The 57,104-nt window shown below is 72.4% G+C and carries 56 protein-coding genes and 1 tRNA gene (2 of these 57 running past the window's edge); 39 read left to right on the top strand and 18 right to left on the bottom strand.

The annotated features are described in order from the left end of the window. From QDR37_RS14315 to QDR37_RS14300, 4 genes are all read right to left on the bottom strand, one after another. Positions 1-677, bottom strand: the 5' portion of a protein-coding gene (locus QDR37_RS14315; RefSeq protein WP_279714454.1) for an ABC transporter permease. The gene continues 394 nt to the left of window position 1, outside the view; the window shows 677 of its 1,071 coding nt (coding positions 1-677); the start codon lies at positions 675-677; its stop codon lies beyond the left edge, outside the window. Beyond that, positions 674-2,206 carry a sugar ABC transporter ATP-binding protein gene (locus QDR37_RS14310; RefSeq protein WP_279714453.1) on the bottom strand — a complete coding sequence of 511 codons (1,533 nt, stop codon included), beginning with the start codon at positions 2,204-2,206 and terminating at the stop codon, positions 674-676. Before QDR37_RS14310 ends, QDR37_RS14315 begins: the two co-directional genes overlap by 4 nt. After that, complete coding sequence (locus QDR37_RS14305) at positions 2,203-3,231, bottom strand: substrate-binding domain-containing protein (protein ID WP_279714452.1); 1,029 nt, start codon at positions 3,229-3,231, stop codon at positions 2,203-2,205. Before QDR37_RS14305 ends, QDR37_RS14310 begins: the two co-directional genes overlap by 4 nt. Before the next feature lie 815 nt (positions 3,232-4,046). Then, entirely contained in the window at positions 4,047-4,352 is a 306-nt protein-coding gene (locus QDR37_RS14300) for a hypothetical protein (RefSeq protein WP_279714451.1), read from the bottom strand. Between the two features lie 129 nt (positions 4,353-4,481). On the opposite strand from QDR37_RS14300, the gene QDR37_RS14295 reads away from it, so the two are divergent. Together QDR37_RS14295 and QDR37_RS14290 are read left to right on the top strand one after the other, a co-directional pair. Continuing rightward, entirely contained in the window at positions 4,482-4,664 is a 183-nt protein-coding gene (locus tag QDR37_RS14295; protein ID WP_279714450.1) for a hypothetical protein, read from the top strand. Between the two features lie 4 nt (positions 4,665-4,668). Next, the gene (locus tag QDR37_RS14290; protein ID WP_279714449.1) at positions 4,669-4,809 is read left to right on the top strand and encodes a hypothetical protein; all 141 of its coding nucleotides are present in this window, start codon (positions 4,669-4,671) and stop codon (positions 4,807-4,809) included. Between the two features lie 676 nt (positions 4,810-5,485). On the opposite strand, the gene QDR37_RS14285 is transcribed toward QDR37_RS14290, so the two are convergent. Next, positions 5,486-7,315 (bottom strand): fibronectin type III domain-containing protein, encoded by a 1,830-nt coding sequence (locus QDR37_RS14285; RefSeq protein WP_279714885.1) that lies wholly within the window; start codon positions 7,313-7,315, stop codon positions 5,486-5,488. Positions 7,316-7,636: 321 nt separating this feature from the next. Between QDR37_RS14285 and QDR37_RS14280 the strand changes: the two genes are divergently transcribed. Beyond that, a complete protein-coding gene (locus tag QDR37_RS14280) occupies positions 7,637-7,945 on the top strand; it encodes a hypothetical protein (protein WP_279714448.1) in 309 nt (102 codons plus the stop codon). Positions 7,946-8,017: 72 nt separating this feature from the next. On the opposite strand, the gene QDR37_RS14275 is transcribed toward QDR37_RS14280, so the two are convergent. After that, positions 8,018-8,422, bottom strand: coding sequence for an NINE protein (locus QDR37_RS14275; protein ID WP_279714447.1), 405 nt, complete (start codon positions 8,420-8,422; stop codon positions 8,018-8,020). Positions 8,423-9,439: 1,017 nt separating this feature from the next. On the opposite strand from QDR37_RS14275, the gene QDR37_RS14270 reads away from it, so the two are divergent. After that, positions 9,440-10,048 carry a hypothetical protein gene (locus tag QDR37_RS14270; protein WP_279714446.1) on the top strand — a complete coding sequence of 203 codons (609 nt, stop codon included), beginning with the start codon at positions 9,440-9,442 and terminating at the stop codon, positions 10,046-10,048. Positions 10,049-10,116: 68 nt separating this feature from the next. Continuing rightward, a complete protein-coding gene (locus QDR37_RS14265; protein WP_279714445.1) occupies positions 10,117-10,401 on the top strand; it encodes a hypothetical protein in 285 nt (94 codons plus the stop codon). Positions 10,402-10,501: 100 nt separating this feature from the next. Here the strand turns inward: QDR37_RS14265 and QDR37_RS14260 are convergent, their stop codons facing one another. The 6 genes from QDR37_RS14260 to QDR37_RS14235 form a co-directional block, all read right to left on the bottom strand. Continuing rightward, a complete protein-coding gene (locus tag QDR37_RS14260) occupies positions 10,502-11,596 on the bottom strand; it encodes a DUF4232 domain-containing protein (RefSeq protein WP_279714444.1) in 1,095 nt (364 codons plus the stop codon). After that, entirely contained in the window at positions 11,593-12,123 is a 531-nt protein-coding gene (locus QDR37_RS14255) for a SigE family RNA polymerase sigma factor (RefSeq protein ID WP_279714443.1), read from the bottom strand. Before QDR37_RS14255 ends, QDR37_RS14260 begins: the two co-directional genes overlap by 4 nt. Before the next feature lie 615 nt (positions 12,124-12,738). Continuing rightward, positions 12,739-13,767: an FAD/NAD(P)-binding protein gene (locus QDR37_RS14250; RefSeq protein ID WP_279714442.1), complete on the bottom strand. Its 1,029-nt coding sequence runs from the start codon at positions 13,765-13,767 to the stop codon at positions 12,739-12,741. 190 nt (positions 13,768-13,957) lie between these two features. Further along, positions 13,958-14,029 (bottom strand) — tRNA-Arg (locus QDR37_RS14245). A gap of 120 nt (positions 14,030-14,149) precedes the next feature. Next, positions 14,150-14,788, bottom strand: coding sequence for an NAD(P)-binding domain-containing protein (locus QDR37_RS14240; RefSeq protein WP_279714884.1), 639 nt, complete (start codon positions 14,786-14,788; stop codon positions 14,150-14,152). Positions 14,789-14,890: 102 nt separating this feature from the next. Then, positions 14,891-15,490 carry a hypothetical protein gene (locus QDR37_RS14235; protein ID WP_279714441.1) on the bottom strand — a complete coding sequence of 200 codons (600 nt, stop codon included), beginning with the start codon at positions 15,488-15,490 and terminating at the stop codon, positions 14,891-14,893. Positions 15,491-15,604: 114 nt separating this feature from the next. Between QDR37_RS14235 and argS the strand changes: the two genes are divergently transcribed. The 23 genes from argS to QDR37_RS14120 all read left to right on the top strand — a co-directional run bounded on the left by argS (position 15,605) and on the right by QDR37_RS14120 (position 39,821). Further along, the gene (argS, locus tag QDR37_RS14230; RefSeq protein ID WP_279714440.1) at positions 15,605-17,293 is read left to right on the top strand and encodes an arginine--tRNA ligase; all 1,689 of its coding nucleotides are present in this window, start codon (positions 15,605-15,607) and stop codon (positions 17,291-17,293) included. 3 nt (positions 17,294-17,296) lie between these two features. Continuing rightward, the gene (locus tag QDR37_RS14225) at positions 17,297-18,091 is read left to right on the top strand and encodes a DUF2993 domain-containing protein (RefSeq protein WP_279714439.1); all 795 of its coding nucleotides are present in this window, start codon (positions 17,297-17,299) and stop codon (positions 18,089-18,091) included. A gap of 229 nt (positions 18,092-18,320) precedes the next feature. Next, entirely contained in the window at positions 18,321-19,745 is a 1,425-nt protein-coding gene (gene lysA / locus QDR37_RS14220; RefSeq protein WP_279714438.1) for a diaminopimelate decarboxylase, read from the top strand. Further along, positions 19,742-21,070 (top strand): homoserine dehydrogenase, encoded by a 1,329-nt coding sequence (locus QDR37_RS14215; protein ID WP_279714437.1) that lies wholly within the window; start codon positions 19,742-19,744, stop codon positions 21,068-21,070. Before lysA ends, QDR37_RS14215 begins: the two co-directional genes overlap by 4 nt. After that, entirely contained in the window at positions 21,067-22,182 is a 1,116-nt protein-coding gene (gene thrC, locus QDR37_RS14210; RefSeq protein WP_279714436.1) for a threonine synthase, read from the top strand. Before QDR37_RS14215 ends, thrC begins: the two co-directional genes overlap by 4 nt. Then, the gene (gene thrB, locus QDR37_RS14205; protein WP_279714435.1) at positions 22,179-23,132 is read left to right on the top strand and encodes a homoserine kinase; all 954 of its coding nucleotides are present in this window, start codon (positions 22,179-22,181) and stop codon (positions 23,130-23,132) included. Before thrC ends, thrB begins: the two co-directional genes overlap by 4 nt. A gap of 196 nt (positions 23,133-23,328) precedes the next feature. Continuing rightward, positions 23,329-25,578, top strand: a complete 2,250-nt coding sequence (gene rho / locus QDR37_RS14200) for a transcription termination factor Rho (protein WP_279714883.1) — start codon at positions 23,329-23,331, stop codon at positions 25,576-25,578. Next, positions 25,575-26,717, top strand: coding sequence for a peptide chain release factor 1 (prfA, locus tag QDR37_RS14195; protein WP_279714434.1), 1,143 nt, complete (start codon positions 25,575-25,577; stop codon positions 26,715-26,717). Before rho ends, prfA begins: the two co-directional genes overlap by 4 nt. After that, complete coding sequence (gene prmC, locus QDR37_RS14190) at positions 26,714-27,568, top strand: peptide chain release factor N(5)-glutamine methyltransferase (RefSeq protein WP_279714433.1); 855 nt, start codon at positions 26,714-26,716, stop codon at positions 27,566-27,568. Before prfA ends, prmC begins: the two co-directional genes overlap by 4 nt. Positions 27,569-27,615: 47 nt before the next feature. Beyond that, positions 27,616-28,368 carry an L-threonylcarbamoyladenylate synthase gene (locus QDR37_RS14185; protein WP_279714432.1) on the top strand — a complete coding sequence of 251 codons (753 nt, stop codon included), beginning with the start codon at positions 27,616-27,618 and terminating at the stop codon, positions 28,366-28,368. Continuing rightward, positions 28,365-29,570: an MraY family glycosyltransferase gene (locus tag QDR37_RS14180; RefSeq protein WP_279714431.1), complete on the top strand. Its 1,206-nt coding sequence runs from the start codon at positions 28,365-28,367 to the stop codon at positions 29,568-29,570. The genes QDR37_RS14185 and QDR37_RS14180 overlap by 4 nt, the downstream gene beginning before the upstream one ends. After that, positions 29,567-30,004, top strand: a complete 438-nt coding sequence (locus QDR37_RS14175; RefSeq protein WP_279714430.1) for a hypothetical protein — start codon at positions 29,567-29,569, stop codon at positions 30,002-30,004. The genes QDR37_RS14180 and QDR37_RS14175 overlap by 4 nt, the downstream gene beginning before the upstream one ends. Positions 30,005-30,130: 126 nt before the next feature. After that, positions 30,131-30,916, top strand: a complete 786-nt coding sequence (atpB, locus tag QDR37_RS14170) for a F0F1 ATP synthase subunit A (RefSeq protein WP_279714429.1) — start codon at positions 30,131-30,133, stop codon at positions 30,914-30,916. A 50-nt stretch (positions 30,917-30,966) separates the two neighbouring features. Continuing rightward, a complete protein-coding gene (gene atpE / locus QDR37_RS14165) occupies positions 30,967-31,188 on the top strand; it encodes a F0F1 ATP synthase subunit C (RefSeq protein ID WP_279714428.1) in 222 nt (73 codons plus the stop codon). A gap of 37 nt (positions 31,189-31,225) precedes the next feature. Further along, complete coding sequence (locus QDR37_RS14160) at positions 31,226-31,789, top strand: F0F1 ATP synthase subunit B (protein ID WP_279714427.1); 564 nt, start codon at positions 31,226-31,228, stop codon at positions 31,787-31,789. Then, positions 31,789-32,601, top strand: coding sequence for a F0F1 ATP synthase subunit delta (locus QDR37_RS14155; RefSeq protein WP_279714426.1), 813 nt, complete (start codon positions 31,789-31,791; stop codon positions 32,599-32,601). The genes QDR37_RS14160 and QDR37_RS14155 overlap by 1 nt, the downstream gene beginning before the upstream one ends. 42 nt (positions 32,602-32,643) lie before the next feature. Beyond that, positions 32,644-34,278 (top strand): F0F1 ATP synthase subunit alpha, encoded by a 1,635-nt coding sequence (atpA, locus tag QDR37_RS14150; protein WP_279714425.1) that lies wholly within the window; start codon positions 32,644-32,646, stop codon positions 34,276-34,278. A gap of 3 nt (positions 34,279-34,281) precedes the next feature. Then, positions 34,282-35,187, top strand: a complete 906-nt coding sequence (locus QDR37_RS14145) for a F0F1 ATP synthase subunit gamma (RefSeq protein ID WP_279714424.1) — start codon at positions 34,282-34,284, stop codon at positions 35,185-35,187. A 16-nt stretch (positions 35,188-35,203) separates the two neighbouring features. Beyond that, positions 35,204-36,664 (top strand): F0F1 ATP synthase subunit beta, encoded by a 1,461-nt coding sequence (atpD, locus tag QDR37_RS14140; RefSeq protein ID WP_279714423.1) that lies wholly within the window; start codon positions 35,204-35,206, stop codon positions 36,662-36,664. Between the two features lie 2 nt (positions 36,665-36,666). Then, the gene (locus QDR37_RS14135) at positions 36,667-36,930 is read left to right on the top strand and encodes a F0F1 ATP synthase subunit epsilon (RefSeq protein WP_279714422.1); all 264 of its coding nucleotides are present in this window, start codon (positions 36,667-36,669) and stop codon (positions 36,928-36,930) included. A 3-nt stretch (positions 36,931-36,933) separates the two neighbouring features. Next, complete coding sequence (gene yaaA / locus QDR37_RS14130; protein ID WP_279714882.1) at positions 36,934-37,668, top strand: peroxide stress protein YaaA; 735 nt, start codon at positions 36,934-36,936, stop codon at positions 37,666-37,668. 58 nt (positions 37,669-37,726) lie between these two features. Then, positions 37,727-38,692 (top strand): non-homologous end-joining DNA ligase, encoded by a 966-nt coding sequence (ligD, locus tag QDR37_RS14125; RefSeq protein ID WP_279714421.1) that lies wholly within the window; start codon positions 37,727-37,729, stop codon positions 38,690-38,692. A 43-nt stretch (positions 38,693-38,735) separates the two neighbouring features. Continuing rightward, a complete protein-coding gene (locus tag QDR37_RS14120; protein WP_279714420.1) occupies positions 38,736-39,821 on the top strand; it encodes a dipeptidase in 1,086 nt (361 codons plus the stop codon). Here QDR37_RS14120 and QDR37_RS14115 read toward each other — a convergent pair. The 3 genes from QDR37_RS14115 to QDR37_RS14105 all read right to left on the bottom strand — a co-directional run bounded on the left by QDR37_RS14115 (position 39,811) and on the right by QDR37_RS14105 (position 41,631). After that, a complete protein-coding gene (locus tag QDR37_RS14115) occupies positions 39,811-40,401 on the bottom strand; it encodes a DNA-3-methyladenine glycosylase I (RefSeq protein WP_279714881.1) in 591 nt (196 codons plus the stop codon). The genes QDR37_RS14120 and QDR37_RS14115 overlap by 11 nt on opposite strands. A 139-nt stretch (positions 40,402-40,540) precedes the next feature. Next, complete coding sequence (locus tag QDR37_RS14110) at positions 40,541-41,020, bottom strand: tryptophan-rich sensory protein (RefSeq protein WP_279714419.1); 480 nt, start codon at positions 41,018-41,020, stop codon at positions 40,541-40,543. A 140-nt stretch (positions 41,021-41,160) separates the two neighbouring features. Then, positions 41,161-41,631, bottom strand: coding sequence for an Lrp/AsnC family transcriptional regulator (locus QDR37_RS14105; RefSeq protein WP_279714418.1), 471 nt, complete (start codon positions 41,629-41,631; stop codon positions 41,161-41,163). 234 nt (positions 41,632-41,865) lie between these two features. Here QDR37_RS14105 and QDR37_RS14100 point away from each other — a divergent pair, with 234 nt between their 5' ends. The 4 genes from QDR37_RS14100 to QDR37_RS14085 all read left to right on the top strand — a co-directional run bounded on the left by QDR37_RS14100 (position 41,866) and on the right by QDR37_RS14085 (position 47,342). Continuing rightward, positions 41,866-42,828, top strand: coding sequence for an FHA domain-containing protein (locus QDR37_RS14100; protein WP_279714417.1), 963 nt, complete (start codon positions 41,866-41,868; stop codon positions 42,826-42,828). A 39-nt stretch (positions 42,829-42,867) separates the two neighbouring features. Further along, the gene (locus tag QDR37_RS14095) at positions 42,868-43,659 is read left to right on the top strand and encodes a protein phosphatase 2C domain-containing protein (protein ID WP_279714416.1); all 792 of its coding nucleotides are present in this window, start codon (positions 42,868-42,870) and stop codon (positions 43,657-43,659) included. A gap of 92 nt (positions 43,660-43,751) precedes the next feature. Next, positions 43,752-46,256 carry an FtsK/SpoIIIE domain-containing protein gene (locus tag QDR37_RS14090; RefSeq protein WP_279714415.1) on the top strand — a complete coding sequence of 835 codons (2,505 nt, stop codon included), beginning with the start codon at positions 43,752-43,754 and terminating at the stop codon, positions 46,254-46,256. A 78-nt stretch (positions 46,257-46,334) separates the two neighbouring features. Beyond that, positions 46,335-47,342 (top strand): FKBP-type peptidyl-prolyl cis-trans isomerase, encoded by a 1,008-nt coding sequence (locus QDR37_RS14085; protein ID WP_279714414.1) that lies wholly within the window; start codon positions 46,335-46,337, stop codon positions 47,340-47,342. Positions 47,343-47,346: 4 nt separating this feature from the next. Here QDR37_RS14085 and QDR37_RS14080 read toward each other — a convergent pair whose 3' ends face one another. Further along, positions 47,347-47,808 carry a GNAT family N-acetyltransferase gene (locus QDR37_RS14080; protein WP_279714413.1) on the bottom strand — a complete coding sequence of 154 codons (462 nt, stop codon included), beginning with the start codon at positions 47,806-47,808 and terminating at the stop codon, positions 47,347-47,349. Positions 47,809-47,838: 30 nt separating this feature from the next. On the opposite strand from QDR37_RS14080, the gene QDR37_RS14075 reads away from it, so the two are divergent. The 3 genes from QDR37_RS14075 to QDR37_RS14065 are packed head-to-tail and all read left to right on the top strand — an operon-like array spanning position 47,839 to position 50,853. Beyond that, the gene (locus QDR37_RS14075) at positions 47,839-48,303 is read left to right on the top strand and encodes an OsmC family protein (protein ID WP_279714412.1); all 465 of its coding nucleotides are present in this window, start codon (positions 47,839-47,841) and stop codon (positions 48,301-48,303) included. After that, positions 48,300-49,400: a 1-deoxy-D-xylulose-5-phosphate reductoisomerase gene (dxr, locus tag QDR37_RS14070; protein ID WP_279714411.1), complete on the top strand. Its 1,101-nt coding sequence runs from the start codon at positions 48,300-48,302 to the stop codon at positions 49,398-49,400. Before QDR37_RS14075 ends, dxr begins: the two co-directional genes overlap by 4 nt. 55 nt (positions 49,401-49,455) lie before the next feature. Then, on the top strand, positions 49,456-50,853 hold the full coding sequence (locus QDR37_RS14065) for a M50 family metallopeptidase (RefSeq protein WP_279714410.1): 1,398 nt from the start codon (positions 49,456-49,458) through the stop codon (positions 50,851-50,853). A gap of 78 nt (positions 50,854-50,931) precedes the next feature. Here QDR37_RS14065 and QDR37_RS14060 read toward each other — a convergent pair whose 3' ends face one another. Further along, the gene (locus QDR37_RS14060; RefSeq protein WP_279714409.1) at positions 50,932-51,942 is read right to left on the bottom strand and encodes an EamA family transporter; all 1,011 of its coding nucleotides are present in this window, start codon (positions 51,940-51,942) and stop codon (positions 50,932-50,934) included. 94 nt (positions 51,943-52,036) lie between these two features. On the opposite strand from QDR37_RS14060, the gene QDR37_RS14055 reads away from it, so the two are divergent. The 3 genes from QDR37_RS14055 (at position 52,037) to QDR37_RS14045 (ending at position 55,830) form a co-directional block, all read left to right on the top strand. Continuing rightward, complete coding sequence (locus QDR37_RS14055) at positions 52,037-52,594, top strand: CGNR zinc finger domain-containing protein (protein WP_347882110.1); 558 nt, start codon at positions 52,037-52,039, stop codon at positions 52,592-52,594. Positions 52,595-52,678: 84 nt separating this feature from the next. Next, positions 52,679-53,809 (top strand): flavodoxin-dependent (E)-4-hydroxy-3-methylbut-2-enyl-diphosphate synthase, encoded by a 1,131-nt coding sequence (ispG, locus tag QDR37_RS14050; RefSeq protein WP_279714879.1) that lies wholly within the window; start codon positions 52,679-52,681, stop codon positions 53,807-53,809. A 236-nt stretch (positions 53,810-54,045) separates the two neighbouring features. Beyond that, on the top strand, positions 54,046-55,830 hold the full coding sequence (locus QDR37_RS14045; protein WP_279714408.1) for a proline--tRNA ligase: 1,785 nt from the start codon (positions 54,046-54,048) through the stop codon (positions 55,828-55,830). A gap of 23 nt (positions 55,831-55,853) precedes the next feature. On the opposite strand, the gene QDR37_RS14040 is transcribed toward QDR37_RS14045, so the two are convergent. Beyond that, the gene (locus QDR37_RS14040) at positions 55,854-56,168 is read right to left on the bottom strand and encodes a hypothetical protein (RefSeq protein ID WP_279714407.1); all 315 of its coding nucleotides are present in this window, start codon (positions 56,166-56,168) and stop codon (positions 55,854-55,856) included. Positions 56,169-56,272: 104 nt separating this feature from the next. Here QDR37_RS14040 and nusA point away from each other — a divergent pair, with 104 nt between their 5' ends. Then, on the top strand, positions 56,273-57,104 hold the 5' portion of the coding sequence (gene nusA / locus QDR37_RS14035; protein WP_279714406.1) for a transcription termination factor NusA. It continues 167 nt past the right edge of the window; only the first 832 of its 999 coding nucleotides appear in the window; it begins with the start codon at positions 56,273-56,275; its stop codon lies off the right edge, out of view.

Below are 57,104 nucleotides of genomic sequence, written 5' to 3'. Positions count from 1 at the left end.
AGCCGGCCGGCGCGGGTACGGGCGAGGAACACGATCACCGCGACGGTGACGACGACGAGCACGATCACCGGCACCGGGACGCCGAGGACGTCGCCCTGCCCGAACCAGGTGAATGCCTCCGTGAACGACCCGCGCGGCGTCGCGCCCGCGTAGCCGGCGCCGTTCGCGATCGACTGCCCAGCGGTGATGAGCAGCGAGGCGCCCGCGAACACGAACATGGTGCCCAGCGTGGCGAGCATGTCGGGCACGCGCGCGACGACGATGAGCAGCCCGTTGAGCAGGCCGATCGCAGTGCCGGCGGCGAGGCCGATCAGCAGGGAGAGGACCGGCCCGAGGCCCCAGTAGACGAGGCTCGCGGCGGTGAGCATCACCGTGAAACTCACGTTCGAGCCCACCGACAGGTCGAAGCCGTCGACCGACATCGAGATCGTCACGCCGAGCGCGACGATCGCCACCACCGCGACGGAGAGCAGGATGCTCAACCCGTTGAAGACGGTGAAGAACGCCGGCTGCGTGACCGCGAACAGGACGATCAGCGCGACGAGGAGGATCAGCAACCCGTAGCGGAACACGGCGTCCCGGACGCAGGCGAGCGGGGTGCGCCGCTTCCCCTCCGGGACGCGGGCCGCAGGCAGGACGTCGCCCGGCGCGGGACCGGGCTCGGCGAGGCGGGTCATACGGTCTCCAGCCGACGCGGGGGGCGCGTCATGATGTCGGCGAGGGTCTCGGCGTCGACGGCACGGGGGTCGACCTCCCCCACGATGCCGCCGTCGGCCATCACGAGCACGCGATCGGCGACCTCGAGGATCTCCTCGGGGTCCGAGGACGCCACCACCGTCGCGGCCGCGTCGGTGCGGCGGACGAGGCGCGCGATGTCGGCGCGGGCACCGATGTCGACGCCGCGGAACGGCTCGTCGAGCACAAGGAGGCGGGAGCCCGCCGCGAGCCAGCGGCCGACGACGACCTTCTGCCGGTTGCCGCCGGACAGCGACTCGATCGCGGCGCGCGGCCCGGAGCAGATCACGCCGAGCGCGCGGATCACGTCGCTCGCGGCGCGGTCCTCGGCGCGCCGGCTCAGCCACGGGCCGCGGCGGTACCGGCGCAGGTCCGGCAGGGTGAGCGAGTCGGCGATGGTCCAGCCGGGCACCTCCGCGGCCCGCGCCCGGTCCTCCGGCACGAATCCGACCCCGGCGAGGATCGCGTCCGCGGGATGGGCGGGACGGAACGGCTGGCCGTCGAGCGCCACGGTGCCGGCCTCGATCGGGCGGACCCCGGCGAGCTGCTCGAGCAGCTCGGTCTTGCCGGCGCCGAGCAGGCCCGTGATGCCGAGCACCTCGCCGCGGCGAACGTGCAGCTCGATCAGCGGGCCGTCGGGGCGGGTGCGCGCGCCGACGACGTCGAGGACGCTCGGGCCCTCCGGCGCCGCAGCGGCGCCGAGCGCCTCGGGAGCCGCGAGGCCGCCGAGGATCGCGGCGGCTAGCCGCGCCGGGTCGAGCGGCGCGACGAACTCTCCCGCGACGGTGCCGTCGCGCAGCGCGACGACGCGGTCGCAGACCGCAACGGTCTCGCCGAGGTGGTGCGTGATGAACACGATCGCGGTGCCGGACGCGGCGAGGCGCCGGACGGTCGCATGCAGCACCTGCTGCTCGTCGACCGAGAGCGCGGCGGTGGGCTCGTCGAGGACGAGCACAGCGGGGTCGGAGGCGAGGCCGCGCGCGATGAGCACCCGCTGCCGGTCCGAGACGCCGAGCTCGGCGACGGGGGCGTCGAGCTCGATGCCGGACAGCCGGTCCGCTGCGATCCGCTCCGCCGCCTGGCGGATGCGGCGGCGGGACGGGAACCGGCCGAGCCCGCCGGCGACGAGCAGCGGCAGGGCGAGGTTCTCCGCGACGGTCGCGTCCGGGACGAGCGCCGCGTCCACGTCCTGGTGCACCGTCTCGATGCCGGCCGCGCGCGCCTGCTCGGCGCTCGCGAGCCGGACCGACTCCCCGCGCACCTCGACCACCCCGCTCGTGGGCGCCTCCGTGCCGGAGAGGATCTTCGTCAGGGTCGACTTGCCGGCGCCGTTCGCTCCGATCAGCCCGAGCACCTCCCCAGCACGCACCTCGAGGGAGACGCCGCGCAGCGCGGTCGTCTCCCCGAAGCGCTTCCCGACGTCGCGCGCCGCGAGGACGCTGCGACCGACGGCATCGTGCGCAGCCGTCACTTGACCGCCGCGATGGTGGGAGTGGAGAGGCCGGGGAACGCCTGCACGAGGCCCGGCACCGTCGTGATCTTCTTCTCGCGCAGCACGTCCTGCGTGATCAGGGCCGGCGGCACCTCGATGGCCTGATCGACCTTCTTGCCGGTGGCCAGGAGGTACGCGGCGCGCACGGTCACGGCGCCGACGTTCGCCGGGTCCGTCGCCGCGGTCGCGACCCACGGGCTTCCGTCGGCGGTGATCACCTCGATGTCCGCGTTCGAGATGTCCGCGCCATAGACCTTGACCTTGTCGGTCAGCTTGAGCTCCTTGACGGCCTGCACGGCACCCTTGGCGAACTCGTCGTAGGGGGCGAGGATCGCAGTGACGCCCGGGTGCGCCTGCAGCGCGGCCTTCACCTGGTCGGCCGTCTGCGCGGCGGTCGAGTCGTTCACGACGCCGACCTGCGCGACCTGCTTGATGCCCGGGTTCGCGCCCTTCACGCTCTTCCATACCGCGTCGCGCTTGTCCAGGGGGGCGTAGCCGGCGACGTAGGCGTAGATGACCTGCGCGGAACCCTTCGTGTCGCTGACGAGCCGGTCGGTGATGTCCTTCGCGATCGTCGCGTCGGACTGGTCGACCGTCGTGACGCCGGCGTTGCCCGTGTCGACGTCGAACGACACGATCGGGATCTTCTGGTCGATCGCGGCCTTGACCGGGCTCTTCAGGCTGTCGGTGAAGCCGTGGTCGACGACGATCGCGCCCGGCTTCGTCACCGTGGCCTGCTGCACCGCGAGCGCCTGCTTCGCGTTGTCGCCGTCGGCGTCGTAGACCTTGAGCCCGGCGTGGAGCTTCTTCGCCTCGGCGTTGGCGCCGGCGAGCCACTGCTCGTAGTAGTCCCCGGCACCGAGCTGGCGCACGAGGGCGAGCGAGACCTTCGAGCCGCCGGAGGCGGGAGCGCCGGACGCGCCCCCCGAGCACCCGGTGAGGGCGAGCGCGGAGGACGCGACGAGCGCGAGGGCGGCGGGGATGCGGAGGGTGCGCGGCGACAAGGTGACTCCGTCTCGACTTACAGTCGGCTGCGGTGGAGGACGGCGGGGTGGACTCCCGTCCGCCCGAGAGACGGTAACGAGCCGGGTGGCGCCTCCGCGGATGGGGGCGACACACGACGCAACCTGGGCGCCGTCGAGCGGATGGTGAGCGCGGGCGCCAGCCGCGAAGGCGGCGATGGCCATCGCCAATCAGCGCGATGGAGAGCGAACAGCCCACTTTGTGGTAGGCCGGAGTGTGTATAAAACAACGATCTGACCAGCGCTAGCACGTATCAGGAGATCGCGTCGGATCTCACTGAATCTCGCACGGATGTTGCCATTCTGTTGCCACTGGCGGGGCCGGCGGATCGCGCGTGAGAGGCCCTCAGCTGACTCTCCTGACCGAGCTTGTAGCGCGTTCCGGTCCGCCTGGGGACACTGCTCGTGGTCGAGGGCGCAGCCGCGAACGCCGTTCTCGCCGATGGACGCTTCGGTATTCTTCGATGCCCGGTGCGACTCATCGCTGCGGGGGCGAGTCTTCTGCCGCGGCTGGTTCGACCATGCCGCGGCGGCGGCGGCCGCCACCGGACCGGGCTCGACGAGCTGACGCCCCACGAAGTGCGGCACACGGCTATCAGCCTCGCCATCTGCGCGGGCGCGATCGGGAGGGTCGTCCAGCGGATGCTCGGTCACGCTTTGCCTCCGCGTGCAGCACGAGCTCCCGCTCGAGCTGTCGCGCCACCGGCTCCGCGAAGTGCGCCACGTCCCGCCGCGCCCCGCCGTACGCGATCCACCGCGCCGCGCTCGGGCGGTACCTGCTGGCCGTGAGGACGTCCCTACGACTCTTCGCGCGCTCGCTTACCCTCGCGGCGGGCAAGCATCACGAAAGCGCCGGCGAGCCCGAGCCAGAGGACGGCAAGAACTATCCCGCCAGCGTTCTGCACCGCGACGGCCAATACGACTGCGATCGCGACAGCAACGACGGCGGTGCACCAATATGCGATGGAGTTCGTCTTGTGGGAGTTCGGGAAGCGTCTGCCGGTCCTGCGCATCCACCAGCGAAGCAGCAAGCCAATAATGACGGCGCCGGCCAGAATCAGAAGAGTCGGTCCGATGCCGAACTGGCGCGCGAACGAACCCATCCTCACGTTATAGAACAACCCGTCGCCAGAGTCGGCAGCAAGGGCTGACTTTGTGCAAAGTGACAGCGGTGACAGGAGTCCCCGCACTACGTTGCTTCGGTGCCCGTCTAGATCTATGTCGTCGCAATCGTGCTGATCGTGGCCGTTCAGGTATTCCGCATGTGGCTGTTGAACAAGCGGTATCGAGAGCACGGCAACCCCCTGCTTGGAGAGCGGGGACCCCGAGCGCAGCGTTGGAGCTGGGCGCTCACCGGCATCTGCGCGGTCGTGCTCGTCGGCATGTTCCTCTTTCAGGCCATTCCGCATCATTGAGGGCGTGCATGACGACCCCGACGAGTTCGGCGACGTGGAGCTCCTCAACTGCCTCCGCTGCCTCATCCCACTCGATGACGCTGGCTCGGAGGCGCAGCCCTACCTCGCGTGCGGGATCCGCGGCTTTGTCCGCGTGACGGCCTGAGACGGAGCCCGCCCTGCCGTGGCTCGTCGACTCCGCAATCGTTGCTGTGGTCTCGGCGGTGTTCGGCCCCCGCGTCCTCGGCTTGGAACGAAGGGGGTGGCGCCGGCGGATCGGCCTCGGCCTCGGCATCTTCGCTACTGTCCTCGTCGGGATGGCTGTCGTCGCGGCGCTGCTGCTTTGGTTGAGCGAGCTCAGCCGAAGCGCTCTTTATGGTCCCGGGCAGTAATGGCCTCGGCCGCACTGGCCATCGCGCGTCAGCGCCTTCTCCGGCGCAGCACGAGGACGACGATGCCCACGACCGCGGCGTGCGCAGCGACTAACGACCCGACACTGGCAAGCGGGCCGTGTGAGACATGGATGAATCGCATCGGGGGCGCCGTGCCAGCTTCTACGCGTCTCCGTCGGGTTTCTTGAGTCGCTCAACCAGGTTCGCGCTTCGTGAGCAACGACTGATGCTCCTGCTCACGCTCGTCCCGCCGTTCATCGAAGTCGGACGGGGGCATCAGCCCGGGCGCCCTCATGCCTTCGAGCGCGGGGAGGCCAGCGATCGCTGACAGGTCGCCGTCGACGAACCGCGTGGACTCGTAGAGGTAGAGGCGCTCGAGTCGGATTGAGCCGAGCCAGCGGCTCGGCGCGGAGGATGCGGCGCCCTGCAGCGCGGGATTGAGACCGTGGTTTAGTCCTGGCTAGCGGACAGCTCGGCGGTGGACGCGAGGGAGAGCGGCGACCAGCCGGCGCGGTTGTGCGCGCGGACGCGGACCGTGTATCGACCGGGCGGCAGCGGCATGGTGCGGGCGATGCGGCGGGCGGCATCCGCGTCTATGCGCTGCAGGACGTGACCGGCGCGCAGCACCGAGAGCTCGTAGCCGTCCACCCGGGGGGCTGCGTCATCGACCACCACACGCCATCGGACAGTGAGGCGGGAGGACGCCTCGACGGTGATGCGGGGGCGAGCAGGGGCGGTGGGCACGACGGAGGGGTCCGGCAGCGTCGCGGTGCCGAGGGTCGTCTCCGGCCCCTCGCCGAGGTTGTTCTGGGCCTGCACCGTCACCGTGAACGGGACGCCCGTGGGGAGACGGGTGAAGGTGTAGGAGCGCGCGGTCGCCGGGATCAGGTCGACCCAGGTGCCCCGCTGCGCCGACGTTGCGGTGACGACGTAGGTCTCGAGCGGGAGGCCGTGGTCGTCCGCGGCGGTCCAGTGCGCGGTGACGGTGGTGTCGGTCCGGGTGAGCGTGCCGATGGGGGGTGCCGCCGGGACGTCGACGACGGTGGCGGAGACGGGGTCGCCTGTCGCGCCGACGCCCATGGAGTCGGTCGCGTGGATCCAGAAGCGGTAGGTCCGTCCGACCTCGAGCCCGTCGATGCGGCACCAGGTCGCCTTGGTGGTGCAGCCGAGGCCGGCCTGGTCGGTGGTGACGCTGTAGGTGGAGGGATCGGCGGTGTTCGGGTCCGCGGTCCAGTTCAGGTTGACGGACGTGCCGATGATGCCGACGGAGAAGTCGGCGACCGGCCCGGGCGGCCCCAGCACGAGCGGCTTCGAGGGCTCGCTGGGGCCGAACGAGTTCACTGAGCGCACCACTGCGGTGTAGATGACGTCGGTCGGCAGACCAGTGATGCTGCAGCCGAGGTAGGCGGTCGTGCAGGTGTGGTCGCCGGGCTCGAGTGTGACGACGGAGGAGGTCACCGCGGAGGTGAGCGCGTGGGGCGAGGGCTGCCATGACAGGTTGGCCGTGCCGTACCCGAAGCGCCCGACGAGGCCGGTCGGTGCCTGCGGGACGGTCGCGGGGGCCGGGGTGAGGGGGCTGGGGGAGGAGGGCAGCGAGAGGCCCACCGCGTTGACGCTCACGACCGTGTAGACCGGCGGTCGTCCGGTGGGCTGGCCGGCGACGTCGACGTCCGCCTCGAGCACGTCGCCGGGGGTCGTCGTGACGGTGGCGCTGTTGGAGCCGATCACTCGGTAGGCGGTGATGGTCCTTCCCCCGTCGTGGGCGGCGGGCCAGGAGAGCCGGAGGTGCGTCCCCACGCCGGTCGCGACCGCCGAGACGGAGGCGGGGGGATCCGGGAAGCCGACCCGGAGCTCGTCCGGGAGTGTCTGCACTGCGCCGGAGTCGCCGGTGGTCGTCGTCGCGTCGGCGATCACGAGCGACCAGGACCCGGTCGCGTCTGCAGGGACGACAGGATGTGCGATCCATGTTCCGGCCGTCGTGTCACCGGAGACGAGCGTCGCGGCCGTCGCGGACGTCGTCACGCCGTCCTTCGTGAACCAGACGTCCGGGCCGTGATCGATCGTGCTGGAGGTGGCGATCTCGAACAGGGAGACGGTCACCGGACCGCCGGTCGCGTCGATCTCGTGCGGCGTGACGCTGATGTCATACGCCCACGGTCCTCGTGAACCCGGCGGATCCGTCTGCGTCGCCGCGCCGGCGGCTGCCGCCGGAAGCGCGGCCGCTGCCGCCGTGAGCAGCGCGCCGACAACGGCGAGCCGCCGCAGGCGCCGGACGAGCATCACGCCGGAACTATCGCCAAGACGGGTGGCGGAGTGCGCCGCGCCGCGCCGTGGGGCGCGATGCGGAAGGAGGCCATGACGAGGTGACGCGGCTGGGGAGTCACCCTTAGTGGGGCGAGGACAGACAGATCTGTGCCGGCCGCGACCAGGCGCCTCTTATTGCCCGTCAGTCAAGACCGAATCAGTTGAAGAGCCTATTGAGACGGCTATTGAGGGGTACTCGACAGTGGGGCGTATTCGGCATCGGCCTGCCGAGTCTCCTGCACCCACAGGTTCGTATTCGTGAGGGCGCGACCTGGCGCAGTCACTAGCCTCACGAACGTGGGGCATGCAACCGTTGCGGACATAGTTGCCTGCTGCACCGTTGTCGCCCTCATCTTCGCGACGGCGATCGCACGGTTCATCCTTCGCGGACCCGACCGCCGCGTGCGGATCTATGCGATGACGAGATGGCCCTGGGCCGTGATCGCGGCGATCAGCCTCGTACTGGTCATCGTCGACGAGGGGAAGGTGGGGGCCTCCTGGTTCGCGGCGGTGTCCTCCGCCTTCGAAGCCGCCCTTACGCAACTCATCCATTTCGGGCTTCGACAGGTCGCGCAGAGCCGTCAATCTCGAAAGACGGAGGGATGAGCTAACCCGTCCCACGGGTAGCAGTACCTCCAGAGCCCATCCCGTTCGAGACGCCGGCAGCAGCGAAGCCAGTTACAGCTTGTAGTCGATCAGAGGCACGCGCGGCTCAGACGGACCTGTCGCGAGCGACCGCATCCCGAAGGCGTCCGCAAGCCACCAAACGCTCAACGCCGTCCCGAGGATGACTCCCGCAAACCCGTAGAGGCCGTGGCCGACGGTGTGGTCGCTGAAGTTGAGGGCGAGGCTGCCGGCACCCATCAGGAACATGATCGTGCCGGACTTGATACGACGGAGGAAGAAGCGATGCGCGCCGAGCCCCCCAAGCAGCAGAAGCAGTACGCAGGCGACCACTAGGCGTCGGCGCGCCTGCCACTCGCCCTGCGTGCGCGGGCTGGGTGGCCTGCTGGGCTCTTGATGTGCCACGGTGATCCGATCACTTCCGCTTCTTCGTCGAAAGTCACGGAAGCGATCATTCATGCCTAGACGTTTCCGCACGCGCAACCCGGATTCTTGTCGGGCCTCGGTCAACCGCGACGGGGGCGATTGCGCGAGTCAGTTCACGAAGCCTGGCTCACTGGGCGGATCGTCGGTTGATCCGTTCGGACAGAGAGACGGCGATGCCGACCACGCCCACCCCAAGCATGAGGACGCCGATCGCGCCAATGCCAACTGTCGGGCCGAGGGTCGGGGCCGAGCTCGGGCCGTGATCGTCCTGCCAGACGATCCGAGCGACGATAGTGAGATAGACCAGAAACAAAATGGCGCAACTTAGGGCGAACGTCACAACGCTGCACCAAAGACGCACCTTGATTGACCTCCTACTGATCTGCCACGTTCAGTGACACAAGCATCGTGCCCGCGTGGGCCAAACGCTTGGCAGCTCCACCATTCGCTGCGTTGGCGCAGGTTGCGTAGTTCAATCCTCTCGCATGAAGAATGGATTTCGAGGCGTTCGGCTTCAACGAGGAGGACCGGCCAGCCGCCCGGCGAGCAGTCCGAAGATGGATGCGGCGGCAGGCGACGCCGTCCCCACAACTGCCCACCAGCCTCCGCCATGGGTCAGCAGGTACAGGGTCAGGAGAACGGTGCCCCAGATGCCTAGGACCAATGACGCAAGGCCCCAAGTCCACGCGAAAGCCCTTCGAGTTCCTACCGGTTGGCGCTCGGCCTGTGGCATCAGAGCACGACCTGAGCACAGTTGCGGCACCGCATGGCCACGAACTCGCTCGGCAGCGTCACCACGACGCAGGTCGGGCACAGGACGTCGGGGACCGGGTTTAGCACGCCACGGACGCTAGTTGCTTGGCGCGCACATCGCCTTCGGCTGTCCACAATGCGGCGAGAACCGTGGTTTCACCGACCTCGCCGGGCCCTCTTCGTCTGTCGATCCCATCTGAGAATGTGCTCGTACACAGGTACATCGATGTGTCGGCTACCCCGCGAGGTAGCGAACGAACCGGGCGCCGCTTCTGACCGGGTGGTTACGCTCTCGGGGTGGATGATCCGACCGGGCTTTCGGAAGATCAAATGTTGACGTACTTCATCGGAGATATCGCGAGGGACGACGCGTGGTGCGAGGGCGAAGCCCGGCAGCTATGGTCCACGCTGACCCGATATGCCTCTGAAGTGCCTGCCGAACCGAACACCTATGAGGCGGTCCTGCGTTCGTGTAGAGACTTGCTGGGTCGGGCACCGCTAGACGAGTCGATTCGCTCAATTTGTCGCCGAGCTTTGGATGAGGCGAGCGACGCGCACGGGCTCCGCAACCTCCTGACGCACGACATCTGGATGCGGCAGGGGCTTCAGGGAGAGAACTGGGTGTCACTGAAGGCCCGGACCAGCATGAAGAACCTGAAGCCGGTTCGCCCGATCGGAGACTTTGAGAAGTGCCGGACACGGCTGGCGCGGCTGATCATGCGGCTGCGGGCGCTCTACCTGATCCTCCCGGAGTGGTTCGGAGAGGGAAGCGACATCCTGGACGAGGCCCGGGCGTACTGGACGGCGATCGCGATGGGCAACTTTAAGGACGGGGAAGGCCGGTACGTTCCGACCCTCGTGGACCTGCCAACCGTCCGAGTCGTTAGGCGCCCTTGGGATGCTTGACCATCGTTTCCGTGAGTGCTGAACATGCTCCTGTCGCCGAGTGAGCGTGCCGCTCTTACCATCCGTGGGTGAGCACGACTGACGGGGTCCCGGAGCGTCGAGCCCTTCTCGAGCGTCAGCGCGTCCTGCTGCGGCAACGTCGCTCGCTCAATTGGGTGATGCTCGCCGTCGTCGCGGTGCTAGTGATCAACCTCATCGTGGTGTTGCTGACGACCTGGAACTGGTGGTCAGCCGTGATCGCTGTCTTTATCAGTGGTCTGTTCGGAGGCATGCGGGCGTATCACTTGAAGCGCATTGGCGAACGGCTTCGGCGCGTCGAGCACGAGTTGAGCCAGGGGGCTCCTCAGCCCTAGACCCATCGTCAGCGATGCTCGTCCAGCCTGCCCAAGGTTCCGTCCTCTCGACTCGCTGGCCGCTCGCACTACAAGGATCGATTGTGAGGAGGCTTGGTCGTCATCGCTTCTGCACGGTGAGGACGTCGCCGGCGAAGACCTGATCGCCGATGGCCCAGCCGAGCTTCAGATAGCCGGGTGCCGCGTTGACAGGGACGGTGACGAGCATCTCGAAGGTGATCGAGGCGCCGTGCTTGAGCGGATGAGCGGCGGCGCAGTTGAGGGTGTTGATCGTGCGGGTGTTCGCCTGCCCTCCGTGCCCGTTGTCGGCGGTGACGTACTGCTCGTAGGTCGGGCAGTCGGTGAAGCTGAGCGTGGTTCGGGCGGTGTTGGTCAGGGTGACGGTGTAGCGCAGCTGCTCCCCGGCGGTCACGGTGTGGGGGGCGGTGATGGCGGCGCGGACGTGCGTGTAGGGGCCGGTGGGGTTCGGTTCGGGGTCGTCGCGGTAGTAGCTGCTGCTGCCGGCGTTGTCGTTGATGCCGGCGCAGGTGAGCCGTGCGTCGGTGGGCAGGAGAGCGCCGTGGAGGCGGATCGGAGTGCCGTGCACCTCGAGCCAGAGGGGCTGCGTCCATGGGCCGAGTAGGCCCTGACCGGCGCGGCAGTTGCCGGTGATCGCGGCCTGGAAGTGCGTCGTAGCGCCAGGGGCGAGCACGATGAGGGTCGCCTGCTGGGGGTCGACCCGGGTGGTCGCGATGGGCTGGGTCCTGCCGTCGTGCTTCGTGAGCAGGGTCAGGTCGCGGTCGGTCAGGGAGCACGGTCCGTGGGAGGTGTTGCGGATGAAGGTGGGCATCTCGAAGGCGCCCATGGCCTTGCCGCCGCTGGTGTTGGTGACGGTGACGTCAGCCGCGGTGCAGGCGGGGTAGTGCGACGCCGAGGCGCTCCCAGCAGCGACGATTGCGGTGGAGGGCTTGCTGTCCGTCCACGGCACCAGGGTCGCGGCCGGCGTCGGCAGTGCGGCGGGATGGCCAGCAGGCCGCCCGGATATCAGCAGCGTTCCTGCGGCCGCCGCGGCGATGACAGCTGCAGCGATGGGGAGGAGCAGCCAGCCGCGGGAAGAGCGGGACGGGGAGATGGGTGCGGCAGGGCGGAGCTCGAAGGGCTCGTCGTTCCAGATGTCGTCTCTGCCGAGTCGGCGCAGATCCTCGTCGAGGTTCATCGGTCGCCCTCCGTCATCGTCGTTCGCAGTGATGCGAGTGCGCGGGCTGCCTGGCTTCGGACCGTGCTCGCCGTGCAGCGCAGCACCTGGCCGATCTCCCGGTCGTCCAAGCCGCTGTGGTACCGGAGCACCAGCACGGCGCGCTGCCGGACCGGCAGCTTCGCCAGCCGACCGAAGAAGGCCCGGTCCCGCTCGTAGCGGAGCAGTCCCTCGTCGTCGACAGGTCGATCAGGGACGTCGCCGACCGGCAGGTCGTGGCGGCGCCGCAGATGATCCATCGCCTTTCGGGTGACCGCTGTGCGCGCATAGGCGCCGGCTGTCTCAGGCCGCACATCGCTCCAGCCGCGGGCGAGGGCGATGAACGCCTCCTGGACGATGTCCTCCGCATCGTGCCGGTTTCCGGTCAGCAGGGTCGCGAGCCGCACCATGCGAGGCCCCTGTGACCTGATGAAGGCGGCGAACGAGTCGCTCTCCTTCAGCCCAGCCACTGGTAGCCCTCTCAGGGGCGCCGCATCGAGGGCGCTCATACCTCTCATACGGGTCGGATGGCTCGATCTGCTGCAAGCGCCCCGCGAAGACGAGAAATGCGCCCAATAGCGGAAGTGGCGGTGAAGGCGCGACCTCCCCGGGAGCCACAGACAGGGCTGCGCGAACGGTCGCTGCAAGACCCCTCGCATGACCCCTCGCAAGGTGCCTCGTTGGGTGCGAGGGGTCTTGCGAGGGGTTTCGGGGCGTCTTGCCCTGTCCTGGCCTGCCACCTCGGCTGGCGCCGCTTCCGAACCACCCACACACAACTTGAAGTTGTGAGCGGGTGGTTCGGAAGTACAGGTGGCAGGCCAGGACAGGGCAAGCAAAGAGGTGAGGGAACGGAGCAGGAGCAGTTATGGGAGGAAGGGGCAGGAAGAAGGGGAGAAGCAGGAGGAGGGGTGGGAAGGCAGCGAGCGGAAGAGACGGCGTGAGGGAAGACGGGGGAGCGGGGGAGGGGGAAGGCGTCAGGTGAGGTGACGTGAGGTGGTGATGCAGGAGCCGGCGGAGGAGTGTCGGAGTGAGGTGGTGGAGTCGCGAGCAGGTTGAGCGAGGCGTTGGTGACCGAAGTGCGGAGGACGGGAGTCGGGCGCCACGACGTCGAGCGGACGCCGTACTCATCGAAGGGGTGCTGAATGGGTTCGGTCGAGAGCTATCCAACGGAGTCGGGGCGCCGCTACCGGGTGCTTTACCGCCGACCGGACAATCGGCAGACCTCGAAGCGGGGTTTCCGCACGAAGCGCGACGCCGAGCTGTTCCTGGCGGCGGTCGAGATCGACAAGAGCCGCGGCGTGTACATGGACCCGTCGCGCGGCCGCATGCTGCTCGACGACTGGCTCGGCTCGTGGCTCGAGCAGCGCGCCGACCTCCGCCCGACGACCCGCGAGCGCGTCGTCGGCATCGTGGAGCGACTCATCCGGCCCGCGCTCGGCCGTTACCCACTGGCGGAGCTCACCCACAGCACCGTGCAGCGCTGGGCTGCCGGGCTCTCGGAGACGCAGGGACCGGCGAGCGTGCGCAAGTGCGTCAACGTGCTCTCGGGCGCGCTCGAGGCCGCCGTCGCTGACGGCCGGCTCGTGACGAACCCGGCCCGCGGCCTGAAGCTGCCGAAGGTGACGCGCGGCGGCAAGCGGTACCTGACGCACGAGCAGGTGCGGCGACTCGCGGACGCGGTCGACGCCATTGGTGGCGGTCAGCAGAACGGCGCGGCAAACGGCTACGGCACCCTGATCCGCGTGCTCGCCTACTGCGGGCTCCGCTGGGGCGAGCTGTCCGGTCTCCGTGTCGGCGACGTCGACTTCCGCCGCGGGCGGCTCGAGGTGCGGCATACGGTCGTCGAGGTCGGTGGGCGGCAGATCGAGTCCACGCCGAAGGACTACGAGGCCCGGTCGATTCCCGTCCCCGCGACCATCCTCCGTGAGCTCGCCCTGCTCACCCGCAACAGACCGGCAGAGGCTCCCGTCTTCTCCGGCGCTCGACGCGACTCCTGGCTCCGCGGGCGCGTCTTCCGCCGCGGCTGGTTCGACCAGGCGGCAGCCGAGATCGGTCTCGACGGGCTGACCCCACACGAGCTGCGGCACACCGCCGCCAGCCTCGCCATCAGCGCGGGCGCGAACGTGAAGGTCGTGCAACGGATGCTCGGCCACGCCTCGGCCGCCGTGACCCTCGACGTCTACTCGGATCTGTTCGACAACGACCTCGACACCGTCTCCACGGCACTGGATCGCACGCTGTCGCAGCAGGTTGTTGCCATTTCGTTGCCACTGGCCGAGATGAGCACACATGCAGAAGGCCCGCGACCAAGGAAACCCCTGGTCGCGGGCCTTTCTTCTACGGCGCCCCCAGCAAGATTCGAACTTGCGCCCCTGCCTCCGGAGGGCAGTGCTCTATCCCCTGAGCTATGGGGGCCGAAGGGACGCTCCAGGCTAGCAGCCGGAGCGCCTCCGCCCTTCGCGCGGTAGTCGTGGCGTCACGCGGTGCGCATGCGCACCGCGCGGCGCCACCGGTACCGCGCGAGGCGGGCGCGGGTCAGCGCTGCGCGTCCGCGAGGTGCTGGCGCAGCTGCTCCGCGGTGTCGCGGACCACGTAGCCGGGCTTGTCGCGCTCGATGCGCCAGCTGTCCGCGAGGGGGCCGCCGTCGACCGCGTCGAAGCCGAACTCGTCGAGCAGCGCCACGACGGTCTGCTTCGCCGACTCGTCGTCGCCGAACACGGCGAGCGCGCGGCGGTTCGAGTCGCCGGCGGGGGAGTTGTCGGTGGTGAGGTCGGCGGCGGTGATGTGGTTGAACGCCTTCACGACCTTCGACTGCGGGAGGTGGCGCTGCAGCATCCCGGCGGTGGTCGTCTGCTTGTCATCGAGCTCGGCGATGTGGCCGTCGCGCTCGAAGTAGTAGTTGTTCGTGTCGATCACGATCTTCCCGGCGAGCGGCTCGACCGGCACGCTGTCGATGTTCTTCAGCGGGATCGTCACCACGACGAGGTCGCCGGCCTTCGCCGCGTCCTCCGCGAACGCGGCGCTCGCCTTGTCGTCGCCGAGCTCGGCGACGAGCCCGGAGAGGGTCTCGGGGCCGCGGGAGTTGCTGATGACGACCTGGTAGCCGTGCTGCACCGCGAGGCGGGCGAGCTGCGAACCGATGTGGCCGGCCCCGATGAGGCCGATCGTGGAGATGCCGTTCACTGTCATGCTCCGGCCAACCGGCGCTCGGGCGACGTATGCCCGTGCCGGGATGCTTCTCGGCGAGCGCTCAGGGAGCCAGGAGCGGCGCCCCGGTCAGCGGTGCCTCCAGAGCGACGTCCGCACGGCGGTCACGATCGTCGCGGCGTCGCCGGGTTCGTAGAGGTCGGCGGAGCGGGCGAACACCCAGTACGCGCCGGGGAAGGCGTCCGCCTCGCCGACGCCGCCTGTAGCGTCGAAGTAGCCCTCGACCCCATAGGTCGGGACGGAGTTGCTCCGATCGACGAGGTCGTTCTTCATCGCGAGATCGTCCGCCGTCGAGGGCTTCGCGACGGCGACCTCGAGCAGGTGTCCCGAGCTCGCGTCCTTCCACGCGCACACGGTGCCGTGCAGCGCGGCGAGGCGTGCCGCCGGGGATCCGGGTGACGGTGCGTAGCCGGGGACCCCGGCGTACTCCCGCCCGATGGTGCGGGTCAGTGCGAGCGGCACGAGCTCGGCGCAGGGGATCGACACCGGTGTCGCGGTCGCGGGATGCTGCGCGGGCGGCTTCGCGCTCGGCGTCGCGGCCGCGACGGGCCTCGTGGTCGCGGTCGCCCGAGGCGTCACGGTCACGAGGCCCGGGCTGGACGTGCAGCCGGTCAGCAGCAGCGCCGTCGCCGCGAGCGGCGCGACGATCGCGGGCAGCGGTCGCGGCATCGTCCCTCCCCGGTGGTGCGAGCGGGAGGGACGATAGCCCCCGTCCGGGGGACGGGCGGGGAGGCGTCCCGGCGCGCCGGGGCGCTCGGGAGGCGCCCGGTAGCATCGATCCTCATGAATCCGGCCGAGCTGCAGGTCGCCGTCAAGGGTCTCGTCGAATCGGCCGCGGCCGACCGCGGCGCGGTCCTCACGCTCTCCGACGCGGACGTGGTGCTCGAGCGCCCCCGCAGCCGCGAGCACGGCGACTGGGCGAGCACCGTCGCGATGCGGGTCGGCAAGCGCATCGGCATCGCGCCGCGCGATCTCGCCGCCGAGCTCGCCGAGGGGCTGCAGAGCCTGTCCGGCGTCGCCGCCGTCGAGGTGGCGGGACCCGGCTTCATCAACATCACCCTCGAGGCCGCCGCGGCCGGCGAGCTCGCGCGCCGCATCGTCACCGAGGGGGAGGCGTTCGGGCGCTCGACCGTGCTCGACGGGCTGCCGATGAACCTCGAGTTCGTCTCGGCGAACCCGACCGGCCCGATCCACCTCGGCGGCACCCGGTGGGCGGCGGTGGGCGACAGCCTCGCCCGCATCCTCGAGGCCCAGGGTGCCGCGGTGACGCGGGAGTACTACTTCAACGACCACGGCGCGCAGATCGACCGCTTCTCGAACAGCCTCGTCGCCCGCTACCTCGGCGAGCCCGTGCCCGAGGACGGCTACGGCGGCGGCTACATCGCCGACATCGCGGAGCGGGTCGCGAGCGCCTACGACGGCGACCTGAAGGCGCTGCCCCGCGACGAGGCGCAGGAGGTCTTCCGCCGCATCGGCGTCGACCTCATGTTCGGCGAGATCAAGCAGTCGCTCCACGACTTCGGCGTCGACTTCGACGTCTACTTCCACGAGAACGACCTCTACGAGTCCGGCGCCGTCGAGCACGCCGTCGCGCGGCTGCGCGAGCTCGGCCACATCTACGAGGCCGACGGCGCCACCTGGCTGCGCACCACCGACTTCGGCGACGACCGCGACCGCGTCGTGCTCAAGAGCAACGGCGAGGCGGCGTACATCGCGGGCGACCTCGCGTACTACCTGAACAAGCGCGAGCGCGGCTTCGAGCGCTGCCTGATCATGCTCGGCGCCGACCACCACGGCTACATCGGGCGCCTCATGGCGATGGTGGCCGCGTTCGGCGACACCCCGTGTGTGAACCTCGAGGTGCTCATCGGGCAGATGGTGAACCTCCTGCGCGACGGCGTCCCCGTGCGGATGTCGAAGCGCAACGGCACCGTCGTGACGATGGAGGACCTCGTCGAGGCCGTCGGCGTCGACGCCGCCCGCTACTCGCTCGTCCGGTCGTCCGCCGACAGCGCCCTCGACATCGACCTCGACCTCATCAGCCGGTCGACGAACGACAACCCCGTCTACTACGTCCAGTACGCGCACGCCCGCACCCGATCCGTGGCGCGGAAGGCGGAGGCGGCGGGCGTCACCCGGACGGTCGACGGCCCGGACGGCACCGCTGTCGACGCGTTCGACCCGTCGCTGCTCACGCACCCCGCCGAGTCCGAGCTGCTCGGCACGCTCGAGCAGTTCCCGCGCGTCATCGAGCGGGCCGGCAGCCTCCGCGAGCCGCACCGCGTCGCCCGATACCTCGAGGAGCTCGCCGGCACCTACCACCGCTGGTACGACTCGTGCCGCATCATCCCGCCGGCCGGCGAGGACATCGAGGCCGTGCACCGCACCCGGCTCGTCGTCAACGAGGCGACCGGGCAGGTGCTCCGCAACGGCCTCGGCCTGCTCGGCGTGACCGCCCCGGAGCGGATGTAGCCGGTGTCCGTCCCGGCGGACACGAGGCCGCTGCCGGTGCAGACGGCGCCCCGGCGGCGCCGGCACCCGGTGCGCAACACCCTGATCACGCTCGTCGTGCTCGTGGTGCTGCTCGGCGTGGCCGCGGTGGTGGGCGACAACGCCTTCCGCGCCGTGGCCGAGCAGCAGATCTCCGCGAGCGTCGTGCGCAACCTGCCGCCGGGCGTGAGCGGCACGGTCACCTCGAGCATCGGCGGCCCGTCCGCCTTCGTGCAGTGGATGCACGGACGCTTCGACGACGTGACGCTCACGTCGAAGGACCTGAGGATCAACGGCGGGGCGGCGTCCGCGAAGGTGCTCGTGCACGACCTGCCGGTCAACGGGACCGGCCGGCTCGGCGCGACGTCGGGCACGCTGACCATCGGTCAGGCGTCGCTGCGGCGGCTCGAACCCCTCGCGCAGGCCCAGGCGAGCGCGCCGCGCCTCGGCGACGGCACGGTGTCGACGTCGGTGCAGCGGCAGTTCCTCGGCATCGACATCACCGTCGACGTGACGCTCGTGCCGTCCGTCCGCGGCTCCTACGTGCGGCTGAACCCGACGAAGGCGCAGCTGCGCAGCGGCCCGATCAGCGTGCCGGGCACGGCGCTCATCAAGGCGCTGCTGCCGGACGGCATCTCGGTGTGCGCGGCGAAGTACCTGCCGCCGAAGGTGCGGCTCACGGACCTGAAGGTGAAGCCGTCGTCGGCGACGCTCGCCTTCACGGCCGACGGCCTCGTGCTGTCCGACCTGCAGCAGGGCGTGACGGGGTCCTGCTCGTAGGCGCGTGACGACCGCCCCATTGCAGGGGATCCACCCGGATGCAGGGGCGGAGGCGCGTGTCGACCCTGCACGAGGGCGGATCCCCTGCAGTCGCGGCGGCCACGGTGGTTCCGCGGTACGCGGCGGCGGATGACGCGGCGCGACGCTCGCGCCGGAGGCGGGTGGAGCCGCTCCGGTAGGCTGCCGGGCGGCTCGCGCCGGACCGCGGCCGCCGACCGGGAAGACCGCCGTGACCTCCAGCAATCCGCTCGTGCCCGAGCGCCTCGCGGGCGAGGCCGACCCCACGGGGCTCGACCCGAAGGTGTGGCCGGGCAGCGCGCGCCGCGACGCCGACGGCGTGCTCCGGATCGGCGGCGTCCGCGTGACCGAGCTCGCCGCCCACCACGGCACGCCGCTCTACGTGCTCGACGAGAGCGAGGTGCGGCGCCGCGCCACCACCGTCGTCGCCGCCTTCCGCAGCGCGGCCCGGGCCGCCGGCAGCGACGCGACCGTCTACTACGCGGGCAAGGCCTTCCTCTCCGCCGCCGTGGTGCGCTGGATGCTCGAGGCGGGCCTCCGCATCGACACCTGCACCGGCGGCGAGCTCGCCCTCGCGCTCGCGGCCGGCGCCCCGGGCGCGGCGCTCGGCCTGCACGGCAACAACAAGTCCGACGACGAGCTCGAGGCCGCGGTCGCCGCAGGTCTCGGGGCGATCGTGCTCGACTCCGCCGCCGAGGCCGACCGCGTCGCCGACGTCGCCGCCCGCCTCGGGCGGACGCAGCGGGTGCGGCTGCGGGTCAACTCCGGCGTCCACGCCTCGACCCACGAGTACCTCGCCACCGCCCGCGAGGACCAGAAGTTCGGCGTCGCCCTCGCGGACGTCCCGGCGGCGGTCGCTCGGATCCGCCGGCGGCCCGAGCTCCAGCTGCTCGGCCTGCACTCGCACATCGGCTCGCAGATCTTCGGCAGCGACGGCTTCGCCGAGGCCGCCCGGCGGCTGCTCGCGGTGCACCGCGACCTGCTCGAGGGCGGCCCCGTGCCCGAGCTGAACCTCGGCGGCGGCTTCGGCATCGCCTACACGTCCGCCGACGACCCGGCCGACCTCGACGACCTCGCCGAGCGCATCGTCGCGACCGTCGCCGCGGTCTGCGCCGAGCTCGGGATCCCCGTGCCGCACCTCGCCGTCGAGCCCGGCCGCTCGATCGTCGGCCCGGCGGGCGTCACGCTCTACACGGCGGGCGCCACGAAGGACGTCGAGGTCCAGGCGGGCGCCGGCAGCGGCATCCGCCGCTACGTGGCGGTCGACGGCGGCATGAGCGACAACGCGCGCACCGCGCTCTACGGCGCGGACTACACGGTGCGGCTCGCCTCGCGCGCCTCGGAGGCCGAGCCGGTGCTCGTCCGCGTCGTCGGCAAGCACTGCGAGTCCGGCGACGTGGTGGTGCGCGAGGACCTGCTGCCCGCCGACGTCGGCGCCGGGGACCTGCTCGCCGTGCCGGCGACGGGCGCGTACCACCACAGCCTCGCCTCGAACTACAACCTCGTCACGCGTCCGGCCGTGGTCGCCGTCGACGACGGGGCGGCCACCGTGCTGATCCGCCGTGAGACCCTCGCCGAGCTGCTCGGTCGCGACACCGGGCTCGAGCAGCCGATCCTCGAAGGAGCGCGCCGATGACCCCCGGCACCCCGCCGATCCGCGTCGCCGTGCTCGGCGCCGGCACCGTCGGCGCCGAGGTCGCCGCCCGGCTGCTCGAGCACGGCGACGAGTTCGCCTCCCGCATCGGCGCCCCCGTGGTGCTCGCCGGCGTCGCCGTCCGCGACCTCGACGCGCCGCGCACCCCGGCGCTGCCGCGCGAGCTGCTCACGACCGACATCGAGAACCTCGTGCTCGGCGCGAACATCGTCGTCGAGCTGATCGGTGGCGTCGAGGACGCCCGCCGGGCGGTGCTGCTCGCGCTCGAGAGCGGCGCGGACGTCGTCACCGGCAACAAGGCGCTGCTCGCCACCCACGGTCCCGAGCTCTTCGCGGCCGCCGAGCGGGTCGGCGCCCAGCTGAACTACGAGGCCGCCGTGGCGGGCGCGATCCCGATCATCCGGCCGCTGCGCGACAGCCTCGCCGGCGACCACGTGCTGCGGATCCTCGGCATCGTGAACGGCACGACGAACTTCGTCCTCGACCGCATGGACGAGCACGGTGACGACTTCGCCGGCGCCCTCGCCACCGCCACGCGGCTCGGCTACGCCGAGGCGGACCCGACGGGCGACGTCTCCGGCGCCGACGCGGCCCAGAAGGCCGCGATCCTCGCGGGCCTCGCCTTCCACACGACCGTGCCGCTCGAGGCCGTCGCCGTCGAGGGCATCGAGCGGGTCACCGCCGACCAGGTGCGCGCCGGGCGGGCGGCCGGCTACGTCGTGAAGCTGCTCGCGATCTGCGAGCGCCTGACGGGCCCCGACGGCACGGAGGGCGTGAGCGCCCGCGTGCATCCCGCGCTGCTGCCGCGGAGCCACCCGCTCGCGGCGGTCCGTGGGGCGAACAACGCCGTCTTCGTGCAGTCCGAGGCGGCCGGCGACCTCATGTTCTACGGCGCCGGCGCCGGCGGGCGGCAGACCGCCTCGGCGGTGCTCGGCGACCTCGTCTCGGTCGCCCGCCGCCACGTGGTCGGTGGCCCCGGCCTCGTGCCGCAGCCCGCGGGCGCCGACCTGCCGGTGCTCGACCCGGGCGTCGTGCGGACGCGCTACCAGATCACGCTCTCGGTGCGCGACGAGCCCGGCGTGCTCGCCCGCCTCGCAGGCATCGTCGCCGAGCACGGCGTCTCGATCGAGACCGTCGAGCAGTCCCGGGCCAGCGATGACGGCACGGCTAGTTTGATCATCGGCACCCACGCGGCCCCGGAGGCGGCGCTGAGCGCCACCGTCGAGGCCCTCGGGGCGGCCGCCGAGGTGGAGTCCGTGGCCGGGGTGCTGCGGATCGAGGGCCTGGAACGAGGGGACGCGGCATGACCGACACCACGACCACGACGGCGATCCGGCCGTCCCGGCAGTGGCGGGGCGTGCTCCGCGAGTACGCCGACCGCCTCGACGTGACCGAGGCGACGCCGGTCGTCACCCTCGGCGAGGGCGGCACGCCGCTCATCGAAGCGCCCGCGCTCTCGCGCCGCACCGGCGCGAAGGTCTGGGTCAAGTACGAGGGCATGAACCCGACCGGCTCCTTCAAGGACCGCGGCATGACGATGGCGATCAGCAAGGCCGTCGAGCACGGCGCGAAGGCCGTCATCTGCGCCTCGACCGGCAACACATCGGCGTCGGCCGCCGCCTACGCGACGCACGCCGGCATCACCGCCGCGGTGCTCGTGCCCGAAGGGCGCATCGCGCTCGGCAAGCTCTCGCAGGCGATCGCGCACGACGCCGAGCTGCTGCAGGTGCAGGGCAACTTCGACGACTGCCTCGAGATCGCCCGCGAGCTCGCCGAGCACTACCCCGTGCATCTCGTCAACTCGGTGAACAACGACCGCATCGAGGGGCAGAAGACCGCCGCCTTCGAGGTCGTCGAGGTGCTCGGCGACGCCCCCGACCTCCACTTCATCCCCGTCGGCAACGCCGGGAACTACACGGCGTACCACCGCGGCTACCGCGAGGAGCTCGACCGCGGCGCCACGACCCGGCTGCCGCGGATGTTCGGCTTCCAGGCCGCGGGCTCGGCCCCGATCGTGCACGGCGAGGTGGTGCGGGACCCCGACACCATCGCGTCCGCGATCCGCATCGGCAACCCCGCGTCGTGGCGCCTCGCGCTCACGGCCCGCGAGGACAGCGACGGGTACTTCGGGGCGATCGACGACGCGAAGATCCTCGAGGCGCACCGCATCCTCTCCGCCGAGGTCGGCATCTTCGTCGAGCCGGCGAGCGCGATCAGCGTCGCGGGTCTGCTCGAGCGGGCCGAGGCGGGCGCGGTGCCGAAGGGCGCCACCTGCGTGCTCACCGTCACGGGCCACGGCCTGAAGGACCCGCAGTGGGCGCTGAAGGGCCCGAACGGCGCGGAGGTGACGCCGACGAGCGTCCCCCTCGACGCCGCCGCGATCGCCGAGACGCTCGGCCTCGGCGCGGCCGTCCGGTGAGGGCGCCGCTGCCGCCCGGCCGGTCGGTCACGGTCGAGGTCCCCGCGACCACCGCGAACCTCGGGCCCGGGTTCGACACCCTGGGGCTCGCGCTGTCGGTCTACGACACCCTCACGGTGACGGTCACGGACCGCCCCGGTGTCCACGTCGAGGTGCAGGGCGTCGGCGAGGGCGAGGTGCCGACCGACGAGTCGAACCTCGTCGCCCGCGCGATCGCCGAGGTGTTCGCCGAGGTGGGGGAGCCGCTGCCCGGCCTCGACCTGGTCGCCCGCAACACGATCCCGCACGGCCGCGGCCTCGGCTCGTCGGGCGCCGCGATCGTGTCGGGCATCGTCGCCGCCGCCGGGCTGCTCGCCGACCGCGCGCACCTCGACGGCGACCGCCTGCTCGGCCTCGCGACGCGCATGGAGGGCCACCCCGACAACGTGGCGCCCGCGCTGTTCGGCGGCCTCACCATCGCGTGGACGGGACCGGACGGGCCGCAGCACAAGAAGCTGCTCGTGCACCGCGGCGTCTCGCCGCTCGTGCTCGTGCCGGAGCACACGATGTCGACGGCGCTCGCGCGCAGCCTGCAGCCGGCGAGCGTGCCGCACGAGGACGCGATCTTCAACGTGTCCCGCTCGACGCTGCTCATCGCAGCGCTCACGCAGTCGCCCGAGCTGCTGCTCGTCGCCACCGAGGACCGGCTGCACCAGTCGTACCGGGCGGCGGCGATGCCGGAGACCGACCGGTTGATCCGGCTGCTCCGCGAGGCCGGTCACGCGGCGGTGGTCTCGGGAGCGGGCCCGTCGATCCTCGTGCTCACGAGCGACCCCTCGCAGCGCCTCAAGGCCGCCGACCTCGTCGCCGCGCGGGCCGAGCAGACGTGGAGCGCGCTCCTCCCTGCCGTGGATTTCAAAGGTGCTACGCTTCGGGAACGATCGGCACCCGCCGTGCGCGCCCCGTCCTGAACGGGGGCGCCGGTCGCCGCTTCCCCGCCGCTTCGTCGGCCGGTGCGGGCAGGGTTCTGGAATCGGGGTCGAACGCGACATGCTCTCGCGCCTCGGCTCCGCACCGATCGCACGAGGTGCGCGGGAAGCGCCCGTCGCCTCGGAAACCGTGGGGCGTAAGGACCCCGAACGCTCAGTGACCGAAGTCGAACCACGTGTGCGTGACCGCCGGGCATCCCGCCCCGGTCGTATCCCTCGCAGCCGCCTCGCCGCGCTCCGCGTGGCGGAGCTGCGCGACCTCGCCACGTCGCTCGGCGTCGTGAACGTCTCCTCTCTCCGAAAGGGCTCCCTCGTGGACGCGATCACCGACAGCTACGACAGCAACCCGAGCACCGAGGAGGCGGAGGCGGCGCAGCTGCCGCAGACCGCCCCCGAGGAGCAGCAGATCCCCGGCGACTCGACGCCGGAGCCGACCCCGCAGACCCCGGGCGAGCCCGGCATCCCGGGTGCGCCCGAGCCGATCCCGGCTCCCGCGGAGCCCGGTGTCCCGCTCCGCGCCGACGAGGCCGCGCTCGTCGAGGCCGGCGCCGAGCAGCCCGCCGGCGACGGTGTGACGACCGACGAGGAGGCCGCGGTCGACGACCAGCAGGCCGAGGCCGACCCGGCCCCCGCCGAGCAGCAGTCCGGCGAGGGCGCGCCCGTGGCGGCGGTCGAGCAGGCGGAGGAGGCCGTGACCCCCGCCGAGGCCGAGGTCGACGCGCAGCAGGGCGGCGCTCCCGCCGAGGCCGTGGTCCCGGCCGACACCGAGACCACCGAGCCGGTCGACCAGCAGCGCGAGGAGGAGGCCGAGGGCGCCCCCGAGGGTCCCCGCCGCGCCGCGCAGCACGTGAACGCCGGGCTCACCGGCATCGCGGAGGACCTGCAGGAGCTGCAGCGCCGCGAGGCCGGCGAGGCGCCGGAGGAGAACCGCCACGACGGCGCGCACCCGGTCGAGACGGCCGAGGGCGAGGGCCGCCGTGGCCGTGGCCGCAGCCGCAACCGCGGTCGCGGGGGCCAGAACGCCCAAAACGGTCAGCAGGGCCAGGGCCAGGGCCAGGGGAACGGCCAGCAGCCGCAGGGCCAGCAGAACGGCCAGCAGGGTCAGCAGACGCAGGCCGAGGAGGCCCCCAAGCAGGAGCTGCAGCCCGCGAAGGAGCAGCCCGCCGCCCAGCCGCAGCAGGAGCTGCGCCGCGACGACGCGCAGGGCGACGGCCGCCGCGGCCGCTACCGCGACCGCAAGCGCCGCGGGGGCAACGAGTTCGACGAGCCCGAGATCCGCGACGACGACGTCCTCATCCCGATCGCGGGCATCCTCGACGTGCTCGACAACTACGCGTTCGTCCGCACCTCCGGCTACCTGCCCGGCCCGCACGACGTCTACGTCTCGCTCGGCCAGGTGAAGAAGTACTCGCTGCGCAAGGGCGACGCCGTCGTCGGTGCGATCCGCCAGGTGCCCGAGACCGAGCAGCCGAGCCGGCAGAAGTACAACGCGCTCGTCAAGGTCGACTCGATCAACGGGCTGCCGGTGCAGCAGGCCGAGGGCCGGGTCGAGTTCGGGCTGCTCACGCCGCTCTACCCCCAGGAGCGTCTCCGCCTCGAGACCGAGTCCCAGAAGCTCGCGACCCGCCTCATCGACGTCGTCGCGCCGCTCGGCAAGGGCGCGCGCGGCCTGCTCGTCGCGCCGGCGAAGTCGGGCAAGACGCTGATCCTGCAGTCGATCGCGAACGCGATCTCGAAGAACAACCCCGAGGTCCACCTCATGGTCGTGCTCGTCGACGAGCGGCCCGAGGAGGTCACCGACATGCAGCGCACGGTGAAGGGCGAGGTCATCGCCTCGACCTTCGACCGTGCCGCCGAGGACCACACGACGGTCGCCGAGCTCGCCATCGAGCGCGCGAAGCGGCTCGTCGAGCTCGGCTACGACGTCGTCGTGCTGCTCGACTCCGTCACCCGGCTCGTGCGCGCCTACAACCAGGTCGTGCCCGCCACGGGTCGCAGCGTCGCCGGCGGCCTCGACGCGGCCGCCCTGGCCCCGGCGAAGCGCTTCTTCGGCTCCGCCCGCAACGTCGAGAACGGCGGGTCGCTCACGATCCTCGCGACCGCGCTCGACGGCACCGGCTCGGCCGCCGACGAGGCCGTGCTCGAGGAGTTCGCCGCAGCCGCGAACACCGAGCTGAAGCTCTCGCGCCACCTCGCCGAGCGCCGCGTGTACCCGGCGGTCGACGTGAACGCCTCGGGCACCCGCCGCGAGGAGCTGCTCATGGGCCCCGACGAGGTCAAGGTCACGTGGCGCCTGCGCCGGGCGCTCGCCGGCCTCGACGACCAGGCCGCGCTCGACGTGGTGCTCGGCAAGCTCAAGGAGACCGGCACGAACGTCGAGTTCCTCGTGCAGATGCAGAAGTCGCTCCCGGGCGGACGGGGCGAGTGACCCCTCCGTCCGACTCGGCGGTCCCCGGCGGCGCGCCGGAACCGGCGGCCGGGGGCCCGTTCGCCTCCGTCGCGCCGCTCGTCGCGGAGCACGCGGACCTCGAGCGGCAGCTCGCGGACCCCGAGCTGCACGCCGACGCGGGCCGCGCGCGCCGCGTCGGGCGCCGGTACGCGGAGCTCGGGCAGATCGTCGCCGCGCACAACGCGTGGCGGCAGTACGCCGACGACCTCGCGGCCGCGCGCGAGCTCGCGGCCGAGGACCCGACCTTCGCCGCCGAGATCCCCGACCTGCAGGTCGCCGAGGCCGACGCCGCCGACCGGCTGCGCCGCCTGCTCATCCCGCGCGACCCCGACGACGGCCGCGACGTGATCCTCGAGATCAAGGCGGGGGAGGGCGGCGAGGAGTCGGCCCTGTTCGCCGCCGACCTGCTGCGCATGTACCTGCACTACGCGGAGTCGAAGGGCTGGCGCACCGAGCTGCTCGACGGCACCGAGTCGGACCTCGGCGGCTACAAGGACGTCTCGGTGGCCGTGAAGGGCTCGTCGAACGACCCGGCCGACGGGGTGTGGGCGCATCTCAAGTACGAGGGCGGCGTGCACCGGGTGCAGCGCGTGCCCCGCACCGAGACGCAGGGCCGCATCCACACCTCCGCCGCCGGCGTGCTCGTCTTCCCCGAGGTCGACGAGCCCGAGGAGGTCGTGATCGACCCGAACGACCTGAAGATCGACGTCTTCCGCTCGAGCGGCCCCGGCGGCCAGAGCGTGAACACGACCGACTCGGCCGTGCGGATCACGCACCTGCCGACCGGGATCGTCGTGTCGATGCAGAACGAGAAGAGCCAGCTGCAGAACCGCGAGGCCGCGCTCCGCGTGCTGCGCGCCCGCCTGCTCGCCGCGCAGCAGGAGGCCGCCGAGGCCGAGGCGTCCGCCGCCCGGCGCAGCCAGGTGCGCACCGTCGACCGCTCCGAGCGGATCCGCACGTACAACTACCCCGAGAACCGCATCAGCGACCACCGCACCGGGTACAAGGCGTACAACCTCGACTCGGTGCTCGACGGGGCGCTCGAGCCGATCATCCAGTCGGCGATCCAGGCCGACGAGGCCGCGCGGCTGAAGGCCCTCGCCGAAGCCCCGGCGTGACCGACGCGGGGGAGGCCCTCGCGGCCGCCGCCCGGGTGCTCGCCGCCGCGGGCGTCGAGTCGGCCCGGGCCGACGCCGAGCTGCTGCTCGCCCACGAGCTCGGCGAGAGCCGCGGCCGGGTGCAGGCGCTCGCCCTCACCGGCGGCGATGTCGACCGCGACGCGCTCGCCCGCTTCGCGCGGCTCGTCGAGCGCCGCGCCGACCGGGAGCCGCTGCAGCACCTCACCGGCCGCGCCGCGTTCCGAACGGTCGAGCTCGCGGTCGGTCCCGGGGTCTTCGTACCCCGGCCCGAGACCGAGGTCGTGGCCCAGCTCGCGATCGATGCCGCACGGGGCATGGAGGCGCCGGTCGTGGTCGACCTCGCCACGGGCAGCGGCGCGATCGCGCTCGCCGTCGCGGCCGAGGTGCCGGCGGCGGCGGTGACGGGGGTCGAGCGGAACGCGGCCGCGCTCGCCTGGGCGCAGCGGAACGCCGCCGACCTGGCGCTGCCCAACGCCCGGATCGCGCAGGGCGACCTCGCCGACGCGCTGCCGGAGCTGGACGGGGGCGTCGACGTCGTCGTCTCGAACCCGCCGTACATCCCCGACGGCATGATCCCGCGCGATCCGGAGGTGCGGCTCCACGACCCGGCGGACGCGCTCTTCGGCGGCCCCGACGGGCTCGACCCGATGCGGGCGGTGGTCGCGACCGCCGTGCGCCTGCTTCGGGCCGGCGGCCTGCTCGTCGTCGAGCACGGCGAGCACCAGGGCGAGGCGGTCCGGGCGCTGCTCGATCCCGCCGTCTGGGGGGCGCCGGCGACACATCCGGACCTCACCGGCCGCGACCGCGCGACCACGGCCCGTCGCCGCTGAGGCGCGCCGACGCATCGAGGCGGGCGGTCCCCGTTAGCATCGTGGGCATGGCGACGGTGGTCGACTGCGCCGACCCGGTCACGCTGCTGCCGGGCATGCGCGAAGCCCGCGCCGCGATCGCACGCGGCGAGCTCGTCGTCATGCCCACGGACACCGTGTACGGCGTCGCCGCGGACGCGTTCCAGCCCGATGCCGTGCAGCGGCTGCTCGACGCGAAGGGCCGCGACCGGTCGGCGCCGCCGCCCGTGCTCGTGCCCACCCGCGCCACCCTCGACGCGCTCGCGCAGGAGGTGCCACCCGCCGTCGAGCGGCTCGTCGAGCGCTTCTGGCCCGGGCCGCTCACCGTCGTGCTGCCCGCGCGTGCGAGCCTCGCCTGGGACCTCGGCGACACGAACGGCACGGTCGCGCTGCGCATGCCCGACTCCGCGATCGCCCTCGAGCTGCTCGCCGAGACCGGGCCGCTCGCCGTCAGCTCGGCGAACCGCACCGGCGAGCCGCCGGCGACGCAGGCGGCCGAGGCCGTCGAGCAGCTCGGCGAGAGCATCGCCGTCTACCTCGACGGGGGAGCGACGCCCGGACCCGTGCCCTCCACGATCGTCGACGCCACGGGCCTCGTGCGCGGCGACGGGCCGCTCACGATCCTCCGGCTCGGCGCGCTCTCCGAGGAAGCCCTCCGCGAGGTCGTTCCCGAGGCGTTCGAGGACCCGTCGGCGCTGCCCGAGCCGTCCGCGGACGGGGCGGGCGAGGCGGACGGGACCCCCGCGCGGACGGACGCGCCCGCGGACGAAGCGCCCGCGTGATCGTCACCCTGCTCGTCGCGCTCTGCGCGGCGGTCGTCACCTTCCTCATGTCGATCGTCATGTGGCGGGTCGGCGTGAAGTACCGGCTGTACCCGAAGATCCGCGCCCGCGACGTGCACACGACGCCGACGCCGCGGCTCGGCGGGATCGCGATGTACCTCGGCGTGCTCGCCGGTCTGCTCCTCGCCTCGCAGATCCCGTTCTTCCACCTCGTGTTCGGCGACGGCACGCAGATGATCACGATCGTCGCCGCCGCGACGCTGATCGTCGTGATCGGCGTGCTCGACGACTTCTTCGACCTCGACTGGTCCACGAAGCTGATCGGTCAGGTGCTGGCGGCCGGCCTGCTCGCCTGGCTCGGGGGGCTGCAGATCGACTCGCTGCCGATCGGCGGCGTCACCGTCGGGTCGACGTGGTCGTCCCTCGCGCTCACGCTCTTCACGGTCGTCGCGGTGATGAACATGATGAACTTCATCGACGGCCTCGACGGGCTGGTCGCCGGGGTCGGCGTCATCGCCAACGGCACCTTCTACCTGTACAGCTACATGCTGATCCGGCTCGTCGACCAGACCAACTACTTCAACCTCGCCTCGCTCATCTCGGCCATCGCCTTCGGGGCATGCCTCGGCTTCCTGCCGCTCAACTGGCATCCCGCGAAGCTGTTCATGGGCGATGCGGGGAGCCTGCTGCTCGGCCTGCTCATGTCGGTGTCGGCGATCAGCGTGACCGGCTCCATCGACCCGATCCAGCTCTTCCACAACCGGGCTCAGTTCGCGCCCGCGTTCCTGCCGCTGCTGCTGCCCTTCGCGATCCTCATCGTGCCGCTGCTCGACTTCAGCCTGGCGGTGATCCGCCGCCTCGCCGCCGGGAAGAGCCCGTTCAGCGCCGACCGCAAGCACCTGCACCACCGGCTGCTCGACATGGGCCACAGCCGCTTCCACGCGACGCTCATCTTCTACGCCTGGACCGCGGTCATCTCGGTCGGGTCGCTGCTGTTCTTCGTCGCCCGGCCCTACTGGTGGGCGTGGGTGTTCATCGCCGGCGGCCTCGCCGTCTGCGCGCTCGCGACGCTCGCGCCCCTCTCGCACCGCAAGCGCCGCGAGTACGAGGTGCAGCGCGAACCGGTGTCGACGACCACCACGGAGATCGCGGTCCTCGACCCGCTCGACAAGGCCGGCAAGCAGAAGGAGCGCCACGCGTGACCGCCACCACCCCCCGCTTCGACACGAGCGGCACCGTGCTCCGGCGCGCCCTCGTCGGCGGCGTGGTGCTGAGCGTCGCCATCGGCGTCGTCGCGGGCCTCGTCGGCCTCCTCCTCGCGGGGCCCGGGGGACTCGCCTCCGGGCTGATCGGCGCCCTCTTCGCCTTCCTGTTCCTCGGGCTCACGATCGGCGGCCTGATGGTCTCGGCGCGGCTGGTGTCGGACGTGAACCCGGTGCCCGCGATCGTCGTCGTGCTGGTCGGGTTCCTCGCGAAGGTGGTGCTGTTCGTGGTCGCCATGGTCGCGCTCGGGCACCAGCCGTGGGTGCAGCCGATGGTGCTGTTCGTGGCGCTCGTGGCGGCCGTGCTCGGGTTCCTCGTGCTGGATGCCGTCGTGGTCATGCGAGCCCGCATCCCGGTCGGAACGGTCGACTGAGGGTCCCCTCCCGATTGGTCGGGCGCGTTCGCGCCTTGATAGGGTGGACGCCGTTCGACCCCATCACCACCGTGCGCCCCGTGCACCTTCGGTTCGGAGACAGCCCTGATTCCCCACCTCGTGCCCGTGGCCGCGGCGAGCGGATTCGAGCCCCCGACGATCGCGGACTTCTTCCCCGACGTCGTCCTCTTCGCGGGCACGCCCTTCGCGATGAACCGCGTGATGCTCATCCGCGTCCTCGTCATCGTGCTGCTCGCGATCTGGCTCTGGTTCGGCACCCGCAGCCTCAAGCTCGTGCCCGGCCGCGGCCAGGTCATGACCGAGTTCCTGCTCAACTTCGTGCGGAACAACATCGCCATCGAGACCCTCGGTGAAGAGGACGGCCGGCGCTGGATGCCGGTCATCATGACGATGTTCTTCCTGACGCTCGGCATGAACCTCACCGGCGTGGTCCCGGGCCTGCAGATCGCGGGCACCGCGGTGATCGGTCTGCCGCTCGTGCTCGCGATCATCGCCTGGGTCCTGTTCATCTACGCCGGCTTCCGCAAGCTCGGCTGGACCTACCTGAAGAACGCGCTCTTCCTGCCCGGCGTGCCGTGGCCGCTCTACTTCCTGCTCACGCCGCTCGAGCTGCTGTCGACCTTCATCGTCCGGCCGATCACGCTGACGATGCGACTGCTCATGAACATGGTGTCCGGGCACCTGCTGCTCGCCCTGGTCTACGCCGCGTCGTCGTTCTTCCTCTTCACGCTGCTCCCGCAGGGCAACCTCTTCGGCCTCATCGGCGTCGGCACGGTCGCCTTCGGCATCGTCTACCTCGCCTTCGAGCTGTTCGTCGCCGCCCTGCAGGCCTACGTCTTCGCGTTCCTCACGGCGATCTACATCCAGCTCGCGGTGGCGGAAGAGCACTGAACCCTTCCCTTCCCCACCGGGTCTCGTACCTCACTGAAAGGAACACCTGAATGCATATCGTCGGCTATCTGGCCGCCCTGGGCTTCGGCTTCGCCGCGATCGGCTCCGGTATCGGCGTCGGCATCATCGTCGGCAAGACGATCGAGTCCGTGGCGCGTCAGCCCGAGCTGCAGGGTCGTCTGACCTCGCTGATGTTCCTCGGCATCGCGCTCACCGAGGCCCTCTGCTTCATCGCGATCGCCATCGGCTTCATCCCGTTCCCCTCGCCGTGAGCGGCGGGTCCACGGCTAGACGAGGAGGGAGAGGGCGATGCACACCGCAGCGGTAGTTCTGGCGGAGTCGAAGGGCAACCTGCTCATCCCGTCGATCCCCGACCTGCTCTGGGGCACGGTCTCGTTCGTCGTGATCCTCGCGCTGTTCATCTGGCGCGTGCTTCCGCGGCTGAACGCGCTCCTCGACGAGCGCAGCAGGGCGATCGCCGGCCGCATCGACGAGGCGAAGCACGCCCGCGAGGAGGCCGAGCGCGTCCTGCAGCGGTACCAGGAGCAGCTCGCCGAGGCGCGCGTCGAGGCCGGCCGCATCCGTGAGCAGGCCCGCGAGGACGGCAAGCGCATCCTCGTCGAGCTCCGTGAGCAGGCGCAGGCCGAGGCCGACCGGGTCACCGCGCAGGCGCACCAGCAGATCGAGGCCGAGCGCCAGAGCGCGCTCGTCTCGCTCCGCAGCGAGGTGGGGCGGCTCGCGCTCGACCTCGCGTCCGGCGTGATCGGCGAGCACCTCGCCGACGACAAGAACGCGACGGCGCTCGTCGACCGCTTCCTCGCCGACCTCGATCTCGACCGCACGGGCGAGCAGGACACGACGAGGACCCGCTGATGGGCGCCGCGACCCGCAGCGCCACGGCCGCGGCGATCTCGGCGCTCGACGACGCCCTGCATCCCGGCCTCCTCGGCCGGCTGCACGGCGGCGCGACGGCGGACCTCGGCGACGAGCTGCTCGCCGCAGCGCGCGCGATCGCGAGCTCGAACCAGCTCACGTCGCTGCTCGCCGACCCGACGCTCGACCCGAAGAACCGGTCCCAGCTGATCCGGCGCGTCTTCGGCGACCGGCTCGAGCGGCGCGCGCTGCAGATCCTCGAGAGCATGGCGGCGTCGCGCTGGTCCGAGCCGGGCGACATCGTCGACGCGGTCGAGGAGGTCGGCTTCCGCGCCCTCGCGCTGCTGTCGGACGACCCGATCGACGCGCAGCTGTTCGCCGTGCAGCGCACGGTGTCGGCGACGCCCGAGATCGAGCTCGCGCTCGGCAACGGCGCCTCGCCCGTCGAGGCCCGGGTCGCCCTGGTCGACCGGCTGCTCGCGAACGCGTCGCCCGCGACGCGGTCCATCGTGCGTCACACGGTGCAGCTGCCGGGCGGCCGCCGCCCCGTCGAGGCCCTCGAGCGCGCGGAGCGCGTCGTCGCGGACGCACGCGGGCGTCAGGTCGCGATCGCCACGGTCGCGAAGCCGCTCACGCAGCAGCAGGTCGATGCGCTCGAGCAGCGCCTCGGCTCCGGCTACGGGCGTAAAATCGTGGTCAACCAGGTGATCGATCCCGCACTGATCGGTGGCGTGCGCATCGCGATCGGCGACGACGTCATCGACGGATCGGTCCGCACCCGGCTCGACGACCTCCGCCTGCGCATCGCGTAGCAGGCACCTCCTCCAACCGCTTCTTTTGAGAAGGGACGGTCGATGACCGACCTCAGCATCAGCCCCGACGACATCCGCAGCGCGCTCGCGGACTTCGCCGCCGCGTACGACCCCGGCAAGGCGTCGGCCACCGAGGTCGGCACCGTCGTCGACGCCGGTGACGGCATCGCGCACGTCGAGGGCCTGCCGAACGTGATGGCCAACGAGCTCGTCCGCTTCGGCGACGGCACCGCCGGCCTCGCGCTGAACCTCGACGAGAACGAGATCGGCGTCATCGTGCTCGGTGAGTTCTCCGGCATCGAGGAGGGCCAGGAGGTCCGCCGCACCGGCGAGGTGCTCTCGGTGCCCGTCGGCGACGGCTACCTCGGCCGCGTCGTCGACCCGCTCGGCGCCCCGCTCGACAACCGCGGCCCCATCGAGACCGACGGGACCCGCGCCCTCGAGCTGCAGGCGCCCGGCGTCATGATGCGCAAGAGCGTGCACGAGCCGCTGCAGACCGGCATCAAGGCCATCGACGCGATGATCCCGATCGGGCGCGGCCAGCGCCAGCTCATCATCGGCGACCGTCAGACCGGCAAGACCGCCATCGCGATCGACGCGATCATCAACCAGCGCGAGAACTGGGCCTCCGGCGACCCGGAGAAGCAGGTGCGCTGCATCTACGTCGCGATCGGCCAGAAGGGCTCGACCATCGCCGGTGTCCGCGGCGCCCTCGAGGACGCCGGCGCCATGGAGTACACGACCATCGTCGCGGCGCCCGCGTCCGACCCGGCCGGCTTCAAGTACCTCGCGCCCTACACCGGCTCGGCCATCGGCCAGCACTGGATGTACCAGGGCAAGCACGTCCTCATCGTGTTCGACGACCTGTCGAAGCAGGCCGCCGCGTACCGCGCCGTGTCGCTGCTGCTGCGCCGCCCGCCGGGCCGCGAGGCGTACCCCGGCGACGTGTTCTACCTGCACTCCCGCCTGCTCGAGCGCTGCGCGAAGCTGTCCGACGAGCTCGGCGCCGGTTCGATGACGGGCCTCCCGATCATCGAGACGCAGGCGAACGACGTCTCGGCGTACATCCCGACGAACGTGATCTCGATCACCGACGGGCAGATCTTCCTGCAGTCCGACCTCTTCAACGCGAACCAGCGTCCCGCGGTCGACGTCGGCATCTCGGTGTCCCGCGTCGGCGGCGACGCCCAGGTGAAGAGCATCAAGAAGGTCTCCGGCACCCTGAAGCTCGAGCTCGCCCAGTACCGCTCGCTCGAGGCGTTCGCGATGTTCGCCTCCGACCTCGACGCGACGAGCCGCCGGCAGCTCGCCCGTGGCGCGCGCCTCACCGAGCTGCTGCGTCAGCCGCAGTACTCGCCGTACCCCGTCGAGGAGCAGGTCGTCTCGATCTGGGCCGGTACGAACGGCAAGCTCGACGAGGTTCCTGTCGAGGACGTGCTCCGGTTCGAGCGCGAGCTGCTCGACCACCTGAAGCGCAACACCGACATCCTGACGACGATCCGCGAGTCGAGCCAGCTCTCGGACGAGACGGCCGAGTCGCTCGGCAAGGCGGTCGACGACTTCAAGCAGCAGTTCTCGACCGGTGACGGCGGCCAGCTCGCCTCGGTCGGCAAGGAGTCGTTCGAGTCCGCCGACCGCGACGACGTCGAGCAGGCGCGCATCGAGAAGCGCAGGTAGCCGGTGCCGGCGCAGCTCCGCGCCTACCGGGCCCGCATCCGGTCGGCGCAGACGACGAAGAAGATCACCCGCGCGATGGAGCTCATCGCCGCGTCGCGCATCGCGAAGGCGCAGCAGCGGGTGGCGGCGAGCCTGCCCTACGCCCGCGCCGTCACCCGGGCGGTGTCGGCCGTGGCCACCTACTCGAACGTGCAGCACGTGCTCACGACCGAGCGGGAGAACCCGACGCGCGCCGCCATCGTCGTCGTCACCTCCGACCGGGGCCTCGCCGGTGCCTTCAACTCGAACGCCCTGAAGAAGAGCGAGGAGCTCGGGGAGCTGCTCCGGCGTGAGGGCAAGGAGGTCGTCTCCTACCTCGTCGGACGCAAGGCGGTCGGCTACTACCGGTTCCGGCGACGCGACTTCATCCGCGAGTGGGTCGGCGACACCGACACCCCGTCGGTCGAGACGGCGCGCGAGATCGCCGAGGCGGTCGTGGAGAAGTTCGTGCAGCCGACCGACGAGGGCGGCGTCGACGAGATCCACATCGTCTACAACCGCTTCGTCTCGATGCTCACCCAGACACCGGAGATGCTCCGGCTGCTGCCGCTCGAGGTCGTCGAGGGCGTCGAGGAGCCGGAGCCCGGCAAGGCGCTCCCGCTCTACGAGTTCGAGCCCGACTCGGGCGAGGTGCTCGACGCGATGCTGCCGATCTACATCGAGTCCCGCATCTACCAGGCCCTGCTCGAGTCGGCGGCGAGCAAGCACGCCGCGACCCAGCGGGCCATGAAGTCGGCGAGCGACAACGCGGACAAGCTCATCCGCGAGTACACCCGCCTCGCCAACAACGCGAGGCAGCAGGAGATCACGCAGCAGATCTCCGAGATCGTCGGCGGCGCGGACGCGCTCGCCGGAACCCGCACCACCTGAGAGAGGCGTCGAACCAATGAGTTCAGCAACCGCCGTCCGTCCGGGCGAGGAGACGAAGGGCGGCGGCGTCGGCCGCGTCTCGCGCGTCACCGGCCCCGTCGTCGACATCGAGTTCCCGCACGACTCGATCCCCGAGATCTACAACGCGCTGAAGACGACGATCGTCCTCGGCGAGGAGGAGATCGAGCTGACGCTCGAGGTCGCGCAGCACCTCGGCGACGACCTGGTCCGCGCCATCGCGCTGAAGCCGACCGACGGCATGATCCGCGGCCAGGAGGTGCGCGACACGGGCGCCGCGATCAGCGTCCCCGTCGGCGACGTCACCAAGGGCCACGTCTTCAACGTCATCGGCGACCCGCTCGACGTGCCGGTCGACCAGCTCGAGATCACCGAGCGCTGGCCGATCCACCGCAACCCGCCGGCCTTCGACCAGCTCGAGAGCAAGACGCAGCTGTTCGAGACGGGCATCAAGGTCATCGACCTGCTCACCCCCTACGTGCAGGGCGGCAAGATCGGTCTCTTCGGCGGCGCCGGTGTGGGCAAGACCGTCCTCATCCAGGAGATGATCTACCGCGTCGCCGCGAACCACGGTGGCGTGTCCGTGTTCGCGGGCGTGGGTGAGCGCACCCGCGAGGGCAACGACCTCATCCACGAGATGGAGGACGCGGGCGTCTTCGACAAGACCGCGCTGGTGTTCGGTCAGATGGACGAGCCGCCCGGGACCCGTCTCCGTGTCGCCCTCTCGGCCCTCACGATGGCGGAGTACTTCCGCGACGTGCAGCGGCAGGACGTGCTGCTCTTCATCGACAACATCTTCCGGTTCACGCAGGCCGGCTCCGAGGTGTCGACGCTGCTCGGCCGCATGCCGTCCGCGGTGGGCTACCAGCCGAACCTCGCCGACGAGATGGGCGTGCTCCAGGAGCGCATCACCTCGACGCGCGGCCACTCGATCACCTCGCTGCAGGCGATCTACGTGCCCGCCGACGACTACACCGACCCGGCGCCGGCCACGACCTTCGCGCACCTCGACGCGACGACCGAGCTCTCGCGCGAGATCGCCTCGCGCGGCCTCTACCCGGCGGTCGACCCGCTCGCCTCGACGAGCCGCATCCTCGACCCGCGCTACATCGGCGAGGACCACTACCGGGTCGCCACGACGGTGAAGCAGATCCTGCAGAAGAACAAGGAGCTGCAGGAGATCATCGCGATCCTCGGTGTCGACGAGCTGTCGGAGGAGGACAAGATCACCGTCGCCCGCGCGCGGCGCATCCAGCAGTTCCTCTCGCAGAACACCTACATGGCGACGAAGTTCACCGGTGTCGAGGGCTCGACCGTGCCCCTCAAGGACACCATCGAGAGCTTCGACGCGATCGCGAAGGGCGAGTTCGACGACACCCCCGAGCAGGCGTTCTTCAACGTCGGCCCGATCACGGACGTCGAGGAGAAGGCCGCGCAGCTCGCGAAGGAGAACGGCTGACCATGGCCGACCTCACGGTCACCGTCGTCTCCGCCGACGAGCAGGTCTGGTCCGGGCAGGCGAACATGGTCGTCGCCCGGACCGCGGTCGGCGAGATCGGCCTGCTCGCCGGGCACCAGCCGCTGCTCGGCGTGCTCGCCGCCGGCGAGGTGCGCATCACCGCGAGCGACGGCGGACGCATCGTCGTGAACGCCGAGGACGGGTTCGTCTCGATGGAGAACGACACGGTGACGATCGCCGCCCGCTCCGCCTCCCTCGTCAGGTAAGCCCTGATCGTCGTCCTGCCGCCCTCCGAGACCAAGACGGAGGGCGGCACCGGCGTGCTCGCGCTCGACGCGCTCGTCTTCCCGTCGCTCACGGGACGGCGTCGACGCGCGATGGCCGCCGCGCGCCGGATCCCGCTGCGCGACGCGGCGACCGTGCTCAAGCTCGGGCCGCGCTCGGCGCACGAGGCCGGCTGGAACCGGGCGCTCAGCACGTCGCCGGTGCGTCCCGCGATCGAGCGGTATGCGGGCGTGCTCTACGAGGGGCTCGACGCGGCCTCCCTCGACGGGGGCGCCACCGGGTGGCTCGAACGGCACGTGCTGCTCGCCTCGGCGATGTTCGGGCTGCTCCGGCCGAGCGACCCGATCCCCGCCTACCGCCTCTCCGCCTCGACGCCGCTGCCCGCGCTGCCGCTCAAGGGGCTGTGGAGCGGCGCGCTGCCTGCGGCGCTCGCCTCGACGGGGGAGTGGGTGCTCGACGCCCGCTCGTCCGCGTACGCCGCGCTCGGACCCGCGCCCGCGGGCAGCGCGATCCTGCACGTCGAGTCGGAGGACCCCGACGGCCGCCGGCGGGCGCTCAACCACTTCAACAAGCACGGCAAGGGCGAGCTCGTCCGCGGCCTCGCGCGGAGCGGGGCCGAGGTGGCCTCCCGCGACGAGCTGCTCGCGTGGGGCGCCGACGCCGGCGTGCGCCTCGAGCCGCGCGGCGAGCAGGACGTCGTGCTCGTGCTGCCTGCGTGATCAGGCTGCACCGGTCGCGCGTCGACTAGGGTCGCCCGGCACCACGCGAGGAGGCGTCATGGCGAAGGACACCCCGGCGATCGAGCTGCCGGTGGGGGAGCGCGTCGTGCGCGTCACCCACCCCGAGCGGGTCATGTTCCCCGCCCGCGGCGAGACGAAGCTCGACCTCGTGCAGTACTACCTCTCCGTCGGCGACGGCATCGTGAACGCGCTCCGCGAGCGCCCGTGCATGCTGCACCGCTACCCCGACGGGGTCGAGGGCGAGAAGGTGCACCAGAAGCGGCTGCCGTTCGGCGCCCCGCCCTGGATGGAGACCGTCCGCGTCACCTTCCCGCGCTACTCGCGCACCGCCGACGAGCTCTGCGTCACCGAGCTCGCGCACGTGGCCTGGGCCGTGCAGATGTCGACCGTCGAGTTCCATCCGTGGAACAGCCGGCGGGGGAACGTGGAGCGCCCCGACGAGTGGCGGATCGACCTCGATCCGATGCCCGACTGCCCCTTCGACACGGTGCGGCGGGTCGCCGCGGTCGCGCACGAGGTGCTCGACGAGCTCGGCGCCGCCGGCTGGCCGAAGACGAGCGGGGGAGACGGGCTGCACGTGCTCGTCCGCATCCGCCCGGAGCACGGATTCGACGCGGTGCGCCGCGCGGCGGCCGCCTTCGCGCGCGAGGTCGAGCGGCGCGCCGGCGGGGACGCCACCACCGCCTGGTGGCGGCGCGACCGCGACCCCTCCGCCGTCTTCGTCGACTACAACCAGAACACCCGCGATCACACGGTCGCAGCGGCGTACTCGGTGCGCGGGAACCCGGAGGCGCGGGTGTCGACGCCGATCACGTGGGACGAGGTCGCCGACGTGGAGCCGGGCGAGTGGACGATCGCGACGGTGCCGCAGCGCTACGCCGAGCTCGGCGACCTGCACGCGGGCATCGACGACGCGGTCTTCGACCTCGCCCCGCTGCTCGAGTGGGCCGACCGCGACGAGCGCGAGGGCGTCGCCGTGCCCGCCGACGACGAGGACGCCTGAGCGCGGTCGGCGGCCGCCCAACCGCGCTCACTACGCTTCCGGCGTGGCCAGGGTCTCGGATACGCGTGCGCTCGAGGCGGTCGAGCGTGCGCTCGAGCTCGCACCGATCCTCGACGGGCACAACGACTGGGCCTGGCGCAGCCGGCTCGAGCGCGGCCGGTCGGTCGAGGGCCTCGGCGGCCCGCTCGACTGGCACACCGACGTCCGGCGGCTGCGCGCCGGCCGCCTCGGTGCGCAGTTCTGGAGCGTGTTCGTCGAGGACGAGGGCGAGGGGCCGCAGGCGGTCGCGCGCACCTTGGAGCAGATCGACTGGGTGCACCGGCTCGTCGAGCGCTACCCGGAGGACTTCGTGCTCGCGCGCTCGGCGGCCGACGTCGAGGCCGCGCGGGCCGGCGGCCGCATCGCGTCGCTGCTCGGCGCCGAGGGCGCGCACAGCGTCGACGACTCCCCGGGTGTGCTCCGCATGCTCGCGGCGCTCGGCGTGCGCTACCTGACGCTCACGCACAACCGGAACTCGGCATGGGCCGACTCCGCGACCGACGAGGAGCGCGACGGGCTCACGGAGCGCGGCCGCGCCTACATCGCCGAGCTGAACCGCCTCGGGATGCTCGTCGACCTCTCCCACGTCTCCGCGCGCACGATGCACGACGTGCTCGACGTCGCCCAGGCGCCGGTGATCTTCAGCCACAGCTCGTGCCGCGCGCTCACCGACCACCCGCGGAACGTGCCCGACGACGTGCTCGTGCGGCTCGCCGGCAACGGCGGCGTCATCATGGTGTCCTTCGTCCCGCAGTTCGTGAGCGACGAGTACCGGCTCTGGCACGACGGCGGCAAGGAGGGCGAGCCGCCCGTCGTCACGCTCGGCCAGGTCGCCGACCACATCGAGCACGCGCGCGCGATCGCTGGCGTGCGGCATGTCGGCCTCGGCAGCGACTTCGACGGCGTCGAGCACACACCTCGTGGGCTCTCCGGCGTCGACAACTACCCGGACCTGCTCGCCGAGCTGGCGCACCGCGGCTGGTCGGCGGCCGATCTCGCGGCGCTCGCGGGCGGCAACGCGCTGCGTGTGCTGCGTTCGACGGACCGCGCCTACGCGGGCGACCGCCCGCCCACCGCGCTCATCCGCTGACGCGCGCGCGCCAGCAGCCCACGAGGTGGTCGTCGACGAGCCCCGCGGACTGCATCAGCGCGTAGACCGTGACGGGGCCGACGAAGACGAGCCGCTCGCGCTTCAGCGCCGCCGCGAGCTCCTTCGACGATGCGGTCGACGCGGGCACGTCGCCCGGTTCGGCCGGCCGGTCCTCCTCGGGACGCGGCTCGGGACGGTGCCGCCAGACGAGCCGGTCGAGCGCGCCGACGCCCTCCCGCTCGCGCAGGGCCGCGACGGCGCGGGCGTTCGCCACCACCGCCTCGATCTTGCGCCGGTTGCGGATCAGCCGGGCGTCGCCGAGCAGCCGCTCGACGTCCGCCTCGCCGAAGGCGGCGACGCGCTCGGGCTCGAAGCCGACGAAGGCCTCGCGGAACGCCTCCCGCTTGCGGAGCACGACGAGCCAGGACAGCCCGGACTGGAACCCCTCGAGGCTCAGCTTCTCGAAGAGCGGTGCGTCGCCGTGCAGCGGGACGCCCCACTCCGCGTCGTGGTAGCGGGCGAGGTCGCCGCGCGCCCAGGCGCAGCGGCCGCGCCCGTCGTCGCCCTCGACGGTCGTCATGTCGGTCGGGATCCGGTCCGGAGCGGGGAGCATGCAGGGGACGGTAGGGACGCCCGGCCGCTCGCGACGCCGGATCCACCGGCGCGAGGCTGCACGGGCCCGAGGTGACGGCCTGGGGAGGAGCGGATGCGCCAGACGCTCACGGCAGCGAGTTGAGCGCGGCGTCGCCCCAGTTCAGCGTGCTCGCGTAGAGGATCCAGAGCAGGTAGGGCACGAGCAGCAGCGCCGCGACCCGCGACACCGGCCAGAACGCGGCGATCGTCGCGACCACGAGCAGGTCGAGGGCGATGATCAGCGCGACCGCGATCCAGAGCGCGGGCTCGCCGATCAGCGGGTAGCCGCCGAAGAAGACCGGCGTCCAGAGCGAGTTGACGACCAGCTGGGCGACGTAGAGCGCGAGCGGGCCGTTCACGCGGGCCTGGTACCGGCGCAGCCAGACGAGCCAGCCCGAGACCGCGATGAGCGCGTAGAGCACGGTCCAGACCGCACCGAACGCCCAGTTCGGCGGCGTCCAGAACACGTGCGGGGCACGGGCGTACCAGCCGTCGACCGCGCCGATCGTCGTCACGACCCCGAGACCGGCCACGGCGAACGCGATCGCGAGGAAGGCGAGCAGCATGAGCGCGGCGCCCGCGTCGAACGACCGCCGCGGCCTGCTCGGACGGGAGGCCGTGCGCGCCGTGGTCGTGTAGGACGGCGACGGGGCGTCGTCGAGGTTCCTGCTGATGGCCCGAGTCTACGGTCCGCCCCTTCCGGCGGTCAGGCGGACCAGTCGTGGAAGCGCTTGCGATGCTTCAGGTACACGAAGGTGTCGGTCGAGACCACGCCCGGCAGGGTGCGCACCTGGGTGTTCAGCAGCTCGACGAGCGCGTCGTCGTCCTCGCAGACCACCTCGACGAGCAGGTCGAAGGTGCCGGCCGTCACGACGACGTAGTCGACCTCGGCGAGGGCCGCCAGGCGGTCCGCCGGCTCCCGCACGTCGCCCGAGACGCGGATGCCGATCATCGCCTGCCGAGGGAAGCCGAGCCGCGACGGGTCCGGCACGGCGACGATCTGCAGCACCCCGGTGTCGGTGAGCTTCTGCACCCGCTGCCGCACCGCCGCCTCCGAGAGCCCGACGCGCTTGCCGATGTCCGCGTAGGACCGCCGCCCGTCCTCCTGGAGCTGCTCGACGATCGCCCGGGCGATCGGGTCGAGCGTCACGGGCCGGTCCCCTCCGCGCGCTGACATGACGGCAGTCTCGCAGCATCTCGCGGGGCGCCCCGTCCGAGGAGCCGCGGCGCGGGGAGGCCTAGACTCGTCGCGCAGTCCGTCGAGCGGGCCCCGAGCGGGGCCGAGCCCGGGCCGGCGACAGGCCGCCTCCTTGCCGCGGTCGTGCCGGTCCGCGCCCGACCTCGGGGGGCCACGAGCAGGAGCAGGACGCCGGCGCGACGGTGCGCCAGGAGACGGGGGACGACGAGAGCGATGACCGGCGCCTTCTACCTCCCCGAGCAGACCGCGCCGGACCAGGAGTGGCGGCTGCTCGTCTCCGAGCGGTTCCTCGGCGCGTTCGGGCCCGACAGCCCGGTCTCCTTGATGAGCACGCTGTGGCGCATCGCGGCCGACCCGACGCTCGGGCTCGACGCGCTCGTCGCCGCGGTGCCCACGAGGGGCGCCGGCGCCGTGCACTCGTTCGCGATCGCCGCCCTCGGCCCGGCCACCACCTTCGTCGTGCGGGGCGACGGATGCGCCGACATCGCCGTCGCCGGGCGGATGCGCCGGGTGGACGCGCGCGGCAACGAGCCCTGGTACGTCGCCGAGCTGCAGGCCGTCGAGCGCTTCGCCCTCGGGCCGCTGCAGCGCTCGCCCGGCGACCTGCATCCCGGGGCGCAGGACATCCCGCTCGAGGGCGGCGTGGTGCTCGGCCCCTGGCTCGGCTGGACGCACCAGCTCGTCGTGACGCCCGCGCCGCGCCGTTTGACGGCGCCGACGCCCGTGCAGTCGCCCTTCGACACGAACGTGCTCACCGACCTCGGGCGCCGCGCCGCGTCCCTCGACCGCCACCGCGTCGAGCCGCCCCCCACCGCGCCGACGCCCGAGACCGCTGCGGCCGCCGCCTTCCGGCTCGGCGACCGCCCGCCGGAGCGGGTCGACGCGCCCGTCTACGTCGGCCGGCAGCCGCGCAGCCCGCGCGTCACGGGGCCGATGCTGCCGCGGCTCGTCCGTGTGGACAGCCCGAGCCGCGAGGTGTCGGCGACCCACATCGAGCTGCGCCCGACCGCCGAGGGCCTGGTGCTCACCGACCTGCAGTCGACGAACGGGACGGTCGTGCGGCAGCCGGGCATCGGGGTGCGGCGTCTCGAGTCGGGTGAGTCCTTGCCCGTCGTACCCGGTACGCTCATCGACATCGGCGACGGCAACGTCATCGAGATCCTTCCCTACCGTTGAGCGACAGACCCGATCGGGTCCAGACCCGGAAGGTCGCGGTTGACCCAGATCGGTTCCAGCAGCGCGAGCAGCAGGCTGCCGTTGCCGTCCGGACACGGCGCGATCACGCTCGCCTGGGCCGCGGCGACCGATGTCGGGCACCGGCGTCAGGTGAACGAGGACAGCTTCGTCGTCGAGCCGCCGATCTTCGCGGTCGCCGACGGCATGGGCGGCCACGCGGCCGGTGACCTCGCGAGCGAGGCCGTGGTCCGCCGCCTCGGCGACGTCATCTCCGACGGCTTCGTGACGCCCGCCGCCATCGGGCTCGCCCTCGCGCAGGCCGCGCACGACATCGCGCACCTCGACGGCACCGCGCTCGTCGGTGCGGGCACCACCGTCACCGGCATGGCGCTCACCGTGTCGGGCGACGACCCCTACTTCGCCGTGTTCAACGTCGGCGACTCCCGGGTGTACCGGTACCTCTCGGGCGACTTCGAGCAGGTCACCGTCGACCACAGCGTCGTGCAGGAGCTCGTCGACGCGGGCGCCATCACGCGCGGCCAGGCCGAGAACCATCCCGACAGCAACGTGATCACCCGCGCCATCGGCTTCAACGAGCCGCCGATGCCGGACTACTGGATGCTGCCGCTCGAGCCGGGGCTGCGGCTGCTCGCCTGCTCCGACGGGCTCTCGAAGGAGCTCTCGGACGAGGTGATCCACCAGGCCCTCGCCGCCGGGCGCGCTGCGGAGGAGACCGCGGCGGAGCTCGTGCGGGCCGCGCTCGAGTCCGGCGGTCGCGACAACGTCACCGTCGTGCTCGTCGACGTGCTCGAGGTCGAGCCCGGGGCGTAACCGCTCCTCCCCAGGCTCCGGCCGGGCGCCTCGCCGTCCCCAGGTCGCCGTCCCGCCCGCGCTGGACCTCCGGCACCCGCGATCGTGTGGGCGTGACCGACCGCCTCGACCTCCCGCCGCGTCCCGCGCGGCCCGAAGCGCCCGGCTTCCCGCTGCTCGGCGTGCTCGCGCCGCTCGCCGGCTCCATCGCGCTCGCGCTCGCGCTGCAGTCGCCCGCGATGCTGCTGCTCGCCGCACTGGCACCCGTCGTCGCCGTCGGCGCCGTGCTCGACGGACGGTTCCAGGCGCGGCGGCGGCTGCGGCGCGACACCGCTGCGCACGAGGCGGCGCTCGACGGGCTCGAGGCCGACCTCGAGCGCCTCCGCACCGAGCGGGAGGCCGCGCTGCGACGGCGTCAGCCCGGGCCGGCCGAGCTGCTCACCGGCCGGTGGCGACCCGCGCCCGGCGCCGAGCTCGTGCTCGGCCGCGCCGACGCTCCGGTGGCGCCGCTCGTCGGCGGTCGCGCCGCGACCGAGCGCGAGCAGGCGCTGCTCGCGGCGGGACGCACCCTGCGGGGCGTCCCGTTCACCGTGCCCGGAACGACGCGCGTCGCCGTCGAAGGGCAGCCATTGCTCGCCGGTGCGTTCGCCCGCGCGGTGGCGGTCGCCGCCGCCCGGTCCACCGGCTCCGTCGCCGTGCCACCGGTCGGCGCCGGGAACGACGCGGACCTCGTCGTGCGCGTCTCCGGTCCCACCCGCGCGGAGGTCGTCCACGCCGCCCCCGGGCTCGAGCACCTGCGAGGCGCCGCCTTCGTGCCGGCGCTCGTGACCGCCGCCGCGCTCGCCGCCCTCGAGCGGCTGCTGCCCGGGACGCCGGCGCCCCCGCTCGCCGCGCTGCTGGCGGAGCCCCCCACGGGCGGCGGGCTGCCCGCCCGGTTCGTCGTCGACGGCGGCGGCGTGCCCGTCGACATCGACCTCGTGGCCGACGGCCCGCACGCGGTCGTCGCGGGGACCACCGGCAGCGGCAAGAGCGCGCTGCTCAGCGGGTGGATCCTCGCCCTCGCGGCGGCCAACCCGCCCGAACGGCTCGCGCTGCTGCTCGTGGACTGCAAGGGCGGCGCGACCTTCGACCCGCTCGCCGGGCTCCCGCACGTCACCGGGGTCGTCACCGACCTCGACGGCGAGGGCACCGAGCGGGCCGTCGCGAGCCTGCGCGCCGAGCTGGTGCGTCGCGAGGCGCTGCTGCGCGACCTCGGGCTGCCGGGGATCGACGGCAGCGGCGAGCCGCGGCTCGTCATCGTCGTCGACGAGTTCCGCGCGCTGCTCGAGGCCCGGCCGGCGCTCGCCGGCCTGTTCGTCGACCTCGCCGCTCGCGGCCGGTCGCTCGGCGTCCATCTCGTGCTCTGCACGCAGCGGCCCGCCGGCAGCGTCCGCGACGAGCTGCTCGCGAACTGCGCGCTGCGCATCTGCCTGCGGGTGAACGACGAGGCCGACAGCCGCGCGATGACGGGGATCCCGGACGCCGCCCTGCTGCCGCGAAGCCGGGTGGGCGCCGCGGTGCTCGCGGTGCCCGGCGAGCGTCCCCGGACCGTCGCGGTCGCCCGGGTGGCGGCGGCCGACGTCGACGCGGTGCCGGCGTCCGCCGCCGGCTCACGGGCGCGCCGGCCGTGGCTCGAGCCGCTGCCGGCGGTGCTGCCGCCCGACCGGCTGCCGGCCCCCGCCCCCGGGGTGGTGCTGCTCGGCCTCATCGACCGACCGGACCGGCAGGAGCAGGTGCCGCTCGCCTGGGACGTCGCCCGCCGCCCACGGCTGCTCGTCGCGGGTGACGCGGGCAGCGGCCGCAGCACCGCGCTCGCGGCGGTGTGCGCGGCGATCGGCGCCGCCGAGGCGGGCACCGACGCCGCGGTCGCCTGGGACCTGCTGCACGACACGCGCGTCCCGCTCGTGCTCGACGACCTCGAGCACCTCGTCGACCGGCTCGGCGCCCACGGGCAGGCGGCGCTCGACCGGCTCGCCGTGCGGCTCCGGGATCCCGCCGCAGCGCCGACCGTGCTCGCGCTCCGCGGCCCGAGCGGATGGGCGGGTAGCCCGCTGCGGCCCCTCGTCGGGCTCTTCGACGACCGCCTGCTGCTCCGCCTCGGCCTCGACGACCACCTCGCCCTCGGGGGCGATCGCGCCGCCTGGTGCGAGCGGCTGCCGCCGGGCGGCGGATCGTGGCGCGGCGAGCGCGCCCAGGTCGTGCTCCCCGCCTCGCCGCTGCCGCGCCATCCGCACGTGCCCGCGCCGCCGCTCGAGCCGGGCCGGTACCTGCTGCTGTCGGAGCGGGCCGCGGATCGCGTCGAGCGGCTGCAGACGGCCGGCTGGGCCGCCGTCCCGGCGGGGGAGGAGCCCGTCCCGGCGCCGTCGGTCGCGTACGGCACGCCCGCGGCGTGGCAGGCGCAGTGGTCCGCGCTGTCCCGGCTCGCGGCGACGCTGCCCGTGCTCGTGGACCGCGTCGCCGCCGCCGACGTGCGCACGCTGCTCGGCCGCGGCGCCCCGCTGCCGCCCGTCGTCGCCGACGACGAGGTCGTGCTGATCGCACCGCAGCGCGAGCCGATCCGGGTGCGGCTGCCGCGCTGAGCACCGCGTCGTGATGGATCCGCTGAGACGCGCCGCGTCCCGCGCAGCCGCCGTCCCGGCATCCCGCAGGATGGTCCGATGCGTTCCCGGCCCCGCACCCCGTTCCGCCTCGTGCCCGCCGCCCTCGTCGCGGTCACGGCCCTCGCGCTCACCGCGTGCAGCAGCGGCCCCGCGAAGCCCTCCGCCTCGCCGACGACGTCGAACGCCGTCAGCGCATCCGCCTGCGCGAAGCCGGGCAGCGCCTCGAACGCCGTGCAGGTCAACGGCAAGGCGGGGTCGGCGCCCACCGTGAAGTTCCCGCTGCCGACGTCGACGAGCGCCACCCAGCGCACCGTGCTGAAGGCGGGCAGCGGCGACACCGTGAAGGCGGGCGCCAGCGTGCAGATCGCCTACTCCCTCTACGACGGCAAGAACGGCAAGCTGCTCGACTCGAGCGGCTACGGCGCGAAGAAGCCGGTCATCCTCACCGCCGACACCACCCAGTACCTGCCGGGACTCGTGCAGGCACTCGTCTGCGGCAGGGCGGGGGAGCGGTTCGCCTCGGTCATCCCCGCCTCGGCGGCGTTCGGCTCCGCGGGATCCGAGCAGCTCGGCGTCGGGGGCGGCGACTCGCTCGTGCTCGTCGCCGACATCCTCGAGCTGACCCCGACGAAGGCGACCGGCGCGCTGAAGGCGCTGCCCGCGTCGTTCCCGAAGGTCACGACGGCCGCGAACGGCACCCCGAGCGTGAAGATCCCGGCCACCTCCGCGCCGAAGTCGCTCGAGATCGCCGACCGCCGCGTCGGCACCGGTGAGACGGTGAGGAGCGGCGACACGGTCACCGTGCAGTACCAGGGCGTGCTCTGGCGCACCGGCTCGATCTTCGACCAGTCGTGGGGCAAGACCGGGCCGACGAGCTTCGCCACGACCGCGGTCGTCAAGGGCTTCGGCAAGGCGCTCGTCGGCCAGAAGATCGGCTCGCAGGTCGTCGCGATCGTGCCCGCCGACCAGGGCTACGGCAGCAAGGGCTCGTCGGACGGCTCGATCAAGGGCACCGACGTCATGGTGTTCGTGATCGACGTGCTCGCCACCACGCACGCCGCCTGATCGCTCAGGGCCGAGGCGCCCGGCGCATCCGCCGCTCGAGCGGGTCGTCCGGATCCGCGCCGTCGTCGACGAACCCGCAGCGGACGTAGAGCGCGATCGCGGGATCGTTCGCGGCGCGCACGGACAGCACGACCGGCCGGTCGCCCGCGAGCTCGACGACGGCGTCGATCGCCGCCTCCCCGACGCCGCGGCCGCGGGCCGCCGGCACGACCCAGAGCGAGATCAGCTCGACCGCGTCGTCCGCCGGCACTGCGGCCACCATGCCCACGGGCTCGCCGTCGAGGTCGAGCAGCAGGTTGACGGGCACGTCCGCGAACCGGCGGCGCCACCGCTCCTCCGCATCGCCCGGACCGGTCCAGTCGGCGAGCGTCGAGCCGAAGGCCCCGGGATCGGTGGCGAGCGCCCGCAGCCGGAGCGCGCGCCACTCGCGCCAGTCGTCCGCCGTCAGCAGCCGCCGTCCGATCACCGTCCCGCCTCCCCGGCCTAGGCTCGCCCCGTGGCCGCGAACCATTCCTACGCCGTCGAGGTCGAGTGGACGGGGAACCGCGGCAGCGGCACGACCGCCTACCGCGACTACGACCGCACGAACACGGTCCGTGCGAGCGGCAAGCCGGACCTCGCCGGCAGCGCGGACCGCGCCTTCTTCGGCGACCCCGACCGCTGGAACCCGGAGGAGCTGCTCGTCGCGGCCCTCTCGCAGTGCCACCTGCTCTCGTACCTCCACGTCTGCGTGCGGGCCGGCGTGGTCGTGACCGGCTACACCGACGCGGCCACCGCGGAGCTCCAGGTCGATCCCGACGGCGGCGGGCGCCTCACCGCCGTCACCCTGCGGCCGCGGGTCGTGCTCGGTGACGAGTCGCAGCGCGCGCTCGCGGACGCGCTGCACGAGGACGCGCACCGGCTCTGCTTCATCGCCAACTCGGTGCGGGTACCCGTCGTCATCGACCCGCGGACCCCGTGAGCGGCGACCGCCGCCGGGTCCTGCTGCTCGGCTCGACCGGCTCGATCGGCACGCAGACGCTCGACGTGATCGCCGCGAACCCGCGGCGCTTCGAGGTCGTCGGGCTCGCCGCGGGCCGCAACGCCGCGCTGCTCGCCGAGCAGGCCGAGCGCTTCGGCGTCCGCGCCACCGCCCTCGGCGCCGAGGCCGCTGAGGCGCTCGTCCGCGACGTGCCGGCGGACGTCGTCGTGAACGGCATCACCGGCGCCGCGGGCCTCGGCCCCACGCTCGCCGCGCTCGAGACCGGACCCGTGCTCGCGCTCGCGAACAAGGAGTCGCTCATCATCGGCGGCCCGCTCGTGAAGGCGCTCGCGGCTCCGGAGCGGATCGTGCCCGTCGACAGCGAGCACTCGGCACTCGCGCAGTGCCTCGCGTCCGGCACCCACGACGAGGTCCGGCGGCTCGTGCTCACCGCGTCCGGCGGCCCGTTCCGTGGGCGGACGCGCGAGCAGCTCGCCGCCGTCACCCCGGCGGAGGCGCTCGCCCACCCCACCTGGGACATGGGCCTCATGGTGACGACGAACTCGGCGACGCTCGTGAACAAGGGGCTCGAGGTGATCGAGGCCTCGCTGCTGTTCGACGTGCCCTTCGACCGGATCGACGTGGTCGTGCATCCGCAGTCGATCGTGCACTCGATGGTCGAGTTCACCGACGGCGCGACGATCGCGCAGGCGTCGCCGCCCGACATGCGGCTGCCCATCTCGCTCGGCCTCGACTGGCCGCACCGCGTGCCGGGCGTCGGCACGCCGCTCGACTGGACGCGCGCGCAGTCCTGGACGTTCGAGCCGCTCGACGAGCAGGCCTTCCCCGCGGTCGAGCTCGCGAAGCGCGTCGGCACCGAGGGTGGCACCGCGCCCGCGGTGCTCAACGCCGCGAACGAGCAGGCCGTGCACGCGTTCCACGCGGGCCGCATCGGGTTCCTCGACATCCTCGCCGTGGTCGAGGACGTGCTCGGCGCGGTGCCGCGGCCGACCGGAGGGCTCACCCGCGAGGCGGTGCTCGAGGCCGACCGCGCGGCCCGCGAGGAGGCCGACCGGCGACTCTCGGCGACCCCATAGGCGCCCGGGCGCCGCGTCGCGCCGCCCGCGGTCGGCGCGCACGTACCCTGGCCCGGTGAACGCCGACCTGCTCTACGTCGTGGGCCTCGTCGCCGTGCTGCTCGGGGTGATCGTCTCGATCGGCCTGCACGAGATCGGCCACCTCGTGCCCGCGAAGCTGTTCGGCGTCCGGGTGACGCAGTACATGATCGGCTTCGGCCGCACCGTCTTCTCCCGGACCCGCGGCGAGACCGAGTACGGCCTGAAGCTCATCCCGCTCGGCGGGTACATCTCGATGGTCGGCATGTTCCCGCCCGCCAGGACGAAGCGCCGCGGCCGCCTGTTCGAGCCCGCCGGCACCGACCTCGCGCCCGAGGTGCCCGCGGAGTCCGACCCCGCGCGAGCGCGCACCGCGTCGACCGGCTTCTTCTCGGGGCTCGTGCAGGACGCGCGCGACTCGAGCCAGGAGCAGATCCGGCCGGGGGAGGAGCACCGGGCCTTCTACCGGCTGCCCGTGTGGAAGCGCGTCGTCATCATGCTCGGGGGCCCCGTCATGAACCTGGCTCTCGGCATCCTGTTCACCGGGATCGTGCTCTGCGGCTTCGGCGTCGTGCAGCCGACGACGACCATCCAGTCGATCTCGCAGTGCGTGAAGCCGGCGAGGTCGACGAGCACGAGCTGCACGGCCGCCGACGAGCGCGCCCCTGCGGCGGCGAGCGGCCTGAAGCCGGGCGACGTCATCACGGCGGTGAACGGTCGCGCCGTCGCGCGGTGGACCGACGTGACCGACGTGATCCGCCGGTCGGCGAACACCCCGATCACGCTCACCGTGCGCCGCGACGGCGCGACGAGCAGCGTGCGCGTCACCCCGCGCGAGAACACGGTCGCCGTCACCGACGCGCAGGGCACCCCCGTGAAGGACGGGTCCGGGAAGGTCGAGACCACGCAGGTCGGCTTCATCGGCATCAGCCCGACCGAGGCGCTGGCCCAGCAGCCGGTCTCGGCGGTGCTGCCGGCGGTGGGGAACAACGTCGCCTCCGTCGCCGGCGTGATCGTGAACCTGCCGCAGCGTCTCGTCGGCGTCGCGCAAGCGGCGTTCGGGAGCGGCCAGCGCGACCCGAACGGCCCCATCGGCGTGGTCGGCGTCGGCCGCATCGCCGGGGAGATCGCGGCGTCGGACCAGGTGCCGGTGGTGTCCAAGGTGGCCGGGATCGTCGGCATCCTCGGCAGCCTGAACATCGCGCTGTTCGTGTTCAACCTGATCCCGCTCCTGCCGCTCGACGGCGGGCACGTGATCGGTGCGCTCTGGGAGGGGCTCCGCCGGTCCGTCGCGCGGCTCCTCCATCGTCGCGACCCGGGGCCGGTGGACACGGCGAAGCTCATGCCGCTCACGTTCGCCGTGGCGATCCTGCTCGGCGGGATGAGCCTGCTGCTCGTGTACGCGGACATCGTCCGCCCCATCACCCTCTTCTAGGCGGCCCGGGTGCCGACGGCCGTGCCTGCCGACCCTTCCCGCCCGTTCTGACCGGAGTCGCCGCCGAAGCGGGCTCGGTCAGCGGCGCGCCGGTGCCGCGCGCCCGGGACGCGCGACGCGCGGGCGCTGCGACGCGACCGGGACGTGCTCCCCGGCGGGCACCGCGGGCTCCTCGTCGTGGACGCGCGGAACCGCGTGCGCGGTCGGGGCGGACACCACGAGCAGCACGCCGGCGAGCAGCACGACGCCGCCCGCGGCCTGCATCGGCCCGGGCAGCTGGCCGAGCACGAGCGCGGCGGCCGCGGTGGCGAAGAGCACCTCGGTGAGCGCGAGGAACGAGGCGGCCCGCGCCCCGACGTGCGCCGCGGCCGCGACCTCGATCGAGTAGGCGAGCGCGGTCGCGATCAGCACGACCACGGCGAGCGGCACGAGGGCCGAGACGTGGGCGCCGAGCAGCTCGACGGTCCAGCCGCCGACCGTGACCGGGACGAGCCCGGTGACGCCGAGGACCGCCGAGACCACCGTGGCGACCGCGAAGCCGAGCCCGGTGAGCGCGAGCGGCGGCAGGGGAAGCGTCGCGGACAGCTGGAAGTAGACGGCGCAGACGACGGCGGCGACGAAGGCGGCGGTGAGCCCGACCGGGTCGAGCGCGACGCCGGCCCCGAGGTCGAGCACGAGCGCGAGCCCCGCCATCGCGAGCAGCGCCCCGGCGATCACCCGCACGGGCGGCACGCGTCGCAGCCAGACGCCGGTCGCGATGACGAGCAGCACGGGAGCGAGGTACTCGATCATGAGCGCGGTGCTCACCGGGATGCGGCTCACCGCGAGGAAGTAGGCGGTCTGGGTACCGGCGATGCCGATACCGCCGAACAGCAGGATCGGCAGCCAGAGGCGCGCGACGAGGTGCCAGCGGCCGCGGAGGGCCCGGATCGTCGGCACCGCGAGGATCAGCGTCCCGATGCCGGTGCGCACGATGCTGCCCGCACCCGGGCTCCAGCCCGCGTCGAGCACGGGCTTCACGAAGGTCCCCGACATCCCGAAGGCGAGGGCCGACAGCACGGCGACGAGCATCCAGCGCACCCGGCTCACGACGACCCTCCTCCGATCCCGAGTCGATCTCCTGTCAGGAGTCAACTGCAGTACACTCCTGACGCTAGATCCAGCACCCGTCAGGAGTCAAATCGTGTTCACCGATGACACGGAAGCCGTCCTGCACTCCGCCGCGGCGCTCGTCAACACCGAGCCCGGGGCGTCGCGCAGCGACGAGGACGAGCTCACGAGCGTCGAGGACGTGGCCGCCTTCTTCACCGGCTGGGCCTACTCCGGCGACCTCCTGCGCACGCAGGAGGAGCTCGACGCCCTCCGCGAGCTGCGCGGTGAGCTGCGCGCGTTCTTCACGGAGTCCCGCGACGAGATCGCCGAGCACGTGAACCGGGTGCTCGCCGAGTCCCACGCCGTGCCGCGGCTCGTGCGCCACGACGCCTACGACTGGCACGTGCACGCCGTGCCGGGCGATGCGCCCTTCGCCGAGCGCATCCGGGTCGAGACCGCGATGGCGCTCGCCGACCTCGTCCGGGCCGATGAGACGACGCGGCTCAAGGTCTGCGCGGCCGACGACTGCACCGCGGTGCTCGTCGACCTGTCGCGCAACCGCTCGAAGCGGTTCTGCGACGTCGGCAACTGCGGCAACCGGATGAACGTCACCGCCTACCGGGCTCGCCGGGCCAACGCCGCCGGCTGACCGAACCGGGCGCCCGGCCGCGCCGAAGTAGCCTGGACGCGGCAAGAGAGACGAGGTGGGGCTGTGCCCGCTGTGAACCTGGGGATGCCGAAGGCGCCGGAGGTGCTCGCTCCCCGCCGGAAGTCGCGGCAGATCCGTGTCGGCAAGGTGCTCGTGGGCGGTGACGCGCCGGTCAGCGTGCAGTCGATGACCACGACGCCGACGACCGACATCAACGCGACGCTGCAGCAGATCGCCGAGCTCACCGCTTCCGGCTGCGACATCGTCCGCGTCGCCGTGCCGAGCCGCGACGACGCCGAGGCGCTGCCGATCATCGCGAAGAAGAGCCAGATCCCGGTCATCGCCGACATCCACTTCCAGCCCAACTACGTCTACGCCGCGATCGACGCCGGCTGCGCGGCGGTGCGGGTGAACCCCGGCAACATCCGCAAGTTCGACGACCAGGTCAAGCAGATCGCCGAACGCGCGAAGGCCGCGGGGGTCTCGCTCCGCATCGGCGTGAACGCCGGCAGCCTCGACCCTCGCCTCCTCGAGAAGTACGGCAAGGCCACACCCGAGGCGCTCGTCGAGAGCGCGGTCTGGGAGGCGAGCCTCTTCGAGGAGCACGACTTCCACGACTTCAAGATCTCGGTCAAGCACAACGACCCGGTCGTGATGGTGAAGGCCTACCGCCTGCTCGCCGAGCGGGGCGACTGGCCGCTGCACCTCGGCGTCACCGAGGCGGGCCCGGCGTTCCAGGGCACGATCAAGAGCGCGACCGCGTTCGGGATCCTGCTCGGCGAGGGCATCGGCGACACCATCCGCGTCTCGCTCTCCGCGCCGCCGGTCGAGGAGGTCAAGGTCGGGCTGCAGATCCTGCAGTCCCTGAACCTCCGCGAGCGCCGCCTCGAGATCGTGTCGTGCCCGTCGTGCGGGCGGGCACAGGTCGACGTCTACACACTCGCCGACGACGTGACCGAGGGGCTGCAGGGCATGACGGTCCCGCTCCGCGTCGCGGTGATGGGCTGCGTCGTGAACGGGCCGGGTGAGGCCCGCGAGGCCGACCTCGGCGTCGCCTCGGGCAACGGCAAGGGTCAGATCTTCGTGAAGGGCAAGGTCATCAAGACCGTGCCCGAGGCCGAGATCGTCGAGACGCTCATCGCCGAGGCGAACCGCCTCGCGGACGAGATGGGTCCGGACGCGGCCCTCGGCACCCCTGAGGTCGTCACCGCCTGAGGCGGCCGGCACGGAGCGTGCGCCGTCGGGGCATCGGTCGGCGGACGAGCGCCTGCATGCGTCCCGAGGGCATGCGGTCACCGATGTCGCGGCGTGGCGTGCCCGGGGGAGGCGCGATGCGGCTCCTAGCCTTGCGCGCACCGCACGGCCCGAACGTCGTCGGCTGAAGGGCCCCGCCGCCTGCTGAGGGTGGCGGGGTCCTTCGCTGCTCCCCGGCTTCGATAGATTCGACCGTCGTGGTGACGCGCATGAGCCGGCTGTTCCTCCGCACGCTGCGGGAGGACCCCGCCGACGCCGAGTTCGCGAGCCACAAGCTGCTCCTCCGGGCCGGGTACATCCGCCGCCAGGGACCGGGCCTCTTCGCCTGGCTGCCGCTCGGCCTGCGGGTCAAGGCGAAGGTCGAGGCCATCGTCCGCGAGGAGATGGAGGCGGCCGGCGCCCAGGAGGTGCACTTCCCGGCGCTGCTGCCGGCCGAGGCCTATCGCGCCACCGGGCGGTGGGACGAGTACGGCGACGACATCTTCACGCTGCAGGACCGCAAGGGCGACGACTACCTGCTCGCGCCGACGCACGAGGAGGCCTTCACGCTGCTCGTGAAGGACCTGTACTCGTCGTACAAGGACCTGCCGCTCACGATCTACCAGATCCAGGACAAGTACCGCGACGAGCCGCGGCCGCGCGCGGGCCTGCTCCGCGGGCGCGAGTTCACCATGAAGGACGCGTACTCCTTCGACGTCGACGACGCGGGCCTCGAGGCCTCTTACGAGCTGCAGCGCGCCGCGTACGAGCGGGTTTTCCGCCGCCTCGGGCTCGACTACGTGATCGTCTCGGCGCACGCCGGCGCGATGGGCGGCTCCCGCAGCGAGGAGTTCCTGCACCCGACGCCCGTCGGCGACGACACCTTCGTGCGCTCCGCGAGCGGCTACGCCGCGAACGTCGAGGCGTTCCGCACCCTCGCCCCCGCGCCGCGAGCGGTCGACGGCCTGCCCCCGGCGACCGTGTTCGACTCGCCCGGCACCCCGACGATCGCGACGCTCGTCGACCTGCTGAACGAGCGCCACCCGCGCGACGACGGTCGCGCCTGGACGGCCGGCGACACCCTGAAGAACGTCGTGCTCGCCCTCACCCACGTCGACGGACGCCGCGAGGTCGTGGTCGCCGGCATCCCCGGCGACCGTGACGCCGACCTGAAGCGCGCCGAGGCCGCGTTCTACCCCGCCGCGGTCGAGGCCGCCACCGACGACGACTTCGCCGCGAACCCCGCGCTCGTGAAGGGCTACATCGGGCCGTGGACCGCCCGCGGCCCGGTGCTGGGCGAGGGGGCGGCGAGCCGCGTCCGCTTCCTCGTCGATCCGCGCGTCGTCGACGGCACCGAGTGGGTCACCGGCGCGAACGAGCCCGAGCGGCACGTCAAGTCGCTCGTCGCCGGACGCGACTTCACCCCCGACGGCACCGTCGAGCTCGCCGAGGTGCGCGAGGGCGACCCCGCGCCCGACGGCTCCGGGCCGATCGAGCTCGCTCGCGGCACCGAGATCGGCCACGTCTTCGCGCTCGGCCGCAAGTTCGCCGACGCCCTCGGGCTCAAGGTGCTCGACCCGAACGGCAAGCTCGCCACCGTCACGATGGGCTCGTACGGCATCGGGGTGACGCGCGATCTCGCGCTCGTCGCCGAGGCGCACGCCGACGAGAAGGGTCTCGTCTGGCCCCGCGCGATCGCGCCGTTCGACGTGCACGTCGTCGCCACGGGCAAGGACGAGGCGGTGTTCGAGGAGGCCGAGCGCATCGGCCGCGAGCTCGAGCAGCACGGCGCCGACGTGCTCGTGGACGACCGGCGCGCCTCGCCCGGCGTGAAGTTCGCCGACGCCGAGCTGCTCGGCGTGCCGACGATCGTCGTGGTCGGCCGCGGGCTGGCCGACCAAGTCGTCGAGGTGTGGGACCGCGCCTCGGGCGAGCGCGTGCCGACGCCGGTCGGCGAGGTCGTCGACCGCGTGGCCGCGACGATCGCCGCCGAGCGGCAGTAGCGCGCGGCTGCGGCGCCGACGGGCTAGGCGCCGACCGGCTCGACGAGCGTGAGCGTCGCGGTGTCGATGCGCCGCGGCTGGCCGGCGAACGCGGCGGCGCGCTCCGGCGACGAGGCGTAGCGCTCGTCGATCGCCCGGAACGCGTCGCGGTCGCCCGCGACGGACACCGCCCAGACGAACTCGTTCGTCTCGGGGACCGCGTAGGCGAACTCGACGCTGAAGCCGTGCGCGGTGCGCGCCGGGATCACGAGCTCGCGCCACCAGGAGACGAACGCGTCGAGCTCCCCGGCGACGATGCGGTAGCGGCGCAGCTGGATCGTGCGGTCGTCCTCGGCCATGGAAGCCCTCCGTTCCCCTGATCAGGCGCTGCTACCGTAGTCGGTGCCGGTGGGGAGCCCGTCTCCTCGCCGGGCATGCCAGCGCGAACAGGGGAGACGCCACCGTGGACATCGATCTCGCGGTGCTGCGGCTCATGGAGCGCGAGCGGGAGATCCCGTTCGACGAGCTGCTCCACATCATCGAGGCCGCGATCCTCACCGCGTACCTGAAGCACACCGACCAGCCCGAGCACGCACCCGCCGGCACGCCGCGCCCGCGCGTGCGGATCGACCGCAAGACCGGCCGCGTCGTCGTGCTCGTGCCCGAGCTCGACGAGTCGGGCGAGCAGATCGGTGAGGCCGAGGACGAGCCGCACGACTTCGGCCGCATCGCCGCGTTCGCCGCGAAGCAGGTCATCAACCAGCGCCTGCGCGACCTCGGCGACGAGCGCATCCTCGGCGAGTTCAAGGGCCGCGAGGGCGACATCGTCGCGGGCGTCGTGCAGCAGGGGCCGAACCCACGGATGGTGCACGTCGACCTCGGCAGCATCGAGGCGATCCTGCCTCCCGAGGAGCAGGTGCCGGGCGAGAAGTACGAGCACGGCGACCGCATCCGCGTCTACGTGACGAGCGTCTCGCGCGGGGCGAAGGGCCCGTCGATCACCGTGTCGCGCACCCACCCGGGCCTCGTGCGCAAGCTCTTCGCCCTCGAGGTGCCCGAGATCGCCTCCGGCGTCGTCGAGATCACGGCGCTCGCCCGCGAGGCCGGGCACCGGTCGAAGGTGGCCGTGCGCGCCAACCAGCCGGGCGTGAACGCGAAGGGCGCCGCCATCGGCGAGCTCGGGCAGCGAGTCCGAGCCGTCTCGGCCGAGCTCGGCGGCGAGAAGATCGACATCGTCGACGCCTCGGACGACCTCGCGACCTTCGTCGCCCACGCCCTGTCGCCGGCCCGCGTGT

This window comes from Amnibacterium sp. CER49, assembly GCF_029846255.1.
In the GTDB taxonomy this organism is placed as follows: domain Bacteria; phylum Actinomycetota; class Actinomycetes; order Actinomycetales; family Microbacteriaceae; genus Amnibacterium.
This window is presented reverse-complemented; position numbering and strand designations above follow the sequence as displayed.

Excerpts from the sequence above, each read along its gene's own strand:
- QDR37_RS14300 (WP_279714451.1), bottom strand. The coding sequence starts at position 4,352 with ATGGGTTCGTTCGCGCGCCAGTTCGGCATCGGACCGACTCTTCTGATT.
- QDR37_RS14285 (WP_279714885.1), bottom strand. The coding sequence starts at position 7,315 with ATGCTCGTCCGGCGCCTGCGGCGGCTCGCCGTTGTCGGCGCGCTGCTC.
- QDR37_RS14275 (WP_279714447.1), bottom strand. The coding sequence starts at position 8,422 with ATGAATGATCGCTTCCGTGACTTTCGACGAAGAAGCGGAAGTGATCGG.
- QDR37_RS14260 (WP_279714444.1), bottom strand. The coding sequence starts at position 11,596 with ATGAACCTCGACGAGGATCTGCGCCGACTCGGCAGAGACGACATCTGG.
- QDR37_RS14255 (WP_279714443.1), bottom strand. The coding sequence starts at position 12,123 with ATGAGCGCCCTCGATGCGGCGCCCCTGAGAGGGCTACCAGTGGCTGGG.
- QDR37_RS14235 (WP_279714441.1), bottom strand. The coding sequence starts at position 15,490 with ATGCCGCGACCGCTGCCCGCGATCGTCGCGCCGCTCGCGGCGACGGCG.
- argS (WP_279714440.1), top strand. The coding sequence starts at position 15,605 with ATGAATCCGGCCGAGCTGCAGGTCGCCGTCAAGGGTCTCGTCGAATCG.
- QDR37_RS14215 (WP_279714437.1), top strand. The coding sequence starts at position 19,742 with ATGACCCCCGGCACCCCGCCGATCCGCGTCGCCGTGCTCGGCGCCGGC.
- thrC (WP_279714436.1), top strand. The coding sequence starts at position 21,067 with ATGACCGACACCACGACCACGACGGCGATCCGGCCGTCCCGGCAGTGG.
- QDR37_RS14185 (WP_279714432.1), top strand. The coding sequence starts at position 27,616 with ATGGCGACGGTGGTCGACTGCGCCGACCCGGTCACGCTGCTGCCGGGC.
- atpE (WP_279714428.1), top strand. The coding sequence starts at position 30,967 with ATGCATATCGTCGGCTATCTGGCCGCCCTGGGCTTCGGCTTCGCCGCG.
- QDR37_RS14160 (WP_279714427.1), top strand. The coding sequence starts at position 31,226 with ATGCACACCGCAGCGGTAGTTCTGGCGGAGTCGAAGGGCAACCTGCTC.
- QDR37_RS14155 (WP_279714426.1), top strand. The coding sequence starts at position 31,789 with ATGGGCGCCGCGACCCGCAGCGCCACGGCCGCGGCGATCTCGGCGCTC.
- atpA (WP_279714425.1), top strand. The coding sequence starts at position 32,644 with ATGACCGACCTCAGCATCAGCCCCGACGACATCCGCAGCGCGCTCGCG.
- atpD (WP_279714423.1), top strand. The coding sequence starts at position 35,204 with ATGAGTTCAGCAACCGCCGTCCGTCCGGGCGAGGAGACGAAGGGCGGC.
- QDR37_RS14135 (WP_279714422.1), top strand. The coding sequence starts at position 36,667 with ATGGCCGACCTCACGGTCACCGTCGTCTCCGCCGACGAGCAGGTCTGG.
- ligD (WP_279714421.1), top strand. The coding sequence starts at position 37,727 with ATGGCGAAGGACACCCCGGCGATCGAGCTGCCGGTGGGGGAGCGCGTC.
- QDR37_RS14115 (WP_279714881.1), bottom strand. The coding sequence starts at position 40,401 with ATGACGACCGTCGAGGGCGACGACGGGCGCGGCCGCTGCGCCTGGGCG.
- QDR37_RS14110 (WP_279714419.1), bottom strand. The coding sequence starts at position 41,020 with ATGCTGCTCGCCTTCCTCGCGATCGCGTTCGCCGTGGCCGGTCTCGGG.
- QDR37_RS14105 (WP_279714418.1), bottom strand. The coding sequence starts at position 41,631 with ATGTCAGCGCGCGGAGGGGACCGGCCCGTGACGCTCGACCCGATCGCC.
- QDR37_RS14100 (WP_279714417.1), top strand. The coding sequence starts at position 41,866 with ATGACCGGCGCCTTCTACCTCCCCGAGCAGACCGCGCCGGACCAGGAG.
- QDR37_RS14085 (WP_279714414.1), top strand. The coding sequence starts at position 46,335 with ATGCGTTCCCGGCCCCGCACCCCGTTCCGCCTCGTGCCCGCCGCCCTC.
- ispG (WP_279714879.1), top strand. The coding sequence starts at position 52,679 with ATGCCGAAGGCGCCGGAGGTGCTCGCTCCCCGCCGGAAGTCGCGGCAG.
- QDR37_RS14040 (WP_279714407.1), bottom strand. The coding sequence starts at position 56,168 with ATGGCCGAGGACGACCGCACGATCCAGCTGCGCCGCTACCGCATCGTC.